The following is a 48,569-nucleotide window of genomic DNA, read 5'->3' as shown; positions in this document are numbered from 1 at the left end:
GCCCCGGAGATTCCGGGGCCCCGCCCTTCGCCGTTCACCCGGGGTCAGCGGGAGGCGGCCCGCTCGGCGGACGCCTTGGCCAGCTCCAGGGTGGCCGTGCTGTTCCTGCCGAGGGCGTCGCGGACCAGCCGGCGCGCCGTGTCGAGGGTGGCGTCCGGGCCCAGCAGGTCCCGCACCCGATCGGGCCGCAGCACGACCGTGTGGTGCGAGGTGGCGCGTACCCCGTGTTCGGACGGCTCGACGGTCCAGCGGCCCGTGTGCGCGGACATCAGCGGCGGCACCTGGGTCTGCTTGTACACGAGCCGCTGCGGCCCGAAGCCCACCCGCACCGACTTCGTGGTGTGCACGGAGCCGTCGGCGGTGCGGGTGTCCATCTCCACGGCCTGAAGGCCCTCGCCGGGCTCGGTGAGCACGAGGCGGCTGACGTGCGGAAGCCGCTCGCTCCACAGGTCGGCCCGCCAGAGGAAGTCGTAGACCTCCTCCCGCGCTCCCGCGACGTCGACGTGGTCGGCGAACGACAGCAGGGCTCCCGGTTCGGCGGCCAGCGACTCGGCTGCGGCCTTGAGCGCGGCCAGCTCGGAGTCGCTGTTGGTGTCCACGGCACGTGCCACCCACTCGCGGGCCGACGGATCGTCGTCGACGACGCTGAAGTCGTGCAGCAGTGTGACACTGCTACCGCCCGGCGCGGACTCGATGATCCATTCGCCGCCCATCGACGCGACCGGCGCGGACGAGACCTCCTGACGGAACCTCACGCGCAGCGTGCGCCGGTCCAGGTCGCGCCGGGAGGTCCACGACCGCACCTCCCCGTTCGCGAACGCCCAGAGCCGTAGCCGCTCCGATTCGCCCTCCACGGCGAGCCGCTCCACGTGCACCGTGGGAGGGAAGACGTGCGGCCAGTCCTCCGCCCTCGCGATCAGGCCGTACACCGCGCTGGGTTCGGCCGCCACGTTGATCGTGTGACGAGTCCTGACGATTCCTTCGCCCGACATGCGGTACCCCTTTCCGAGACATCGCCGCGAGTGTCGGGGCCGGCACTTCAGCCCGGGTGGAGGGCCGCTGGACGTCCCGCGCCGGGGCGGCCTGCCGGGCGTCCGGTCAGACGTCGTGGTCGTACGCCACCGTCACCGGCGCGTGGTCCGACCACCGCTCGGCGTGGGTGTCGGCCCGCTCCACGCGGGCGTCGGTGGCGCGGGCGGCGAGGCCGGGGGTGGCGACCTGGAGGTCGATCCTCCAGCGGATAGACGCCTTTTCGGAAAAGGTCCACCCGTTCGAGCGCAGCCTGTTCGAGGGTGCCCGCTGGCCTGGGCGGTAGGGGGATGCCCATGGGCATCATGACGGCTTCGGCGCCGGTTCGGGCAGTGGTGGGTTCGCGTGTCTCGGACACGCACGGCAACGAGGGCAAGGTCTCGCACCTGATCCAGGCCGAGACGGCGACCCGGCACGCGCTCTCGAAGGAGTGGGAGATCATCGGGTCCTTCGAGGACCTGGACGTCTCCGCCGAGATCACGCCGTGGAAGCGCCCGGACCTGGGGCCGTGGCTGACCGAGCGGCAGGGCGAGTGGGACGCGTTGGTGTGGGCCAAGGTCGACCGGGCGTTCCGATCCGCGAAGGACTGCGCGGACGTGGCGCACTGGGCGGAGGAGAACCACAAGGTCCTGGTCTTCACGGACGACGGCATCACCCTGGACTACCGCAAGGGTCAGGAACGGTCGTTCGGGAACGAGCTGGCCAAGGTCTTCCTGATGCTGGCCTCGATCTTCGCGGAGATGGAGCTCAAGCGGATCAAGGCCCGCGTCACCGCGGCCCACAAGCACCTGCGCAAGACGGACCGGTGGGCGGGCGGGCAGCCGCCGTACGGCTACCGGATCGTCGACCGAGCCGGCGGTGGCCGCACCCTGGAGCCGGACCCGGTCGCCTCCGAGGCCGTGCGCTACATGGGCAGGCTCCTGCTGGAGGAGCAGAGCCAGTGGATGATCGCCACCGCCCTGGAGGCCGCCGGCTTCGACACCCCGGCGACCCACGCGTACAAGAACCAGGGCGACACCTACACGAGCAAGCGCAAGACACCGCCGTCGAACCACTGGAACCCCACCAGCGTGGGCAAAATCCTCCGTTCGCCGGCGACGATGGGCCTGAAACTGACCGGCCGCTCCGTCAAGGCGCGCAAGATCGCCCGCGACGCCAAGGGCCTGCCCATCCGCATGGCCAAGCCGCTGTTCACGGACGAGCAGTGGGCCGCGATCCAGGCGGCGATGGACGAGCGCGCGGTCACCAAGGAGCGCTCGAACGGCGCCTCGCCGTGGCTTGGCGTGCCGCACTGCGACCGCTGCGGGGACCGGTTCTACCGGCAGGTGAACCTCGCCAAGAACGGCAAGATCTACGAGTACTACCGGTGCGCGAAGACCGCGGGCAAGCCCGCCTGCAAGGGCCAGTCCGTCAAGGGCGAACGCGTCACCGCCGCGATCACGGCCCTGGTGGAGCGGTTGGCCGGGCTGGCGATGACGGTGCGCAGGTTCATCCCCGGCGAGGACCACACCGAGCAGCTCAACCACGTCACCCAGGCCATGCGCGAGCTCCGGGAGGAGAAGCGCCGCAACCTGTTCGACTACCCCGGCGGCGACGACGAGTACTCCGAAGCCCTCGAAGTCCTCGTCGACGAACGCCGCCGCCTCGCCGCCCTCCCACAACGCCCCTCCACCTGGGTGGAAGTCGTGACCGGCGAGACCTTCGCCGGCGCCTGGACCCAAGCCGACCAGGAAAGGCGCCGCCAACTCCTCCTCGGCCTCAAGGCCCGCCTCTACATGACACCCACCATCGAAGGCTGGTACTTGCCCAAGGATCTCGTGGCCAGGATCGGGTAGCACGAACGGATCTGCGTGTAGGCGAGTGGGGCGCGGAGGTGGCGGTTTCCGGGGTTGAGCAAGCTCAGCGGTCAGTACAACTAGGTACGTGCGAGCCTGGCGGGCTCCCTTGGCTCGGCCAAGGGAGCCCGCCACTACCGTCCGGTGGACCTGGGCGCTCGCTGTGTCGTGTTCGTGGTCGCAGGGGTGTCGGCATCGGCCGGGCGTTGGTGACCGGACAGCAGGTAGGGCAGTTCGTCGGGGTGCTGTGCGAGCCGGGTACGGCGCCAAGCCGCATCGAACGACACGCTTCCCCGCAGAGCGCGTACCAGGCGCCAGGCCCGCCAACTGGTGCGTGGTGCCAGCAGGACACGCAGGATGGTCGTGCCCGTCGACGGGTCTTTGCCGCGCCGTCGGCGGCGTTGTCCGGGCCGGTTCACGTTTCACCGTCCGGAGCCGGTGCCGAATGACCGTTCAGGAGTGCGCGGGCCTTCGCGGCGTGCTGGGGGCGGTCGGCGTGGTCCATGCCGCCGGCCACGAAGGAGTACAGCACTTGTTTCTGTGACAGGTGCGGGAAGCTGGCGAGGAAGTCGCGCACTACCTCCAGCACTTCGTGGTCGAGTGTCCGCTCGTGGGCGGGCCGGTACTGCGCGAAGACGGCTGAGAGCTTTTCGGCCTCGCTGTGCGGCGGTTTGCTCCAGTCGGCGCGGTCCTGGTCAGCCCACCGTGCGAGGACGGCCGCCGGGTCGGCCAGCTCCGCAGCCAGCGCTTGTGTTCTCTGGCGGCGCAGGATGTCAGCCACGGCCTGGGCCCGCTGGGCTTCAAGCAGTGCTTCGACGGCGCTCTGGTCGGCGGCGGACAGACACAGGTCGAGGGTCGCGGTGAATTCGACCGGCGGTTCGGTCGCCAGTCGGCGGCGTTGGCGCAGGTGCTGCTCCAAGGCGTCCTGGGCTGTCCCGGGGTCGGTGGGGTCACACGTGCGGGAGAGGTCGGCGGCCGCCTTTCGCAGGAGGGTGCGGACCGCGAGGACGATCGCTTCGCTGGTGTCCGGGTAGGGCGGGCCAGTGATCACGGTCGCGGTGATCCGGGTAGTGAAACCGATACCCGGACAGGAGCTCGGCAGCCTCGCCTCGATCCGCCGCAGTTCGCGGCGGATTCTTCGGCGTGCCCGGTGCCCTGTCCACCAAGACGAGGGCACGGCTCAGGCCTCCATGTGCGGGTGGCCGCCGTCGAGGGCTGCCGCCAGGGCCGGGGGGAGCCTGATCTCCTTGCGCAGGCTGATGACCGCCTCGTCGTTGGGCACTCCCGGCTCGCCGAAGATGAGGGCAGCGACCGGGGTGGAGTACAGGTGCTGCACGACGACGTCCTGCAGCACCTCGACGACGATGTCCGGCGGGACCAGCCCGGCGCTTTTGGCCTGGGCCCAGGCGGTGAGCAGGTGCTTGCTCTCGGCGACCACCCGGTCGTCGGCCAAGGCGGCGCTCCAGCCACGGACCAGGGCCTCCTTCACACCGGTATCGTTCTGGGCTGAGGTCAGCAAGGCCTGCAGGACGCGGGTATCGGTGGTGGGGTCCAAGAGGGCGAGGAAGGCCCGGTGGCCGGCGAGGTGCTTGCGTTCGGTGGCCCACTTGAGGACTGTGGCCCACACCCGGGGCAGGTGCCCTTCTCGCGTGGCGATGTCCCGCAGCGCCTCCTGCGCTGTGGCCACGGCCTCGTCCTTCTCGGGCCGGTCCAGAATATGCCGAAGCCGCACGAGTGCCTGGCGCGGGTACTGGTCCGCGAAGGCGCCCTGGCAGACCTTGGCGATGGTGGTGGCCACGGCTGGTGAGGGATCCTGCGCCCAGGCGAGCAGGCGCGCTCGCACGGTCGCGCCGAGCGGGTCGGATTCGGCGGCGATGCCGAGGATGCGTGCGATCAGGTCGCGGTGTTCGGCGCTGTCGGGTCCGGAGTCGATCCAGGTGTGGAACCGGTCGATGACACGGATGTCGTTCTCCGTGGTGGCCAGGGCTACGAGCAGGTCGCTGATGGCGGCGATCCGGTCGGCGCCGGGCTGCTTGGGCTGGATCATGGCATCGAGCCACTCCAGCAGGTGGGGATGGATGTCGGCGCGTTGCTGCCACAGGTGCAGGACGACGGAGAGGGTGTATCCGGGCCGATAGTCGAAGGAGACGGTCCGCCCGCGGACCTGGGCCCCGACGCTTTCCAGTCGCGCCCTCAGGTCAGGGCCAGTCAGAATGGTCCGCACGTCAGTCTTCCGGTTGTCCTTCAGGAGGGCGCGGGCCGCGTCCTGGACCGAGAGGGCGTCGTGCCCGTCGAGGAAGACGCTGGCGATGAGCAGGGCTCGGTCGTCCGGGTTGTCATCGGTCGTCTCGAAGACTTTCTGGACCTGGTGGCGCCACTGCAGGAAGGTGTCGATGGCCGTGCGCACGCCTGCGGCCGAGTCGTCGGCCGTAGCCAGCAGGCGTGCCAGGCGGGCGGCGTCGGCCGGAGAGCTGCCAGCGGTCAGCAGGTGGGCTGCCTCGCCCGCCGGCGAGCTGTTGAGAAGGTACAGGCGCTCCGCCTTGCGATGCAGGAGCTCCAAGTGCTTCCTGGCCACAGCGAGGGCGGGCGGGCGGGTGATGGCGTGGGTGACAACCGTTGCCAGTCCCGGGGAGGACTCGGGCCATGTGCACTCAGCGGTGACGACGACCAGGAACGACCCCACGTCGCGCAACGCCTGCGCATGGGCGAGCAACTGCCCGGCCACTGTTTGGCGGTTCCTCCATCCGCTCATCTCGGCGGCGACGTCCAGCAAGTAGCCGGTGCCGGGCTGGGCTGGCAGAAGGGTGGCGTCCGGGGAGTCCGGGTCTTCCCAGTCGGGGCTGACCTCCTGTATGGCCAGCGGCTCTTCGCCGTCGACGCGGACCTTCTGGGCCACCTCCCACAGGGCACGCAGACCGACGGAGCGCTTCCCCAGACCGGCTGCGCCGTCGATGACCGCGAGCGCGGGCCCTTCGCCGGTGAGTCGGGCGACGAGCTCGGCCACGACGGGCTGGCCGGAACCCGTCAGTACACCGTCGACCCACGCCAGGCGCACAGCGTCGAGATCGGCAGCCGGGACGTCGGCCGCGGGCAGGAGTGGCTTGGCCGTCATGGTGACCGAGCCGCCCGCCACGATGATCTGGGAGCCGGTGTTGCCACGAACCGACACTCGCAAGCCGACCGCCTCGACGGGGCGGAGCACGGTCGCAGGTCCCTGCGCCGCGCCGTCGGTGGGTGTGTGATCGCTCACCGGCCTGACTCCGGGGACCGGTAGTGGATGCCGCCGCCGGCGTTGATGGCACCAGAGGCGATCACGACCTGGCTGTTGGTGTTGTGGTGCACGCTCGTGCGGGCTTGCGGACCGCCCTCGGCGGCCGCCACTTGGTCGATCAGCTCCTGGAGGGCCTCGGCCGCGTCCGGGCGCTTGAGCAGACGGGCAGCGAGCTGGATCGTGAGCTGCCCCCGCAGCCGCCCCTCCAGGCCCTCCTGGCCCTGGCCCTCAAGCAGTTGGCGACGTACCTCGTCGATGAGCCGCAGCTCCTGCTCGACGACCTCATCAGCACCCTCTGCCTGCCCACTGCCTCTGCCGAAGAACCGGGCCACCGCGTCGCGGGCAGTGCTCCAGGTGCTCTTGGCCATCTCCACCACAAGCGCGGCCGCGCCCGCATCAGCGACCTGCATGACGTCCATCAAATCCCCCCCAAGCTAAATTCTCGCCCCACAGGAAAATGCAGTCACTCCCGTGGCTCGTGCGCTGATCAAGGCTGGACTCTGACCCTAGAGTCCCGCAATCGAACTGTTCTTCCAGCGTGCATAGTGGACAATCGCCTCTCCGCCCTCACGCAGCGGCGACGGGCAAGGAAGTGCACCCCACGTGCCATGGGAGAGGAGTGGCGGCGCTGGTCAGCGGTGCCATGGGGCCTGCGATGGAGACATTCCCTCTGCTGTGAAGTCAGCTCGCGATTGTCCGAAAATCCCTGTGATAGCGGACCCGCTCATTCCCAAAATGCCGGGGCGCCACACGGAGAGCTGCGAGGAACGATGGGGGGAAAAGAGACTGAGAGTCACTCATCAGAAGCGGTGCTCGAACGGCGCCTCGCCCTGGATCGGCGTTGCGCACTGCGATCGCTGCGGGGATCGGTTCTACCGGCAGGTGAACCTCGCCAAGAACGGAAGGATCTACGAGTACTACCGGTGCGCGAAGACGGCCGGCAAGCCCGCCTGCAAGGGCCAGTCCGTCAAGGGCGGTCGCGTCACCGTTGCGATCACCGCATTGGTGGAGCGTTTGGCCGGGCTGGCGATGACGGTGCGCAGGTTCATTCCCGGAGAGGACCACACCCAGCAGCTCAACCACGTCACCCAGGCCATGAAGGACCTGTGCGAGGAGAAACGCCGCAACCTGTTCGACTACCCCGGCGGCGACGACGAGTACGCCGAAGCCCTCGAAGTCCTCGTCGACGAACGCCGCCGCCTCGCCGCCCTCCCACAACGCCCCTCCGCCTGGGTCGAGGTCGAGACCGGGCGGACCTTCGCCGACGCCTGGACCCAAGCCGATCAGGAACACTGGCGCCTCCTCCTCAGCCTCAAGGCCCGCCTCTACATGACACCCACCATCGAGGGCTGGTACCTGCCAGCCGAACTCGAAGCACGAGTACGACAGACGAAGAGTGCTGCAAGCTCGGTGTCGGGCGCGTGATGCGCGGGACCGTCGGGGCTACCGACGAACTTGCGGGCGATGCCGGCCGTCTCGTCGCTGACGATGAACCGGGGGGCCGCGCGCAGGTTCAGCTCCCAGCCTGGCGGGCGGTGGTCGCGGTCCTCGGCGCGCAGCGCGGCCAGCTCCTCGGCGTACCGGACCTCGGCAAGCGGTCGCTGGAGCTACTCCCCGGTGGTGGTCGTGGTCACGGCGGCCCTTCCTGGGCGGTCGTCGCTGAGGTGGCGAGGGGTCACAGCGTGGTCAGCTCGGTGAGGTCGGCGATCACCTCGGAGGCGATCACCGGGTCGAGCTCGGCAAAGGTCGGGAAGGTGCGGTTGTGGGTCCAGTAGTCGCCCGGGCGCCTGTCGAGCCAAACCGTTTCCACCCGCTGCTCGGGGTACGAGTCGAACATGCCGACGGCGATGCCCTCCTCCGGAGCGATCACCACGTAGAGGTCGGACCCGACCCGGCGGGACAGCCACTGCTCGACGCCGTTGTCCTGGGGTTGGCCGCGCCGCCAGCCGCGCCGTTCCATGCCGACCAGCCGGGTGGTGGGCAGCACCGGACCGTTCTCGAAGCGGCTGAGGCGGTGGCCGGCCCGTTCCTCGTCGGTCAGCGCGTACACCGGGCGGTCGAGCTGGCAAAACGGCTGCAAGATCTCGTGGTCAGCGAACAGCTCAGACCAGTCGGCGAGGCCGTCGCCGAGCAGGAGCGGATGCGCCAGCCGGACGGAGGCCGTGGCCGGCAGCGCGAACGCCTCGTCCCGGACGTCCGCCAGGGTGCGGTCCTCGGCGACGCGGAACGCCGTCACCGTGCCGTCCGTATCGGACAGCCACACCAGGCGGTGCACCAGGTGCCACAGCAGCGGGTGCCCGACGAAGAGCTGGTCGAACTCCTGTGCCGTCCATGAGCGCTGGGTGACCATCGCCTCTTCCAGGCGGCGGATCTGGTCCGCCGCCATCGTGCGGACATCCTTCTTCAGCGCGGCGAAGCGCTTGCGCTCGGCGGATGCCAGCTCGGCGTCGTCCCCCGCCCCCGGAGCGGGCAGGTCCTTGCGGCGGGCGCCGGCCGCGTTCAGCACGTACGGCTTGAGCCGCTCGTCGAAGCCGACCGTGAAAGTCCGGGTGCCGTAGTCGATGACGGTGGTCCGGTCGGCGTCCAGCCCGAAGTCCGGGACCAGGCGGTCGGACAGCTGCTCCCCGGTCAGGCCGAGACCGGCTGCCACCTCGGAGATCTTCTCCTGGGCCCGGGTCTTGAGCGCCTTGAACTTCACCCGCTGTGCGATGCCGTGCAGGTGCAGCAGGGCCACGTCGGTGCCGATGGCGGCCAGCACCTCCAGGCCGTCCACCGCACGGTGGTGGGCTCCCTCGCCCGGCCAGGCGCAGAGCACCGGCGTCAGCCGGCGGACCGTATCGTCGTCACCGAACCGGCCGAGTACGTGAAGCGCCCAGCCGTCCTGGGCCGGCATGCCGGCCAGCCGCCACTGCTCGAACACCGCCCAGCAGAATTCCGTCAACGACCGCGGCTCGCACAGCCAGACCACCTGGTCGAGGCCCGGGTAGAACGCCCCGGGCGCGGATAGCGCGAGCATGGTGAGCACGTGCCGTACGGCCTCGGCGGGCAGGGCGCCCTCGCCGCCGCGCAGCAGCAGCTGCGGCAGCATCACCGGCTCCGTCCAGTCGCAGGGCGGGGGCAGCTTCGCCGGGAGCGCGGTTACCAGCGGGTCGGCCGAAAGCAGTGCGCTCACGGCCTCCTCCGCCTTCGGCCCGTACGCGCCGGCCATCGCGCGCACCGCCGCCGCGCCGTGCGCCTCGGCGATCACCCGCAGGGCCTGCTCGGCGCCGAGCCGGGCCGCCCCGGCCTTCCCGAGCGCGGCGGGCACCAGCAGTCGGGCCGCGTCCACGCCGTGCCGGGTGAACCAGGAACGCGCGGTGCTCCCGGCCGACTTGAGGCGAACCAGCCAGTCCGCCATGGTCTCGGCCACTCGGATGTCCAGGTACGGAAGCAGTAGGGGCGCGTGCGTGGCCGGGTTCCCCAGCGCGGCGGCCCGGATCGGTTCGACGGCGTCCGTCCCGAAGCGGGCGGCGACTCGGCGCAGGGAGTCCCCGGAGTGCCAGATGCGCTCACCGGCGCGCCACTGCGCGAGCAGGGGCCGGGCCAACTCCTCGTCGCCGTACGCGAACAGCGCGAGCTCGGTGTGCTGTCCGCCGCGCAGCCGCGCGTCCTCGGGTTGCCCGATCCTGGCCCGGATCGTGGCCGCGACCCTTTGCCAGTCGTCGTCCGACCAGCTCGTGTACCAGGACTCGGAGTTCGCCGCCCATGCCTCGCGCTCACCCGGCAGCCACCGCATCTGCGGTTCCTTCGGCGCGCTGAGGCCGGTCAGCACGCGGGGCTTGCCGGCGGAGCGCGGCCGCGTCCACGGCGGGCTGGTGAACAGCTCCGGCAGCGAGTCGGGGCCGACCTCCGGCACCCGCTCGCCGAGGTCGGTGAGCGGCTCGACCAGGGCCGCCTGCTCCGGCGTCAGCTCCGGTAGCAGTTCGAGTGCGGTCGCGCGGTGGACGGCGACGTGGCTGGCGAGGAGTTGCCGGGCGAGCTGCTGCGTGGCCGGGTCGGTGGAGGCCACCGCGGCCTCGGCGAGCAGGCGCAGGGCACGCCGGGGGAAGCGGCGGAGAGCGGCCATGAGAGCGGCGCGGGTGGACTTGATGCCGTCCTGCTGGGCCAGCAGCCCCCGGAAGCCCTCGTCGGAGGGGAGCTCGGCGAGCGCGTCCAGGATCCGCTTCCTGCCGTCCTTGTGGTGGTAGCTGGAGGCCAGGTCGTGCAGCATCACCGGTGCCGCGTGGCCGCCGAGGCCCTCCGCCACGGTCGCGATGATCTCGGTGGACCAACCGTCATAGCCCAGGCTCGGCAGCGGGGGGAGCTTCGCCAGCGGTTCCGCCGAGGAGAGCGAGCACAGCAGCATCGACCACTCGACGGCGGCCAGACGGGAGCCCGACGCGACGCACTCCTCGACCCAGGCGGTCTCGGACGGCACCAGGTACGCCGCCACCACCAGGCGGGTCAGGCTGTTGCGGCAGTCCGTCAGGGCCTCGACCGCCGCGCGGTGGGTCTCGTCGTCGCAGGCTGCCAGCAGCGACCGGACCCGGTCCGCGGCGGGGCGGTATGCGCCGTGCCTTTGGTTGGCCCTGCGCCGGACGCGGGGGTGGACGGACCTCTGGTGGATCCAGTCGGTCTCGACAGCCGTCGTGAACAGCTCGACGGTGGCCCTGGCCGCGAACGGCAGGCCGAACTCCGCCACCCAGGCGTCCACGGCCACGCAGATCCCGTTGTTGCTGCGGTACGAGAACACGGCGGCGAGCACCGCCGCACCGAGCGGGTCCCGGCTGCCGGACTGGTGGGCACGGGCGGCCGCGACCAGCTCCGGGTCACTGCGCTCCGAGGTGAGCGTCTGCTCCAGCCAGTCCCCCATCTGCCGCAGCCCGTCTCGGTACGAGCTCACCGGCTCCTTCCCCGGCGCGGACGGCTTCCGGGGAATGCCGCCCCGGCGCGGGATCAGCGCCCGACGCCAGGCGTCCGGCATGACGAAGACGTCCTCGTCCTCGGGACCGGCGGCCTCGGCCGTGGGCGCGGACACACCGGGCTGCGCCACGGGGACCGGATCCGCCGCTGCACCCGGCTCCGTACCCGCCCCCGCACCGATCTCGCGGTAACCCTTGCGCTCCTTCTCGGCGACCACCTTGGCGAAGTGCGTCTGCGCCTCCTCCAAGGTCGGGAACGCCTTGACCTGCTCCCGCCCGTTCGTACCGGACCGCCCGTACCGCACGGTCACCGCGGCACCGTCGACCGCAGCCTCCCAGAACTTGTCCGAGTCGCCCTCGACGAACTCCCAGCGCCGCACAGCTCCGCCCCTCCCCTCGAACTGATGATCAGGAGACGAACGCTAGCGAGCCCCACCGACAAGTCCCCGGCCGACCGCCCCCGCATTCACCTCCCCGTCGAAGTCATCGTGCGCGGGCGCCTCGTGCCTCAGCGAGCGGCGTACACGTCCTGGACGTATCGGTCGGCGTCGATCAGTGACTGGAGCCACGTCTCGGCGTTGTCCTCCCGCACGTCGGAGGTGTGGCTCAGGTGGAGGGCGCGGAACGCGGCACGTACGCCGGGGCCATGCGGGCGCCATCGCCGCGGACGTAGACCTGGGCCCCGGCTTCGAGCAGGGACCAGACCTCCTCGCCCTCCGCCGCGATGCGGTCATGGACGAAGCGTGCGCCCGTCACCGGATGCTCACTGAAGGCCGGGCGCAGCGAGACCGAGCCTTCCTGCAGCTTCGGCCACGGCCCCCGCCACTGCATCGGCGACACTCTCAGCGCGTCACCTCGGCCGGGTGGGTGCTGCCGGATTCGGTACGCGCCAATTGAAGACCCACACCCCCTGGGAGTGAGTGGCTCCAAGGACCCGCCCCGTATTCCGGAGCCAAGGGTTGGCCTTCTGGAACGGGGCGAAGTTGTCGTTGGAGATGATGACCCCATTGACCTCGTCAGCGATGCTGATCACCAGTGCGTCGCCCCGGCCCTCGGTCCCGGCCGGGGGCTGCACAACCTCGCCGTTGGCGATGGCAGCCTCAACCTGGAGGCGCTCGTCGGCGGACACGTCGTGGCGCAGTGTGGCGTCGACCACAATGTGAATGTCGCGGTCGGGATGCTTGAACCGCAGTGACCGGATCGCCGCCTCCAGTGCCGCGAAGCTCGGTTTGCCGCCCGCTGTGCGTGGGGGCCGGCCGTTCCAAGCAAGGTTGGAGCCGTCCACGATGAGCGGCGGAGCTTCGGTGCTTGCGTAGGTTGTGCGAGGTGAGGAACGCGGCGGGGCGGGCTTGGGTGCCCCGTCCCCCTGGTCGTTGGGCCGGGCTTGCTTCGGGTGGGTCGGCGTGGCGGCGGGCCGGGCGGCCGGGGCGAGGGTGAGTAGGCGGTCGAGTTCCTTCTTTACCTCCGGCAGGACGTTCCCGTCGCCGAACACCTTCACTTCTCCGTCGAGGACGACCTCTCCGGTCTTCTGAAGGGTCGCCTTGACGGTCAGCAGTCCTTCCTTGCTGTAGGTGTACTCCAGATCGAAGACCCTATCCTCGCCTGTGAACGGCCGGGGGTACGTGAGGACGAGGTCAGCCAGTTTGACGTTGTCCGGGTGGTCTACATCGCGGTCCGGGTCTCCCTCCCAGACCTCCACGGTCAGGCGGGAGACGTTGTCCTTGTGCGGTTCGTATGACTTCATGCGCTGCTGGGGCAGACGCATGTTCCGGTCGATGAGGGCGCTGAATCCTCGCCGACCCTCGCGGTCCTTGGTGATCGTGCCGAGGGCGTGTGTGTTGACCACACGGATGATGCTGTTCAGCTCGCCGTCCATGGCCGCCGCGCTGATCGCGGCTCCTTCGGCCACCGCAGTCATGGGGTCGCACAGTGCGGTGTCGACGAGTTCGCAGTCGAGTGCTTCGGAGACCGCGGTGCGTACCGCTGGGATTTGGCTGCTGCCACCGATCATCAGTACGGCAGTGAGATCCCGGGGGTCGATCCGAGCCTGCTCCAGGCATTCTTCCACGGGATCGAGCGCACGGCTGATGAGGTCCTGGATGGCCTCGGAGAACTCGTCCTGTCCGATCTCGACGAGGGCACCGTCGGGCGTCTGGACGCCGACCGACTCTTGATGGGAGAGCAGGATCTTGGCTCGCTCAATGTCAAGGGCGAACATCCGCTTCTCTGAATCGCTCCAGCGCCCGCGAGCGGGCGCCCGGTCGAGGACCATGCTGCGCAGCCGAGCGTCGATCTCCAGGCCGCCGAGGCGGCTCACTCCTCGGCTCGCCTTTTCGTCGAAGAAACCGTCGTCGTGCAGGAGCAGGGTGGCGTCCATCGTGCCGCCGCCCCAGTCGAAGACCAGGAACTCGCCGTCGACCTCCATCTCGTGGGCGTAAGCGATCGCAGCTGCCGTCGGTTCGTTCAGCAGCGTGCGGACCGTGATTCCGGCGGCACGGGCTGCCTCGCGCGTGCGGAACCGGGCCGCGCCGGTCGCGTTGGCGGGCACCGTGATGACGGCCTCGCGGATCTCGGTGGCGGCTTCCTCCTCGGCGGCCCTGGCGATGGCGTGGAAGACGCCGGCCGCGGCGGTGGTCGCAGCGAACCGTTCACCGCTCAGCTTGACGAACGGTTCCTCCCGCAGCATCCGCTTGCACGCCTCGACGGCCTGTTCAGAACGGAGCTTCGCCTCCCAACCGAATAGCGTGCCCGGCCGCAGGGAACTCGTGCCGACAACCGACGGGTAGAGCAGCTCGAAGCCCCTGCGCCTCCAGTTGGCGTCCAGGCCTTGCCCGCCGATCTCCAGCAATTCGACGTACTCGCCGTTCCACTGTGCGGCGACAGAGTTGGCGGTCCCGAAGTCAATTCCGGCTGCCGTCATGCTTCCTCTCCCCACCCCGTAGCAGCGGGGCCGGCGACGCGCCGGAGTTGTCCCGCAAGAATGACTTTCCCTGTCAACTCGTCGACGTATGCCGGACTCAGCAACTCGAGAGCGTCTCCCGCGCCCTCCGTCACTACGAACCGGTCGCTTGCTTCTGGTTCCGTGACTCGCAGCAGCCGCAGTTCTCGCAGATGTGCGCTCATCGCACTCTCGACCACCTCGGGGCTGTCTCCGGCGCGGGACCGAAGCAGCGCGTCGATTTCGGCGAGGCGTCCGGCAAATTGGGCGCGCGTACGGAATTCGTCCAGCACCGCCTTGCGCACGGCCGCGGCAAGCACCCCAGACGGCGGCACCTCGTCGGACCCGGCAGCCTCCAGCGCCTCCGGGACGCGTTCCACAACTCCCTTGATCACCGTCATCGCGTCGATCGGGTCGGGACGGACGGGAGAATCACCAGCGCTCGTCCGCACCGACTCGGCCGAGGGCTGGGAGCCCCGTTTCCTGTGACGCCTCAGACCCCCAGGTTTATGGGGTGGCTCCGAACTCCTTGCACCGGTCGGTACCCGGCCGCAGGCTGGGCAGCGGAGGCGGGTGCGCTCGCTCCTGGGAGACTTCTCATTCTTTGCAGACATCAGGCTCGGCTCTGCTTCGTTCGGGTAGGGGCGGTGAACCAGGAAGCGGACGTCGCAGCGGTCATCGCGGGGAACTGTGGCGGTCGAGATGGGGGGCAGTAGTCCGGAAATCGTCGAGGAGTTCGACGGCGGCGCGGGCACGGATGGCCTCCAACTCGTCGGCACTTGTCATCGGGGTCCGGCGGGACAGGGCTTCCACCGGAGGCACAAGATGTCGCGGCACCTGAGAGGGCATGACGTACCGCGGCGGGTCAAGTGGCAACCGGTAGAAGACATCCCAGCCCGCCTCTTCGCGCAGCGCGCCACGAATACGGTCCTCGGCCAAGTTCAGAGCTGACTGGGCCTTGGCATCTCCCTCGTGGTGACGGAATATCTCCCGGCAACGTTCCTCCCAACCGTCGGCACCGTGATCCAGACCGATTTCAAGGAACGGATTGCTGAACGGGCTGCGGTCGTTCCGCTTCGTCCCCCTCCACGCGCGCAGGAGCCGGAGGTTCCGTTCGGCTGCGGCACCGCGCTGCGCCGCAGCCTTCTCGGCGTGTTCTTCGGCGGAGTCGAGCAGTTTCTTCCGTGCTACAGCCGATTCGTGCGTCTCGCTCTGTTGCATGGCCGCGTACGCGGCGATGGCATGCCCCTCCTGGACCAGCTCTGCGGGGACCTTCCGGCCGCTACCGCCGCGGGTGAGGGAATGCGCCTGAAGTGCCGCCGCCTCCGTCTCGCCGGCCCTGACCAGGTTGTAAGCCCGGTTCGCGGCGACGAGTGCGTAGAAGGGACTGCGTCCGGCGTCGATGAGCTCCTGTGGCTTCCACAGAGTTGCCATCAGGCGCCAGAGCCCGCGGTCCTCAACCATGCTTAGCGGCCATTGACCGGACACAGCGCCCGACTTGAGATCGCGCAATTCGATCTGCTGGGCTCGGGGCAGAGCCACGTCAAGCGCATCGAGAGCGGTTGTGTCTCCGTCCAGTACGACGTCGTACAGGAGGTCCCACAGATCGTCCGGTTCCTGCCGGATGAGCGTCTCGCCGCTCATGAAGGCCTGTCGGCGTAGATAGGCCTGCCAGCCGAGCCGTCGCGCCTCCTCATCGGTAGTCTTCTCCGGTACGAGACGCGCACGCAGATAGAGACTCTCATGGTCATCGCGTGCTTGCCAGGGCACGTCCTCGGCCAGGAGACCACCACGGTCTATCAGATCGTCGATGACGGTCAGCGGAGCCCAGGCGAGAAGCCCGTCCAGGAAGCGGTTGGGGATGGGGATCGCGCCACGGGTGGCCGCGGTCGCAAAGAGGGAGTATGCGGGACCGCCTGTCACTGAGAGGGCACGCTTGCCGACGAGGTCCAGGCTGGGCGCTGTCGAACACAGCAATCGGTACCGTTCCAGGCCCGCCTCGTTGATCCAGCGCACTCCGGTGCCCCAGAGGTTGCGCATGTGGCCGAGGACCGACGCCGCCGACAGGTGGCTTAGCCCGGTCTGGACCGCGGGCAACAAGACCTCGCGGTCCGGATCCCCTCCGAGCGCCCGCGTGAGTACTGCCCTCTCCGTTTCGGGTATACCGGCGAGCGCCACCATCTCCGAAAGCATTGCCAGCACGGCTTCGACGGCCTCGCTGCCCCCGACACCGAGCCAACGCCACTTGCGCAGGACGAAACCGCTCACACCCGAGGGACTCTGCCCCTCCCGGCGTTCATTTGCCCGTGTCAGGCGCTCTCGTTCCACGGCCTTCGCCACTTGCCGGGCGGCGACCGGGTCCGTCATCTCGTGCACAGCCGACAGGCTACCCGGGCGGCCTGACAATCCATCTGGTCTCGTACGTATCGTGACCTTGGCGAGAGATGGTTCGGGATCGCTGGCAGAGCGCCGTGGAGCAGGGCCATTCTCCGTACTCCCTCAACAGCTTCTTCATGCTGCCCGGGCAGTCCAGATGAACCCCACCGACACCCGCTACGACCAGCACGTCTCGGATCCGGGACGCCCTCATCAACGCTGGGTACCACTCGCCTTCCTGGCCGCGATGGCGGCAGCGGCGTCAAAGGGGGCTGCAGAAACGGTTCCTGCCCCATGGTTGACCTCACCGTGACAGAGATCTGGCGACTCCTGGCAACTGGCCGTCCGCACGGCCCGCGTCCGCCACGGTGCTCGCCCCGCGCTCATTGCCTTGAACTGGTCCATCGGGCGACGGGAACGCCAGGCCGTCGCCCGCCGCTGCCACTATCAACGCCGGCTGCACACGATCGAGGGACGGTCTCATCAAGACCGCCTCTGATGGAGCACCAGCCCACTACTCTCCATCGCGCAGCCCTCTGAACAGGCAAAACGTCGAAGTCGTGCTGGAGTACTACTTGGCAGAGCCCAGGTTCTCAGGCCTGGTTATGGAGCGCTGTTCGTTCGGGCTGTGCAGGGTCGAGACGAAGAACTCAGGGCGAGGCTCCGGGAGTTACTGGAGCCTCGCCCTGCAGGTATTTCCGCCAGCTCACCTTATGCGGGTGGTGGCTGCGCTACGGGGTTCGTTCTGGTGCGATGGTCCACTGCTGGTTGGCCTGCAGGCCGGGGCAGTTCCAGATACCGAGGCGGGTTCCCTGGTCGGTGGCCCAGCCGGGGAGTTCGAGGCATCGGCCGCCAGGGTTGGCCGCGTCGACGGTGGCGGGAAGGTAGATGCGGCCGTCGGGGCGCATGGTCCACTTCTGGCCGTCGGTGCCGTTACAGGTGGTGAGGATGACGCGGGTGCCGTTGGCGAGGGCGTTGTCCTTGGTGGAGAGGCAGTAGCTGCCAGCGCGGATGGTGCCGTCGGTGGCGAAGTTGAATCGCTGGTTGACGGTGTTCCAGCAGTTGTAGATGGCGAGTTCGGCGCCGTCGCGGGGACCGCCGGAAGCGTCCATGCACTGCGAGCCGACGCTGTTGGGGTGGACGGAGAAACTTGCGTCGGTGTAGCCCGCGTTCTGTGGCCCGTCGAGCTTGTCGACCTTGCCGGCGACGCCGCTGGGGTTCAGGCCGGGGTAGATCGTGATGGCGTTCTTGGTGTCGACGGCCCAGAGCGAGACGTTGTCGCCGTTGTAAAGGGTCGCGGCGCCGATACGAGGGTAAGTGGCCGCGGGCACTGGGGTGGTGGTGAGTTTGATTCCCTTGCCGGGCGCGGTCAGCGCGGAGTAGTCAACGGATCCGTCGGCATTCCAGCCGAGCGGGTAGGCGTAGACGTCGCCGGTGGTGCGGTTGCGCGCCCACAGCGTGGGCTGGTTCGTGGCCGCAGTCGCCGCGGGAGCCTTCGGATTGGTCGTGATGCCGTTCGCGGCACCGGGGTTGATCAATTCAAGGTCGCTCCAGCTGCCGGAAGCGGTGGGGATGAGTGTTGCGCTGCCGAAGGCGTTGCCGGACGGGTTGAAGATGTAGAGCTTGTTGTTCTCCAGGGTCATGACGGAGGTCTGCTTGGTGAAGACCGTCTTCGTCGGATCGCCGACCTTGGGACCCACGGCCTCGCCCTTGGGAGTGCCGAAGGCGATCACCTGCGAGACATCGCTCCAGTCCTGCGAGTTGTAGCCGTCGCAGGCAGTGTTGGTGGTGCCGTAGATCATGCAGGCAGGCCGCGCTGGCGTGATGGGCGTGAGCGTGTCGAAGTGCCCGCCGCCGTCGTTGGTCAGGATGTACAGGACGGATTTCAGCGCGGGCGCGTTGTCCTTGGTGTAGTGGGCGACGAGCTGGTCGACGGGCTGACCGACGGTGAAGGCGCCGCGGTGGCTGATCTGGTAGTCGGCCCAGGTGGCGCCGTAGTTGTTGTTGCCGGGCGCGGCGGCGGCGGGAGCTGCGGTGGAGGAAGCCGGGTCGGAGGTACCTCCGATGATGCGCAGGTCGCCGTTCTTGTCGCTGAGGACGATGTCGGCCTTCTGGTCGTTGTCGATGTCACCGAACAGGGGCTGGGTGCCGGGCTTCCAGGGCACGTAGAAGTTGTAGATGGCGGGCTGGCTGTAGTTGCCGGCGTTGTCCATGGCCTGGGCGTAGAGGGTGTTGGTGCCCCACTGGTGCGGCTGGTAGCTGTATGCCTGACCGGCCGGCAGGGTGCCGCTGTCACCGCACTTCCAGCCGACCACCACGGTCGAATCGGTGCTCACGCGAACACAGGCGACGCCGGAGGCCTGTAGGCCGGCACCCGGGGACGGGTCGTCGGCGTTGATGGTGAACGTGCCCCAGTCGTTCATGTACTTGGCCGGGGTGGGGTTGGGGGTGCCGGACGGTGGGAAGTCGGTGGAGCTGATGCTGACGCGGGGGTTGGTCTTGTCGACGCGGAAGTAGCACCAGGCGCTCTGCGGCGAGGTGAGGAGGCCGTCGGCGGACTGGGCGTACCAGCCGTACTGGTGGCCGTCGCTCAGGGACCCGACAGGCAGGGTGTAGCCGGGGTTGTTGTAGCTGCCGAGCCAGCCGCCGTTGTTGCTTCCCAGGCTGAAGTTGGGGTCGTTGTCGTCCCACAGGTGGAAGCCGGTGTAGAGGTTTTGGCCGCTGGGTGAGTAGCTGCTGGCGGTGAGGTTGATGTTCTGGTTGCTGCCGACCCAGCCGGGGTTGTCCCAGGGGTGGGTGCCGCCGGTGGTGCACTCGGCCTTGCTGTTGTTGCTCGCGAAGCCGGGCGCGGGGATGGTGTGTGGGCTCCACACGGTGGGGGTGATGTCGTAGGTGGTGGTGACGCTGGGGTTGCTGGCGATGGTGTGGCGGTACTCCTTGGTCCACTCGGTGTCGCTCGGGGCGATGCCGATGGTCCAGGTCGCCCACTTGCCGTTGGCCGCCTGCTTCATGATGTCGGTGACGTCGACGGCCATCGGGCCGGAGCCGGTGATCGGCTGTCCGCCGACGTAGGAGCAGCCGCCCATGACCTGGTTACCGTTGTCGTTGCAGGGCTGCTGGTACCAGTTGGTGTCCCCGCCGATGCCGGTGGGGGCCCAGTAGACGCCGAGATTGGTCGCGGTGCTGGGGCTGGAGGCGCCGGTGACCTGGGCGTTGAGGGTCGATGTGTACAGGGTCGGCGGGACCTCCGCACCTCCGACCTGGGTGTAGATGGCTGGGTTGACGCCGAACTGGAAGTACGCCCGCTGCCGGCCCGTGTTGCCGCAGTCCAGGCTGGGGTCGGAGCTGTGGTAGCCGCAGAATCCGGTAGCGAGGTTGGACTTGGTGTTCCAGTTCTTCGCGCTCTTGTAGTTCTCCTGGACCTCGACGGAGCTCTGGGTGTAGCTGGTGACGGCGGTGAGCGTCGGGTCCAGGTACCAGGGACCGGTGCCGGAGCCGAGCGCCTTCTGGTCAGGGGTGAGCTCGATCGCATCACCCGTGACCCTGGTGCTGATTGCGGCGATGTTCGCGCCATCGCCCGGAGCCTCGGCCGTCGACGGGACGGTTCCTGCGGGCACGGGCGCCGACTCGGCGGCAGGTGCTGCGGTCAGCGCCGTGCGGGCGTACGACCTGGAGGCGACGGCCGAAGCTGAGGGCGCGGGCTTGGCGGAGTCCCACTGCAGGGGGGCGGGGGAGCGGAACCGCAGGCCGCCCTTGTCGTCCTTGACGTCGATGCTGCCCTTGTCGTCGGAGGCGACCGTCAGGCCCTGGGCGGTGAGCGGGAAACGCAGGGTCTTGAGCGCCGGGTTGGCCGCGGCCTCTGCCGTGCGCACGACGATGACGTCGCGCCAGCCGCCGACCGGCAGGGCGGTCACCTGGAGGTCCACACCGGGCAGAACGTTCGCGTACGTCGCCGTGTCCCCGTTCAGGGCCGGCTTTGGCAGAGCGAACGGGGCGCCCACGGACAACGTCTTGCCGTCGGCCGTCGCCACAGTGGCCATCGGACCGCTGCCGCCTCCGGAGAACATCAGCGCGGTACCGGCGACGGCCGGGCTGATCGAGCCATCGGGATTCTGGCGGAGGGTGGAGTCGATGTCGGCCCAGCCGCCGGCCTGCTTCACCCGGACCGGCAGCGCGTTGTCCGTCGTTGACAGGGTGCCGTTGGGGTTCGCCACGGTCTTCGACGCCACATCGGTCATCGCGTCCACAACGACCGGCTTGCCCGTGGACTTGGCCTTGGCGAGGGCATCGAGCATCGCCTGCTGGAGCGGCGTGCGAGGCGGTGCTGGCTTGGTCGGAACAAGCGGCGCCGTGCCGTCGAAAGGCCCGTGCACGGGCGGTGTGGCCGAGTCGGCGGCGAGTGCGGACGGCGCGGCGATCAGGCCGAGGCTGAGGACGCACCCTGCGGCGAGTGCGGTCAGACGAGTGGTGCGCCTGCGTATCGATGGTGGTGGTGTGTGCGCGATTGTCCGTGGCGTGGTGGACATGATGCCTTTGTGAGTCCCTCCCGGTCGGCAGACGCCGTCGTGGGTCTGCGTTCGGATGGGAACGATGTGGCCTGACCTGCCGATAGGTCAAACCGTTTGGCATCTTGCATAGGTATGTCTGGATACGGACGGATCGAGACATCAAGACTTTATAAAGATCTCATGGAGGTGCTTGAACGCCCTCAGGGCGTGTCAGAGCCTGCACGTATCGTCACATCGACCATGAGACGGCGTGCTCACTTGCCGCCATGTCGACAACAAACGAGGAGATGTGACGATGGTTTGGCCTGCCCGTAAACGGGCCGGGAGACCAGCAGGTGGCCGGTGGCGGTCGCCTGCTGTGGCGGCGACAGTCGCCCTGACATTGACAGGCCTGACTGTTCCGCCGGCCGTGGCGTGGACCTACCCCGAGCCGAAGGGCAAGGTCTGGACCCCTCCCCACACACCCCTGGGCGACGGAACGGTCTCGGTCGCGGGGCAAGATGTCCAGATATCGGCGTCCAAGCCGGTGGTCAAGGCTCCTGTTTGGACGCCGGAGCCCGCAGCGCCGCTGGTGACCGGCACTGCGACAGTGACGGTAGGGGCTGATAGCGCTGAGGCCGAGGCTGCCCGCAGGGCGACCGGTGGTGCCTCGCCTGCTTCCAGCGGCGCGAACGGTTCAAGGGCCGGGACGCTGGCCGTCACCGTTGCTCCCACTACTGGCAAGGGGGAGAGCGCGCGCACGGTCACAGTTCAGGTGACCGGACAGGACAAGGGCAAGGCTGCCGGCGTCACCGGCCCGCTCATCGCCGTGGCCGATGCCGAGGCGGGTGCCGGTGGCAGCGGGCGTTCTGCGAGCGTCACCCTGGACCTGAAGGCACTGCAGGCCGCCGGATGGTCCGACCGGGCAGTCCTCGTCGCCCTGCCGTCTTGTGCGTTGACCTCGCCGGACGTGCCGGAGTGCCGCACACAGACCCCAGTCCCGGCGAACGCCGACGGGCGCGGCAAGATCACTGCTGACGTCACCATGCCCAGCGCATCGACCCCCCATCAGGGGCAGAACGGCGCGGTGAAGGCCTCCTTCACAGTGGCGGCGCCAGCGCAGCCGGTGGCAGACCCTGGTGCGGGAGGTAGCGGCGGGTCGGTTGTGCTCGCTGCGGCACCGTCGCCGAACGGTGCTATGGGCAACTACACGGCGACGTCCCTCTCTTCGTCGTCGGCCTGGACCGCCGGGTCCGGCACGGGCAACTTCACTTACAGTTACCCGATTCAGGTGCCGCCCGCGCTCGGCGGTGCGGCTCCGGCTGTGGCGCTCGGCTACAACTCGGCCGATGTGGACGGCAAGACGTCCGCGGTCAATGCACAGCCGTCGTGGGTCGGTGACGGCTGGGGTTACGAGCCTGGCTACATCGAACGGTCCTACCGCAGTTGCGACGCGGCAGGGATCACCGGTTCTGCCGACGCATGCTGGGGCGGGCAGAACGCCAGCCTCTCCCTTGCCGGACGCTCCGGAGCCATCGTTCGCGACGACGCGACACGTACCTGGCACCTCGAAGGTGACGATGGCGCCAAGGTCGAGCAACTCACTGGGGCGCCCAAGGCCGCAGGTGACGTCGATTTCCAGGGCATGGAGTACTGGCGGATCACCACGCCCGACGGCGTCCAGTACTACTTCGGGCTCAACCATCTGCCGGGAGGTGACGGCAGTGATCCGGCCGCGAACTCCGTTCTCACCACGCCGGTGTACTCGCCGAACAACGGCGACCCCTGCTACAACTCTGGCAGTGGGAATAACTCCTGGTGTCAGATGGCCTGGCGCTGGCAGCTCGACTACGTCGTCGACACCCACGGCAATCTGATCACGTACAAGTACGCCACCGAGGGAAACAAGTACCAGCGCGGCAAGGTCCAGAGCGGCTCCAACGGCACGCTCACCGACTACCAGCGGGCCGGCTATCTCAAGGAGATCGGCTACGGCCAGCGCCTGGACGACCAGAAGGCAGCCAAGGGCGGCGCCAACCCGGCAGCCAAGATCCTCTTCGCCGTTGCCGAGCGCTGTACCCCCAACGCCACCACTGACTGCTCCGAAGGCCAGCGGACCACGGCCAACGCCGACTCTTGGCCGGACACGCCCGTTGACCAGATCTGCACCGACAGCTCCTGCGTGAACTCGGCACCCACCTTCTTCACCACCAAGCGCCTGACCACCATCAGCACCCAGGTTCTCGTCAACTCCGCCTACCGCACCGTCGACACCTGGAACCTCAACCAGGAACTCGCCGACCCCGGTGACGGAACCAAGCGCCTCCTGCAGCTCGACTCCGTCCAGCGCGTGCCGAGCAACGGCCAGGCAGAGATCAAGAACCTGCCCCCGGCGCAGTTCCAGTACAAGATGAGGGCCAACCGCATCGACGGAGTCGTCCCGGCCTCGCCATGGTTCATGCGCCCGCGCATTCAGGGAATCACGACCGAGACGGGCGCGCGGATCAACGTCCTTTACACCGATCCCGAGTGCTCCCGCGTCAACAACCGCATGCCGGCCTCCGAGGACAACAACTCGATGGCCTGCATGCCCGTCAAGTGGTACCTGCCCAACCAGTCCTCAGCGGACCCGGTTAACGACTGGTTCGACAAGCCCCTCGTCAAGAGCGTCGTCGAGCAGGACCTCGTCAGCACCCCCGCGATCGCCAAGACCACCGAGTACACCTACAGCGGTGGCGCAGCCTGGCACCGCAACGACGGCGAGTTCACCGACCCCAGGACCCGCAGCTGGAACCAGTTCCGCGGCTACCAGTCCGTGACCACGACCACTGGCATCGGTGCCGGGAGCGAAGCCCCCAAGACCCAGCAGCGTGTCACCTACCTGCGGGGCATGGCCGGCGACTATCTCGCCGACGGCAAGACCCTACGCACCGTCCCCGACGTTCCCAGCCCCCTCGGCGGCAGCGTCCCTGACAGCGCCCAACTCGCCGGCCGCGTTGTAGCCACAGAGGTCTTCGACCAGGCTGGTGGGACAGTGACGGCCATCTCGGGAGCCACCTACAACGGGCAGCAGACCTCAGCGACCCACGCCCAGAGCGCCGGCGCGCCGAAGATCTACGCCTGGAGGCCTGACTCCGAGACCACGGCGATCACCAAGTCCAGGCTGGCCGACGGGACGTGGCGTACGACAACGAAGGTCACGACCACGGAGCCGGCCAACGGCAACCGTGCCATCAAGGTCGACGACAAGGGCGACGGTACCGCCGCCACTCCCGAGACCTGCGCGACCACCAGCTACGCGGTCAGTGACAACCCGCAACTGCTGACGCTGGTCTCGGAGAAGATCACCTACCAGGGTGCCTGCTCCGGCAAGGCCACCTCGGCCACCACCCTGTCCGGCAGCCACACGATCTACGACGGCAAGCCTTTCGGCCGGGCCGGCACGACGGGGGACGGATCCAGCTCTCAGGCACTCGACCACTTCGACCAGGCCGGAAACGCCGTCTACACCCAGGTCGGTAGCGCGACCTTCGACGTGTATGGCCGAGGCCTGACCAACGCGACCACCGATGGGACCACTTACAACGCCGCAGGCGCGCAGCTGAGCGGACCGTCGGTCACTCCTGCGGTAACCAAGGTCCTGCCTACCCCGGCCGATGGTGCGCTCCCGACCCAGGTACAGACCGTGGGTCCCATGGGCGCGGGCTGGACCACGATGGTCACGCAGGATCCGGCGCGCGGGTCGACACTGAGCAGCACTGATGCCAACGGCCGCGTCATCACGCAGCAGTACGACGCACTCGGTCGGCTCACCGCTGTCTGGATGCCGGACCGCCCGACGGCGAAGCTCCCGAGCCGAAGGTTCACTTACGGGGTCAAGGGCAGTTCGGCACCGTCCACGGTCAAGACCGAGACGCTCAACGACGACGCGGCCACGTATTCGGTGAACATCGACATTTACGATGGCCTGGGCCGTCCGCGTCAAAACCAGCGAACGAGCGACGCCCGACCGACCGGTCGCCTGATCACCGATACCGTCTACGACACGCACGGTTGGGCGATCAAGACTTCCTCCGCGTACTACGAGGGGAAGTCGTTCCCCACCGAGTCGATCTTCATGCCTGCAGCCGACGGCCAGGTACCGGGCCAGACCTGGAACACCTACGACGGCAACGGACGCGTCGTGCGAGCGGAGTTCCGCTCCTACGGCAACCTCCAGTGGGCCGCCACCAGCGCCTACCCGGGAGCGGACCGGACCGACACCACCCCGCCCAGCGGTGGCACGCCGAGCTCGACCATGACTGACGCTCGTGGAAACCCCACTGCGCTGTGGCAGTACCGCACGCCCAACGCGACGGGCAACAGCGCCGACGCGGACGTCACCAGCTACACCTATTCACCGATCGGCCAGCCCACTGGCCGCACCGACAGCAGCGGCAACACCTGGGCCAACACCTACGACCTGCGCGGACGGCAGATCTCCGCGTCCGATCCGGACACCGGTGTCTCGCAGAGTTTCTACGACGCCAACTCGCGCATCGATCACACCGTCGACGCCAAGGGCAACACCCTTGCCTACACCTACGACCTGCTCGGTCGGAAGACCGGCATGTTCAACGGGAGCGTGGCGCCGACGAACCAACTGGCCTCCTGGGTCTACGACACCCTCGCCAAGGGCCAGCCCACCTCCTCTACCCGCTACGTGGGCGGATCGAGCGGAGCGGCCTACACCAAGGCCGTCACGGGCTACGACACCGCCTACCGGCCGCTCGGGGCCTCCGTCATCATCCCGTCCGTCGAAGGGGCGCTCGCCGGTACCTACACCACCACCAACACCTATAGCCCGGTCCTCGGCGCGCTGACGCAGAGCAGCATTCCCGCGGCCGGAGGACTCCCAGCTGAGTCCGCCACTTACGCCCGAACCACTACGGGCCTCCTGTTCTCCATCGCGAGCCTCGACCAGAGCATCGTCCAGCAGGTCGACTACGACGCCCTCGCCCGGCCCGTGCGGACCACGGCCGGCGACTACGGCACACAGGTCGTCTCCACACAGCAATACGACTGGGCCACCGGACGGGTCATCAACTCCTTCGTGGACCGCCAGGTCGGCACGGTCTCCATCGACCAGACCAGCTACACCTACACCCCGTCCGGGCGGATCACGTCCGTTGCCAACATCCAGGACGCCTCGGCAACCGACACCCAGTGCTTCACCTACGACTACCTGGGCCGGCTGACCAATGCCTGGACCGACACCGGCGGCACCTCCACCACCGCCGACTGGACCGACTCGGCCGGCACCAAGCACGGCACCGGTAGCTCTACCACCGTCCCCGGCATCGGCGGCTGCAACAACGTCAGCGGCCCGGCCACCGTCAACCCCGGCGGCCGCACCATCGGCGGCCCGGTGCCGTACTGGAACACTTACAGCTACGACGCCACCGGAAACCGCACCGGCCTCATCCAGCACGACATCACCGGCAACAGCCTCAACGACACCACCACCACCCAGACCTTCGGAACCGCGAAGAGCACCAACACCCCCACCAGCGCGTCCAACACCGGCGGCGGAACCGGCGGGCCCCACGCCCTGCTCACTTCCACCACCACCGGACCCGCAGGCACCAAGGCTGTCGGCTACCAGTACGACGCCAAGGGCCGAACCACGGCCATCACCGACACCAGCGGCACCACCACCCTGTCCTGGAACGGCGAGGACAAGCTCGACACCCTCACCAAGACCGGCCAGGCCGACGCCACGACCTACCTCTACGACGCCGACGGCAACCAGCTTCTCCGCCGAAACCCCGGCAAGACCACGCTCAACCTGCCCACCGACGAACTCACTCTCGACACGTTCAGCGGCTCGACGAACAACGTCCGCTCCTTTGCCGCGCCCGGCGGCCTGACCTACACCAGGGTTACCGCGGCCATCGGCGGCGGCACCGTCCTGATTCAGGCAGCAGACCCGCACGGCACCAACGGCGTCCAAGTCAACACCGACGCAAACCAGACCGTCACCCGGCGTCCCACCGATCCCTTCGGCAACCCCCGCGGCACCCAGCCCGCCGCATCAGCCTGGGCCGGTATCAAGGGCTTTGTCGGCGGAAGCAAGGACGACGCCACCGGCCTGACCAACCTCGGAGCACGCCAGTACGACCCCAACACCGGGCGTTTCATCAGCCCGGACCCGATCCTCGACACCACCAACCCGCAACAGTGGAACGGCTACGCCTACAGCAACAACGATCCCGTAAACCTCTCTGACCCGACAGGCCTTAGGCCAGATCCGTCCTGTGATCTATCCGGCTGCGCTCATTTGCCGGTCGACCTTGGGCCCCTCGAAGGTGATCACGGGAACACAGGAAATAAGGGTTACGGATCATTCGACTGCAGGAACGACAACTCATGTCCTTCCCTGGAAGAACGTACTATGCGCTCCTTCCTGAAGACCGCAGGAATGGCCCAGCATCAGGAACCGGTCAGAATCGCGTCCACCGCTGAGCAGGTCCGCGTAAGCATCAAGTACAACTCTGGTCAGAGCTCCGTCGACTGGGCGGCACTGCGGATGTGGCAATACGGTGCCACCGAGGAAGAAGCCGACTACTTCCGGGCTCACTACTGTCTCTACATCGATTGTGGCCTGGAAGGCCAAATGACCGGGCACGGAGCCATTCAGGCCCCGCTTGAAACGCCTTTCGGTCCTTCTCCGGCTGAGAGAACAGCGAATGCGGTTGCTGGTTCGATGATGGGCCTGGCCGCCAGGGGCGGCAGGCCGGGTGAGCTCTCCGGCCTCTCGTCAGGAGCCCGTGCTCGTTTGTGTCAGAGTTTCGTCGCCGGAACCTTGGTCGTCATGGCCGACGGCCAGCAGACGTCAATCGAACAAATTAAGGTCGGAGACCGGGTTCTCGCGACAGATCCCCAGACTGGCGAAACTGACGGTAAGGCCGTAACGGCCGTCACCGAGACGCCAAACGACGAGGACTTCACCGACTTGTCGTTCCAGGGTGCTTCGACCTCAGACGTATCAGGGCAGACCCAGAGCCGGACGCTGACCACCACCTGGCACCACCCCTTCTGGAGCCTAACCAACGGACGCTGGACCGAAGCCAGCGAACTCAAGGCAGGCGAAGAACTCCGAGAGCCCGACGGAGCCGCGGTCACCGTAGCGGGCGTACACAACTATCACCAGCAGGTCTTCACCTACAACCTCACAGTTTCCGACCTTCACACGTACTATGTGCTGGCTGGGGAAATTCCAATTCTGGTGCACAATGCTGGACCTGGGCCAGAGAGCTGTTTTCGGGGCGCGAGGGCAGGCGAGTCGCCCAGTTTCGTTCCCCGTCCGAATGACTATAAGGTGGACCCGGCTACAGGATTCGTCAAGGAAACGCACGGCCTGTCCGTATTTGATAATCCCGAAAGTGTTGCCGGGAAGGGATTTGTGCCGCATGGCATAGACATGGGTAGCGTGCCTGACTCTCTTCGAATCATTCAGCGAGGAAACGACCCCAGGCACTTCGAGGTTGTGCCAGCACCCGGTGCTAACCTAACACCGGAGGAGTACACTGACGCACTGTCTCATATCAAGACAAGGTGAGCGAGGGCAATTTGATGATTCCATACAGCTTGAGGTTTCCCGAGTATATGGACGGTTACGAGGTCGAGACTGAAGCCAAGGGCTACCTGGTTGATGTGGTCATTTCGACGGAGGAGGCCGCTTTTGATCTGACTGTCTATGATCCGGTGCGCCTGGCCCAAGAGGTTTCGGACGAAGTCCCCTCGAGTGGATACTTCGTAATGGCAAATGTTCTCGTGGTTCCAGCTGTAACTAGAGGTGAGATTTTGCGGGCGGTCGATAGGCTGGCTAGGGTCGAGTTTTCCGGTCTTATTCCCAAGTTTGGGAAATAGAGGGCCCGAGTAACGCTGCAGCCATATTCGGGCACATGGGAGAGATTCGACTGTGGTTGCCGGCTGGTGAGAGGCTCCTCGAGGAAATCTTGAGGGGCCTCTCGTCGTGTTGCCTGACTGGTTATTTGGGTTGCTTTTTACCTGGTGGCTGGCCGGGAGTTGTGCTGACATTGGGGTGGCGTGAGGGTTGTCGGATTCGTGGCAGAGGCGAACCGCTTGGCCTGGGCGGTCGTCAGCCGGTTGCTGGTTGGCGATGTAGGGGAGGTGTCCGGCCTTGCTGATGCATGTCACCGGCTCTTCGCCCAATGCCGTATCCCATTCGGAGGGTGGGATGCGAATCGACTTGTAAAAACGACCCGGGCAAGATAGTAGGCCTGGTCCACCGGCGGGAGAAGGCTTGCGCCTAGGGCGCCGAAATCCGGTGTCGCCTCCAGATTTTACCCAAATGCTGCTGCTTGTAGGTCAGTTATCACCGAAGTCGAACTCGGCAGTGACGGGCGCGTGGTCGCTCCAGCGCTCGGCGTGGGAGGCGGCGCGCTCGACGTAGGCCTCGATAGCCCTGTTTGCCAAATTCTTAGTGCATACGATTAGGTCAATCCTCCAGCCCGAGTCGTTGTCGAAGGCGCGGCCGCGGTAGGACCACCAGGAGTAGGGGCCGGTGCGGTCGGGGTGGAGGGCGCGGACGACGTCGACGTAGCCGGCCTCGTCGTAGACGCGGGAGAGCCAGGCGCGCTCCTCGGGGAGGAAGCCGGCGGACTTCTGGTTGGCCTTCCAGTTCTTGAGGTCCTCGGGGCGGTGCGCGATGTTCCAGTCGCCGCAGACGACGACCTCGCGGCCGTCGGCGGCGGCGCGGGTGCGCAGGGCGGTGAGGTGGACGAGGAATTCCGCCATGAAGCGCTCCTTTTCGTCCTGGCGCTCGGTGCCGACCTCGCCGGAGGGGAGGTAGAGGCTCGCGACGGTGAGGCCCGGGAGGTCGATTTCCACGTACCTGCCCGAATTGTCGAATTCCTCCGATCCGAATCCGATCGCCGTCCGCTGCGGTTCCGCGCGGGACAGGACGGCGACGCCCGCCCGGCCCTTGGCGACGGACGGGGCCCAGACGGCGTGCCAGCCGTCCAGGTCCCGGAGCTCGACGGGCAGCTGGCCGGGCTCGGAGCGCACCTCCTGCAGACAGATGACGTCCGCCTCGGTGGCGGCCAGCCACTCGATGAAGCCCTTCTTGGCGGCGGCCCGGATTCCGTTCACGTTCACACTCGTCACCACGATCACCCGGGCAGCCTACCGAGTGGATGCGTACGGCCCGCGCCGTGACGCGCGTCCGGACGTGAATGACGTGAACGCGGCATGAAGTCCCGCGACGGTCGCACCAAGCCGTGCCATTGGTCTTGACCATCTCCGCGAGATGCCCCTAGGGTCGCTTACTGCAAGGACCTTTAATAAAGAAGGACGGATAAAGGCCCGCTCTCCCACCTGCCGCAACAGCGGACAGCGGGCCCGCGATCCGCCCCTCTTCTCAGCCCGCCACTCCGGCCGGGCGGACGCGACAGGGTGGAGGACACGGTGGGGACGACAGGGCAGCTCACGTCGGTACCGGAGCCGAAGTACTGGCACCTGCGCACGGTGCTGCTCCGCGCCATCGACTCGGAGTTCTCCACCGGCCAGGTGCTGCCCAACGAGCGCGAGCTTTCCGCCCGCTTCGGTGTCGCCCGCGCGACGCTGCGCCAGGCGCTCGACCAGCTGGAGCTGGAGGGCCGCCTGGTCCGCCGCCGCGGCATCGGCACCCTGATCGCCGCCCCGCGCGTCGGCGTGCCGGTCAACCGGCAGGAGGAGGGCTGGCCCGGTGCCGGGCGCAGCCAGTCCTGGCGCACGGTGGACTGCACCACCGCCCCGGCCTCCCCGCAGCTCGCGAAGCACCTGGGCATCGCCGAGGGCGCCACCGTGCACACCGTGCGCCGGGTCCGGCTGGTCGAGGGCCGGGCGGTGGCCACCGAGTCGCTGCACGTGCCCGCCTCCGCGCTGCCGCACCTGCCGGGCTTCCGCGCCGAGAGCGACCGCGCCCGTTCGGTGCTGCGCCAGCTGGAGCGCCTTGAGGTCGACGGCGAGTCCCGGGCGGTCGAGCTGGGCGTCGCCGAGGCCGACGAGGCCGTCCTGCTGGAGCGCCCGCCGGGTTCGCCGGTGCTGGTGATGACGACCCAGTACGCCTCGGCCGGCCGCCTGGTGGCGCTGGCCGTCGCGACCTACCGCGCCGACACCTGCAAGCTCACCTTCGGCGAGGCCGGTCTCGTCGAGGTCACCCCGGTCGCGGCCTCCGCCGCCGCCTCGTCTCCCGAGGTGCGCACCGCCTCCTGAACCGCCGCCTCCTGAACCGTCGGCTCCTGAACCGCCGCCTCCTGAACCGTCGGCTCCTGAACCGCCGCCTCCTGAACCGCCGCCTCCTGAACCGCCGCCTCCTGAACCACGGCGGCCCGCGAACCACATCGCACCACCCTCGGACCGAGGCCCGGACGCCCCACAGGCGTCCGGGCCTCGGTCGTTCGCCCACCCGGAGGTGTCAGACCCGGGGCGGGTCGACGGCGAAGAGCTGCTCCTCGACGTGGTCCAGGGCGACGCGCAGGGCGCCCATCGCGACGACCTCCGAGCCGAGCGCGGCCAGGGCCACTTCGGGCGCGCGGAGCGTGAACTCGGCGAGCCGCTCGCGCAGCGGCTCCAGGACGCCGTCGAGCCCGGCGGCCCACCCGCCGACCACGACCAGGCGCGGGTCGATCGCGAGGACGAGGGCGGCGACGGACTGCACGAGGCGGGTCAGGAAGCGGTCCATGGCGACCTTGGCCACCTCGTCGCCCTCGCGCGCGAGCCGCAGGACGCGGGCGACGGCCGCCTCGTCCAGCGGGTTGAGGGGCTTGCCGGTGGTGGACAGGAGCCGCTCGGGGGTGACCTCCTGGCCCAGCAGGTGCAGCGCGCCGATCTCGCCGGCGGCGCCGCCGTACCCGCGGTGCAGGCGGCCGTTGATGAGCGAGCCGGCCCCGGGGCTGAGGCCGGCCATGACGAAGACGACGTCGTCGGCGCCGACCGCCGCGCCCTGCCAGTGCTCGGCGATCGCGGCGAGGTTGGCGTCGTTCTCGATCAGCACGGGGCAGCGGAAGGAGCGGCGCAGCCGCACGCCGAGGTCGAGGCCGGTCCAGCCGGGCATGGCCGTGCCGAGCCGGATGGTGCCCTCGCGGTCGACGATGCCGGGGGTGCCGATGCCGACGGCCCACAGGTTGTCGCGCGAGATGCCGGCCTTGCGCAGCACCTCGGCGACGGCGGTGCGGACGGCGGCGAGCCGGTCCTCGGCCTCCAGGGTCTCGTCGACGGGCTTGAAGTGACTGCCCAGCACCTCGCCGGTGAGGTCGGCGAGGATGACGCGGACGTCGTGCACGCCGATCTCGATGCCGAGGATGTGCCCGGCCTCGGCGCGGAAGCGGAACCAGCGGGCGGGCCGGCCGCGGCGGCCGGTGCCCGGCTGGCCGTCTTCCTTGGGCTGGTCGACCTCGGCGACGAGCCCGGTGTCGACGAGTCCCTCGATGACGCCCTCGACGGTGGGCCGGGAGAGCCCGGTCTCGCCGACGAGCTGAGTGAGGGTCACGGCGTGGCCGGCCCGCAACGCCCGGAGCGTGACCGCCGCGTTGATCCGCCGCAGCAGTGAGGAGTCCCCGCCGGTGAGCCGATCCGCCAACACGATGCCCTTCGCCGTTCGCGCGACTGCCCTGGCGCGCGGAGTCGAGTCCGCGGGGACCGCCAACGCCCCGCGGGGTTCTGCCGCCCGGATCCGAGGCCGCCGACGGCGGGAGGAGCCGCCTGCATCACGGCCGGGAGGCCTGGGCCCGTCCCCGAACTCCCGCGTGCCGGGCGGTGACGAGCCCAGGCGGATGCTACCCGGGCCCGGGGCCGACGGGCGAGGATCCTCGCAGCTCATCCCCGCTTCGGTATCGAAATGGTACGCATCGGGTGGCGGTGCGTGACCCGGGCTTCACCGCTCGACCACGAAACGCTCACCGTGCTGCCGCCGGGGCGGGTGGGACCACGCGGCCCGGCCGCGGGCGCCGCCGAGCGAGCCGACGCTGCGCCAGGCGCCGATGGACAGGGCGGAGAGCGCGGAGCCGATCGAGCCGGCGGAGGCGAACGAGCCGATGGAGCCCACGGATCCGAACGACCCGATCGAGCCGATGGACAACACGGAGCCCACCGAGCCGATCGACAGGATCGACCCGACCGAGCCGATCGACGCGAGCGGGTCCGCGTGCCGGGAGGACCGGGTCATGTCCTCGATCCTAGTGCGGCGGCTCAGGGCACGCGGGCGACGAACAGGTGCTGGCCGAGCAGGCCCATCGGGTGCCCGTCCTCGGGCAGGGCGAGGACGGTCGCGCAGCCGGCCGCCGTCAGTGCCGCGCGCCACTCCTCGGCGGGAGCGGGCGCGGGCGTCGGTGCGGCGAGGGCGTCGGGTTCGGTGGTGACGAGGACGTCGAGCTGCTCGTCCGTCGCCGCGACGAGCAGTAGCCGGCCGCCGGGTGCCAGCAGGCGGACGAGCTCCGCGACGGTGGTGTCCGGGTCGCCGGCGCCGGCGGCGACGACGACGTCGAAGCGGCCGCCGTCGGGCAGCGGGTGGTGCTCGACGACCTGGCGGGGGCGGGCGGACAGGGCGCGGGCGATCGCGGTGTCGGTGCCGTCGCCGTCGCTGAGCTCCAGGACCCGCAGCGGCGCGGGCCCGTCGTGCGCCTCGGCCATGCCGCGGACGAGCGAGCCGAGCGCCGCGCCGAAGTACCCGCGGGCGGCGGTCCAGCGCAGCGGGGGGACGGCCGGGCGGGGCGGCTCCTGGCCGGTGATCCGGCGGGGCAGGCGCAGGGCGGCGCGCCGGACCCGGTCGAGGGCGGCGGCCTGGCCGAGCCCGTCGGCCCAGGCGTCGGCGGCCGGGCGCCAGGTCTCGCGGACCTCTGCGGCGGCGAGCGGCGGCGCGCCGACGTAGCGGTCGTCGTGCCGGGCTATCAGGCCGTGCCGGGCGAGGGCGTCGAGCCAGCGCACGACCTGGGGGCGGTAGACGGGGGTGACGACGACGGAGTCGAGGATCTCGGTCTCGGTGTGCCCGGTGGCGGGGTCGCTGAGGACGCCGTACTGCTGGAGGGTCAGCAGGAGCGAGCCGAGGACGGCGTGGTCGAGGTGCGCGCCGAAGTCGCGGACCTGCTCGGCGGTGATGCCGATGGCGTGCTTCCAGGCGGCGGTCGCGGCGGTGGCGGCGGCGGCGCGCAGCCGGTGCTCGGCGGCCTCGGCGTCGCTGTGCGGCTCGCGCAGGTGGGCGACGACGGCGCCGAGCGCGTCGACGGCGGCGTAGACGTCGTCCTGCCGGGGCTCGGGCCCGACGTGCAGGACGAGGCGCAGCGCGGACAGGTCGTGGGCGGCGAGGCCGGGCACGCGGGCGAGGCGCCAGAGCAGGTCGGAGGGCAGCGTGAGGTGGGTGGTGCCGGTGGTGGCGAGGGCGGCGAGCTGCTCCTCGGGGCGCTGGTCGGGGTCGGCGCAGTGGACGGTGCCGCCGGCCAGCAGGGTGGCGAGGGCGAGTTCGACGGCGAGGTCGGTCGCGGGGTGGAGCAGGGTGTGCCGGATGGGCTCCGGGCCGAGGACGCCCGCCCAGTGCCTCAGCCGCTGCTCGGCGGCGCGGGCGGTGCTCGCGGGCAGCGCGGAGTGTGCGGCGACCTCGGCGGCGACGGCTCCGGGCAGTCCGCCGGGCGGGGAGACGCCGAGCAGCAGGCCGATGCCGCTGATCGAGCGGCCGCCGGCGACGACGGCGGGTCGGTCGCCGAGTTCGCGCAGCGCGCTGACCAGGGCGGGGGACGTGGGCAAGGTGATCACTCCGGGTGGCAGGGGAAGCCGGACCACTGAACCATGCGGGGGAGCCGGTGGTAGCCGTATCCGGGTAAAAATTCGTAATGATTTTCATATCGGATCGTCAACTCGGCCCCGGAAATCTCGCCGTGAACGGGCCGGAACTGCGCAATCCGGATGGGCTCCGCGGAGTCGGCCCGATGTCTTGACACCCGCGGCGCGTCCTGGATTACTGGCCCTGGGGCCGCCCGGCCGAACGATCGGTCGGGGCGGCCGCGGGGGCCCGGCCGACCTGCGAAGGAGCGACGATGACCAGCAGCGCGCCCGAAGAAGCCGGGGCCCCGGAGGGAGCCGGGAGCGCCGTGCCGAGGCGCCTCGGCGAGCCCGTCCCGCCGGGGCTGCTGGACGCCGGCGAGCGGATGACGGTCGGCGAACTGCGCGCCCACCAGCTCGACCGCCTCCGGGCCACCCTGCGGCACGCGTACGACAACGTCGAGCTGTACCGCCGCAAGTTCGACGCCGCCGGGGTCGGGCCGGGGGACTGCCGCAGCCTGGCGGACCTCGCCCGCTTCCCGTTCACCACCAAGGCCGACCTGCGCGAGGGATACCCGTTCGGCCTGTTCGCCGTCCCGATGGACCGGGTCCGCCGGATCCACGCCTCCAGCGGCACCACCGGGCGCCCGACCGTGGTCGGCTACACCGAGAACGACCTGTCGATGTGGGCGGACGTCGTCGCCCGCTCGATCCGCGCGGCCGGCGGCCGGGCCGGCCACAAGGTGCACATCGCGTACGGCTACGGGCTGTTCACCGGCGGGCTCGGCGCCCACTACGGCGCCGAGCGGGCGGGCTGCACGGTGATCCCGGCGTCCGGCGGCATGACGGCGCGGCAGGTGCAGATCATCCAGGACTTCCGGCCCGAGATCATCATGGTCACCCCGTCCTACATGCTCACGCTGCTGGACGAGTTCGAGAAGCAGGGGATCGACCCGCGCGGCACGTCGCTGCGGATCGGGATCTTCGGGGCGGAGCCGTGGACGGAGGAGATGCGGCGCGAGATCGAGGAGCGGCTCGACCTGCACGCCGTCGACCTCTACGGGCTGTCCGAGGTGATCGGGCCCGGCATCGCGCAGGAGTGCGTGGAGACCAAGGACGGCCTGCACGTCTGGGAGGACCACTTCTACCCGGAGATCGTCGACCCGCTCACTGACGAGGTGCTGGCGGAGGGGGAGGGCGGCGAGCTGGTGTTCACCTCGCTCACCAAGGAGGCGCTGCCCGTCATCCGCTACCGCACCCGCGACCTGAGCCGGCTGCTGCCGGGCACCGCGCGGCCGGCGTTCCGGCGGATGGAGAAGGTCACCGGGCGCAGCGACGACATGATCATCCTGCGTGGGGTGAACGTCTTCCCGACCCAGATCGAGGAGATCCTGCTGCGCACCCCGGGCGTCGCGCCGCACTTCCAGCTGCGGCTGGGCCGGCAGGGGCGGCTGGACGTGATGGCGGTGCGCGTCGAGGCGCGGCCGGACGCGCCCGCGGACGTGCGGACGGCGGCGGAGGCGGCGATCGTCCGGGCGGTGAAGGACGGGGTGGGCGTGACGGTCACGGCCGAGGTGGTCGAGCCGTACACGCTGGAGCGCTCGGTCGGGAAGATCAAGCGGGTGATCGACGAGCGCGGGTGAGACCCGCGGCCACCGGGCAGGACGCGGCGGAGGCGGACGGCAGTCCGGGGGGTGTGCCGTACGCCTCCGCGGCGTCTACAGCAATGTAGACGTCAGGCGGCGGAGCGTCCAGCCCGCGCCCGGCGCGTCCTGGCCCGCGCCGCGCGGGCGGACAGGGCGAGGGCCAGCGCCATCGCGACGGCCAGCGCCACGCTCACCTGGCCGGTGCCCAGGTTCAGGCCGCCCCGCTCGTGGCTCACGCCCGCCCAGTCCGCGAACGAGGCGCCGAGCGGGCGGGTGAGCACGTACGCCCACCAGAAGCCCGCCACCGGGCCCACCCAGCGGGCCTTCGAGGCCAGCGCGGGGACGGTGATCAGCACGGCGAAGCCGATGCCGGCGACCAGGTAGCCGAGCTTCAGCGTCGCCGCCGTCAGGTCGCCCACGGCGGTGCCCAGGGCGAAGGTCAGCAGCACGGCCGCCCAGTAGAAGAGCTCCCGGCGCAGCCCGGTGACCCGGTCGATGGCCAGCGAGCCCTCCACCCGGTGCCACAGCACGAACAGCGCCGCCAGCGCCACCGCCAGCGAGCCCGCCGACAGCGCGTACGGCACGCCGAGCGCGACGTGCGCCACGTCGGCGACCATCGTGCCGAAGACGCTCACCATGACCACCACGGCCCAGTACACGCCGGGCACGCAGCGGCGCAGCCGCAGCTGGACCACGGTGGCCACCGCGAACAGCAGGCCGGCGCCGCCCACCGCGGGGACCGGCCCCGCGGTGCGGGCGAGGAAGTCGGACAGCACCTCGCCCAGGCCGGTGGTGAGGATCTTCACCAGCCAGAACCAGCCGTCCACCGGCGGGACCTTGTTCGCCCCGGCGGCCCGGCCGGTCCGTTCGTCCGGCCGGGTCAGCGTCGAGTGCTGGGCCACGTCAGCGTCCCGGGGCGGCGACGACGGTGTTGCCGGTCAGCTCGCCGCTCGCGCCGTCCACCGTCACCCGGTGCCGGACGCCGTCCTGGCCGATGACGACGACGGACCACGCGGCGGTGCCGCCCTGCGCGGTGACGCGCTGCAGCGACTCCGCGCGGCCGCCGGGGACGGCGCCCTGCGCCTTCTCCAGCGCGGCGGAGGCGGCGACCGACGGGAGCGGGGCGGGGGCGCCACCGGCGCGGCCGTCCTGGCCCTCGGCGTTCCGGCCCTCGCCGTCGTGACCCTCGCCGTTCCGGTCGTCGGAGCCCTGCTCGCCGCCGTGGTGGCGGTGGCCCTGGGCGCCGTGCTCGCCGTGGCCGCCCTTGCGGGCCTCGCCGCCGTGCTCGCCCTGGTCGCCCTGGCCGGCCTGGTCACCGGAGCCGTCCTCGGACCAGCTCATCGCCCGCTCGTGGTCCCGGCCGTGCCCGTCGTGCACGACGGTCAGCGCCACTCCGCCCGCGGCGCCGACCAGCGCGACCGCGGCCACCCCGGCGGCTATCCGGCGCTCCTGCCCGGCCGCCCAGGCGCGCACCCGCGCCACCCGGCGCCGCTTGGCCGGCAGCGGCGGAACCTCTTCGGCGCCGGCGTGCGGCCCCGGCTCGGGACCGAACTTCGAGCCCTCGGGGCCGAGCTCGGGGCCGGAGTCCGGGCCGGAGTCCGGGCCCTGCGGGAACGGGGTGCTGGACGACGGGGAGTCGGTCATCGGGCGCTCTCCTTGCGTGGCGTGCTCCGCGCGCCCGGAACCGCCCGGGCCGCGCGGGGCGATCATGGCGGACCGTTCCTGAACCTGCGCTTAAGCCCGCCGAAGATCGCCACGGACCACCTGGCACCCTGAACGGATGCACATTCTCGTCGTCGAGGACGAACACCGGATGGCCACCGCGCTGCGCCGCGGCCTGGAGGCGGACGGCCACACCGTCGACACCGCCCACAACGGGCCCGAAGGCCTCGCCCTCGCCGACCGCCACCCCTACGACGTGATCCTGCTCGACATCATGCTGCCCGGCCTCAACGGCTACCGGGTCTGCGCCCGCCTCCGCGCGAACGGCTGCCGCGCCGGGATCCTCATGCTCACCGCCAAGGACGGCGAGTGGGACGAGGCCGAGGCCCTCGACACCGGCGCCGACGACTACCTGTCCAAGCCGTTCTCCTTCGTCGTGCTGCTCGCCCGCCTGCGCGCCCTGCACCGGCGCATCGACCAGCAGCGGCCCCGCCTGCACACCCTCGGCGACCTCGTCGTCGACGCCAACGCCCGCACCTGCACCCGGGCCGGCACCCCCACCCACCTCACCGCGCGCGAGTTCGCCATCCTGGAGCACCTCGCCGCCCGCGCCGGGACGGTCGTCTCCAAGCGCGAGATCCTCGACCACGTCTGGGACGCCGACCACGACGCCGACCCCAGCGTCGTCGAGGTCCACATCCATGCGCTGCGCCGCAAGATCGACGCCCCCTTCGGCCGTGCCGCCCTGCAGACCATGCGCGGCGCCGGCTACCGCCTCGACCCGGCCGGCGGCTGAAGTGCCCTACCGCAAGCCGCAGTTCGTCCCGCGCTCCGCCCGCCGCCTCGTCCCGCGCACCGTCCGCGCCCGGGCCACCGCCGCGGCCGGCACGGTCCTCGGCGCGGCCCTCGCCCTCGCCAGCGCCGGACTGCTCGCCGTCCTGCACGCCGACCTCGTCGCCTCCGCCGCCTCGGCCACCCGCCAGCAGGCCGAGACCGTCGCCCAGCTCGCCGCGCAGGGCCGGCTCACCCCCGTCCTGCACACCGGCCACGGCACCGACTTCCTCCAGGTCGTCGACGCCCGCGGCACCGTCCTCGCCGCCAGCCCCAACCTGGCCGGACGCCCCGCGATCACCCCCGCCGGACGCACCGGCTCGCACACCACCGACGACGTCGACCCGCTCCTGGACCACCACCGCCAGCGCGTCACCGCCGTCACCGGCGACACCCCCGCCGGGCCCGTCACCGTCTACGCGGGCGCCTCGTTGCGCGCCGCCGACGAGGCCCTCGACATCACCCAGGCCGGGCTCGCCGTCGCCGGCCCGCTACTGCTGCTCACCGGCGTCGTCGTCACCTGGAAGGTCACCGGGAACGCGCTGCGCCCGGTCGAGGCGATCCGCGCCGAGGTCGACGCCATCACCGGGCAGGACCTGCACCGCCGGGTGCCCGAGCCCGGCACCGCCGACGAGATCGCCCGGCTCGCCGCCACCATGAACGCGATGCTCGACCGGCTGGAGGCCTCCGGACGGCGCCAGCGCCAGTTCATCGCCGACGCCTCGCACGAACTGCGCAGCCCGCTCGCCGTGCTGCGCACCCAGCTGGAGGTCGCCGACACCCACCCCGATCCGGCGGTGCGGGCCGAACTGGTGCACGGCGCGCTCCAGGACACCGACCGGCTGCAGAGCCTCGCCACCGACCTGCTGCTCCTCGCCCGCCTCGACGCCGGCGGCGCCGACGACCGGCCCCGCCGGCGCGTCGACCTCACCGCGCTGGTCGCCGACACCGTGCTCGGCCGCCCGCCCGGCCCGCACCGGCGCACCACCGACCTCGCCCCGGGCATCGCCGTGGACGGCATCCCGCTGTGGCTCGGACGACTGCTCACCAACCTGCTCGACAACGCCGAGCGGCACGCGGGCGGCGTCGTCCACGTGCGGCTGGGCGCGGACCGCGCCCGCGGCGTGGCCGTCCTGGACGTCGAGGACGACGGCCCGGGCATCCCGGCCGCCGACCGCGAGCGGGTCTTCGAGCGCTTCACCCGCCTCGACGACGCCCGCAGCCGCGACGAGGGCGGCAGCGGCCTCGGCCTGCCGATCGCCCGCGACATCGCCCGCCACCACGGCGGCACGCTGGCCGTCGCCCCGAGCGCCGCGGGCACCCGCCTGACCGCCGAGCTGCCGCTGACCGCGGAACAGTAGGGCGGGTCCTTCGGCGGGCCGGGGTCCGCGACGCTCCCTCAGCCCGGCGGCCGGCAGGCGCCCCCGTCCTCCGCCGTGCGATGCACGCACCCTGACGCCGCAGCCCTCCGGCCTGACCCGAAAGCCACACCCCGGGCACCCGTTCGGCGCACCTGCGGTCGTGGGCACGGCCCGGGCTTCCCAGACTCGGAGGACAGGGGGTGGACTCAAACCGGAGAGGCAACCCCATGAGCATCAGGCTTCGCCGCGTCCTCGCGGTGACCGCAGTGGTATCCCTCGGCCTCGGCGCCGCGTCCTGCGGCAGCGCCAAGCAGTCGTCGTCCGGCGGCGGTTCCTCCGGCGGTGCCAGTGCGAGCGGCACCGCCGCGGTCGGAGCGGTGCGGATCGGCCTGCTTCTGCCGGAGACCAAGACCACCCGCTACGAGCAGTTCGACCGCCCGCTGATCGAGGCGAAGATCAAGCAGCTGGCGCCGCAGGCGCAGATCGACTACTACAACGCCAACCAGGACGCGACGCTCCAGCAGACCCAGGTGGACACCGCCCTCACCAAGGGCGACAAGGTGCTGATCCTGGACGCGGTCGACTCCAAGTCGATCCAGTCCTCCGTGCAGAAGGCCCACGACGCCGGCGTCAAGGTGCTCGCGTACGACCGCCTCGCCCAGGGGCCCGCCGACGCGTACGTGTCGTTCGACAACCGCAAGGTCGGCGAGCTGCAGGGCCAGGCGCTGGTCGCCGCGGTGGGCGACAAGGCGGGCGCGGGCGAGATCTTCATGATCAACGGCTCGCCGACCGACCCCAACGCGGCCGACTTCAAGGCCGGCGCGCACAGCGCGATCGACGGCAAGCTGAAGATCGGCAAGGAGTACGACACCCCGCAGTGGGACGCGAACGTGGCCAACCAGGAGGCCGCGGCCGCGATCACCGCGATCGGCGCCAAGAACGTGGTCGGCGCCTACTCGGCCAACGACGGCATGGCCGCCGGTGTCTCGACCGCGCTGAAGGCGGCCGACCTCAGCGTCCCGCTCACCGGGCAGGACGCCCAGCTCGACGGCATCCAGCGGATCGTGGCGGGCACCCAGACCATGACGGTCTACAAGCCGCTCAAGCCCGAGACCGACGCGGCCGGCCAGATCGCGGTCGCGCTCGCCGCGGGCACGGCCCTGGACTCCACGCTCGTCCCGACCACGGTGACCAACGGCAGCGGCAACAAGGTGCCCGCCGACCTGCTCACGCCGATCGTCGTCACCAAGGACAAGATCAAGGACACCGTGGTCGCCGACGGCTTCTACACCGTCGCCCAGATCTGCACGCCGGACTACGCCGCCGCCTGCAAGTCCGCCGGCCTCCAGTAGTCCTCCGCCCGAGCACACGAATACGCCCCGCCCCCTCACCTCGGGGGCGGGGCAAGGGAGTTGGTCACTGTGGCAGGTGAGACCGTACTGGCCCTGCGCGGGGTCTCCAAGCGGTTCGGCGCCGTCCAGGCGCTCACCGACATCGAACTGGAGGTGCACGCCGGGGAGGTGCTCGCGCTGGTCGGCGACAACGGCGCCGGCAAGTCCACCCTGGTCAAGTCGATCGCCGGGGTCCACCAGCCGGACGAGGGCTCGATCGAGTGGCAGGGCCGGCCGGTGAGCATCCACCGCCCGCAGGACGCCCAGCAGCTGGGCATCGCCACGGTCTACCAGGACCTCGCGCTGTGCGACAACCTCGACGTGGTCGGCAACCTCTTCCTCGGCCGCGAGATCCGGCGCTTCTCCATCCTCGACGAGGTCGCGATGGAGAAGCGCTCCCGCACGCTGCTCGACACCCTCTCCATCCGCATCCCGAGCGTGCGGATCCCGGTCGCCTCCCTCTCGGGCGGCCAGCGCCAGGTCGTCGCGATCGCCCGCGCGCTGATCGGCTCGCCCAAGGTCGTCATGCTCGACGAACCGACCGCCGCCCTCGGCGTCGAGCAGACCGCGCAGGTCCTCGACCTCGTCGAGCGGCTGCGCGACCAGGGCCTCGGCGTCATCCTCATCAGCCACAACATGGCGGACGTGATGGCCGTCGCGGACACCGTCGCGGTGCTGCGCCTGGGCCGCAACAACGGCGTCTTCGACAAGCACTACACCAACCAGGAACAGATCATCTCGGCCATCACCGGCGCCACGGACAACGCCGTGACCCGCCGGCGGGCCCGCGGCGAGGAGGGTTCCCAGTGAGCGAGAACATTCCCGGGAGCCCGCAGGGCGGCGAGCCCGAACGCCGCCACGCCCCGCTGCCCGAGGACAGCATGCCCACGGGCGGCGTCAACGCGCCCGTCCCGGTGGCCCCCGAGGCGATCCCGGCGGTGGACCCGCGGCTGATCGTGCGCCAGGAGGGCATCAAGGGCTACCTCGGCGAGTTCCGCCGCCGCATGAGCAGCGGTGAACTCGGCTCGCTGCCCGTGGTGCTGGCGCTGATCGTGATCTGGGCGGTGTTCGGCAGCCTCAACAGCAGCTTCCTGTCCGCCCAGAACCTGTCCAACCTGTCCCAGCAGATCGTCGGCACCGGCATGATCGCCATCGGCGTCGTGTTCGTCCTGCTGCTCGGCGAGATCGACCTGTCGGTCGGCTCGGTCAGCGGCCTGTGCGCGGCGATCTTCGCCGTCCTGAACGTCAACCACGGCGTCAACCAGTGGGTCGCGCTGATCACCGCGATCGCCGGCGGCGCGGCGGTCGGCGCGATCCAGGGCATCTTCTTCGCCAAGGTGGGCGTCCCGGCCTTCGTCGTCACCCTCGCCGGTAACCTCGGCTGGAACGGCCTGATGCTCCAGGTGCTCGGCGCCACCGGCACCGTCAACCTGTCGGGCAAGGACATCGTCTCCCGGCTCTACAGCACCATCTACGGCCAGCAGGTCGTCGCCTACGGCGCCGCGCTGGCCGGCGTGGTGCTCTTCCTGGGCGCCTCACTGGTCGACTCCCGCCGGCGCTCGGCCGCGGGCGTACCGTCCCGCCCGGTCACCGACATCGTGCTGCGCACCATCCTGCTGGCGATCGTCGCCTTCCTCGCCGCCTACACGCTCAACCAGTACAAGGGACTGCCGCTCGCGCTGCTGATCTTCCTGATCTTCATCGTGGTGCTGGACTTCGTGCTGCGCCGCACCTCCTACGGCCGCCAGGTGTTCGCGCTCGGCGGCAACATCGAGGGCGCCCGGCGGGCCGGCATCAACGTGACCTGGATCCGGATCAGCGTCTTCACCGTCTGCTCCACCATGGCGGCCGTCGGCGGCCTCTTCCTGGCCGCGCAGATCCAGTCGGCCAGCCAGACCTCCGGCGGCGGCAACCTGCTGATGAACGCGATCGCGGCGGCCGTCATCGGCGGCACCAGTCTCTTCGGCGGCCGCGGCAAGACCTGGTCGGCGCTGCTGGGCGCGCTGGTGATCGCCTCGATCCAGTCCGGGATGAACATCGAGGGCCTCAGCAACGCGATCCAGTTCATGATCACCGGTGCGGTCCTGCTCGCCGCCGTCGTGGTCGACTCGCTCGCGCGGCGTACCCAGAAGGCCGCCGGGCGGGCATGACGGGTCCCTCGTGGGCCCTATGCTGCGGACATGCCGAGTGAGCTGCGCCTCCACCAAGCAAACACCGACCTCGCGTTCATCCTCCGCGAGACCGAGCTGACGCCCGTCCCGTTCGTCCCCGAGATCCGCCTGCACATGGCGGACGACGCGATCGCGCTCTGGGAGACCACCGAGGAGGCGCGCGGCAAGGCCGGGCTGCCGCCGCCGTTCTGGGCGTTCGCGTGGGCGGGCGGCGTCGCCGTCACCCGGTACGTGCTCGACCACCCCGAGCTCGTCGCCGGACGCGGCGTGCTCGACGTCGCCGCCGGGTCGGGCGTGGTGGGCGTCGCCGCCGCGCTGAGCGGGGCCGCGTCGGTGCGGGCCGCCGAGATCGACGCCTACGCGGTCGCCGCGATCGGGCTCAACGCCGAGGCCAACGGCGTCCGGGTGGAGGGCGCCCTGGTGGACCTGGTCGACGGCGACGGCGCCCCGGCGGACGTCGTCCTCGCCGGGGACGTCTTCTACGAACGGGCCATGGCCGCCCGGTTCCTCCCCTTCCTCGAACGGGCCGCCGCGCGCGGCGCCACCGTCATCGTCGGCGACCCGGGCCGCGCCTACCTGCCCCGCGAGCGGTTCACCGCGCTCGCCGCGTACGAGGTGCCGGTCGTCGCCGACCTGGAGGACACGTCGGTCAAGACGACGACGGTGTGGCGGCTCGACCGGTAGCGGGCACGGGCACGCTCACCTGGTGGAATTCCCCGTGGCGGGGCGATCGGTCCTGCTAGACACGGGCGCATGACCGACGACATCGCCCTGCGCACCGCCACCCCCGCCGAGATACCCGCGCTGCTCGCGCTCTGGGCCGCCGCCGCCAAGGGCACCAGCATCTCGGACGACGAGGCCGGCGTGGCCGCCCTGCTCGCGCGCGACCCGCACTGCCTCGTCGTCGCCACCCCGGCCGACGACCCGGGCACCCTGCTCGGCACCGTCATCGCCGGCTGGGACGGCTGGCGCGCCCACCTGTACCGCCTCGCCGTCGACCCCGCCCACCGCCGCCGGGGCATCGGCGCCGCCCTGCTGACCGCCGCCGAGGAGCGCCTGGCCGCGCTCGGCGCCCGCCGGATCGACGCGATGGTCCTGGACGAGAACGAGCTCGGCCACCGCACCTGGAAGGCCGCCGGCTACACCCCCGAACCGCAGTGGAGCCGCTGGGTCAAGCCCCTGGCCGGCTGACGCCGCCGTTCGGCGGCTCGGTTAGGGTGCGCTCATGGACGACACGGCCCGCTGGGACTGGGACGGGATCCGCGAGCGCACCCTCGCGCTGCGCGCGCGGCGCGGCCGGGCGCCGCTGGCGGCCCCACTGAGCGAGGAACAGGTGGCGGAGGCCGAGCGGCAGTTCGGCATCACGTTCCCGGCGGACTACCGCGCGTTCCTGACGACCGTCAGCGCCGGGACGGACTGGCCGCGACAGCTGTGCCGGGGCGAGACCGGGTGGTACTGGGCGGGGGACCGGCAGACCAGGCCCGCCCTCCTGGCCGAGCCGTTCCCGGACCACGACACCGCGCTGGCGGCCTCCGACGACTTCTGGGACAACCCGCTGCGCGAGGAGGACTTCGAGGATCCGGCCGCGTTCCGGGCCGCACTCGCGGCGTGGAACGACGAGGCCGAGGCGATCGAGGACGCCCGCACCGCCGGGGCCGTCTGCCTGACCGAGAACGGCTGCGGCTTCGCGACCTGGCTCGTCGTCACCGGCCCGGACCGCGGCACCATGTGGTTCGACGGCCGCGCCACCTGCGACCGGCTCAACCCGCTGCTCACGGACGAGGGCCGGCCGGCGACCTTCGGCGAGTGGTACCTCGACTACCTGGAGCACGAGGAGCCGTACGCCACGGACGAGGAACGCAGCGCCGCCCACAGCCGTTGGCACCGGGGCGAGGACACCCCGATCTGGTTCCGCTGGTTCGACGACTGGCGGGAGCAGGTGCGCCGATGAACTGGCGGGCGTTCGAGCGGGAGCTCGCGGAGGCCAAGCGGCGCTTCGACACGGACCTGCTGCGCTTCCCGGTGGACGGGCCCTGGGACGAGGTCGCCTACTGGGACCCGGTACCGGCGGTGCGGGTGTTCGGCGGACTCGGGGACGGCCGTTGGGAGGACCGGAGCCGGCTGGCCGTGCCCGGACCGGTCTACGCGGGCGAGACGGACACCGGGCTGAACGGGCCGTACTACCTGCCCGCGGCCGTCCTCTCCGGCGAGGACGGCTGCGAGTTCGTCCACCGGCAGCCCGTGAACCTGCGCGAGGTGGCCGCCCTGGCGGAGGTCGCCGCCTGCGAGCCGCAGGGCGGCTACGCGAGCGACGGCGACCACCACTGGACGCCGGAGTCCGTCCGCGCCTGGTGGCGCGAGCGCGGCGCCGTCCGGGAGTGGATCGCCGCCGAACTCGCGCTGGGGGACGCCGGGCAGAACGAGGAGGCGGCGCTGCGCGCGTACGCCGAACACCTGGACGGCGGCGGCGGGCTGGAGGCGTACCTGCGCGGGTACGTGTACTGGCTGGCCGAGGGGCGGGAGCCGCTCCTCGGCCGGCCGTTGCCGGTGCTCTGAGGGCGGGTCAGGCGCGCAGCGCGGCGAGCCACGCCTCGACGGCGGCGGCCTCGCGGGGGAGGCCGGCGGAGAGGTTCTCGTTGCCGTCCTCGGTGACGAGGATGTCGTCCTCGATGCGCACGCCGATGCCGCGGTACTCGGCGGGGACGGTCAGGTCGTCCTCCTGGAAGTAGATGCCGGGCTCGACGGTGAGCACCATGCCCGGCTTCAGCGGGCCGTCGACGTGGTCCTCGGTGCGGGAGTGGGCGCAGTCGTGGACGTCGATGCCGAGCATGTGGCCGGTGCCGGCCAGGGTGAAGCGGCGGTGCAGGCCGAGCTCGTAGACCTTGTCGGCGGTGAGGTCGCCGAACAGGCCCCAGGAGGTGAGGTGTTCGGCGAGCACCCGCTGGGCGGCGTGGTGGAAGTCGCGGAACACGCCGCCGGGCCGCACCGCGGCGATGCCGGCCTCCTGCGCCGCGTACACGGCGTCGTAGACCTTGCGCTGGAGCGCGTCGAAGCGGCCGTTGACGGGGAGGGTGCGGGTGATGTCGGCGGTGTAGAGCTCGTTGGTCTCCACGCCCGCGTCGAGGAGCAGGAGTTGGCCCGGCTTCGCGCGGCCGTCGTTGCGCACCCAGTGCATGGTGGTGGCGTGCGGGCCGGCGGCGGCGATCGTGCCGTAGCCGACGTCGTTGCCCTCGACCCGGGCGCGGACGAAGAAGGTGCCCTCGATCAGGCGCTCGGCGGTCTCGGTGTCGCTGCCGAGCACCCGGACGACGTCCTCGAAGCCGCGGGCGGTGGCCGCGCACGCGAAGCGCAGCTCGGCGATCTCGAACTCGTCCTTCACCAGGCGCAGTCCGGACAGGAAGACCCGGAACTCCTCGTCGCGCTCGGCGGTGGCACCATGGCGCAGCGCCTCCTCCACCCCGGCGTCGTGGCCGCGCAGGACGCGGACCGGGCCGGTGACGGCGCGCAGGTCGGCCCGGACGGCGCGGACGTCGCGGCAGGGCAGGCCCAGCAGGCGCTCGTTCTCGCTGAGGCTGTTGCGGCGGCCGTCCCACAGCTCGCCGTGGTTGTCGAGCCAGAACTCGCCGTTGCCGCGGTCGGAGCGGTCGCGGACGTAGAGCGTGGCGTCGCCGGCGGGGGAGAGGACGAGCACGCCGTCCTGGGACTGGTCGCCGGTGAGGTAGACGTAGTCGGAGGACGGACGGAACGGGTAGTCCGTGTCGTTGGCGCGGACCTTGGGGTTGCCGGCCGGGACGACCAGCGTCTCGCCGGGGAAGGCGGCGGCCAGTTCGGCGCGGCGGCGGGCGGTGTGCGCGGCCTGCGCGATCGGCGCGAGGTCGCCGCGCTCGGTGTCGGCCCAGCCGTGGCGCATGTTCTCGGCGAGTTCGTCGGTGACGCCGCGGGTCAGGCCGTTCTTGCGGTACTTGATGGTGTCGGCCGGCCGGGACTCGGTGGGCTGGGCGGGCTCGGTCATGTGCCGTCTCCAGGGCTGGGGAGGGATGCGGGTGCGGGCGCGTCCCGTACGGTATACCGAACGAAGTGCGGAGAGAAGGGGATTCGAGTGGCCGACTCCGAGGGATCCGTCCGGGGCGTGCTCGCCGCCAACCTGAAGCGCGTGCGGGCCGCGCGCGGCCTGTCCCTGTCCGAACTGTCGCGGCGGGCCGGGATCGGCAAGGCGACGCTCTCCCAGCTGGAGTCCGGCACCGGCAACCCGACCCTGGAGACGGTGTTCGGCCTGGCCCGGGTGCTGGGCGTGCCGATCTCCGACCTCGTCGAGGGCGCGCCGGGCGGCGGCGTCACGGTGGTCCGCGCGGCCGACGTGGAGCCGCTCAGCGGGGCCGGCGTCGATCTGCGGCCGCTGCGCCGGATCGAGGCCGGGGACTCGGTGTTCGAGGTGTACGACCAGCGGGTCAGGCCGGGCGGCACGCAGGACTCGGCCGGGCACGCGGGCACCGAGCACACCGTCGTCCAGACCGGACGGCTCGGGGTGAGGGTCGACGGGTGCGAGGTCGAGCTGGGGCCGGGGGACTACGTCGGCTTCGACGCCTCGCTGCCGCACGCGTACACCGCGCTGGACGGGGAGGCGGTGCGCTCGGTGCTGCTCCTGCACTTCCGGGCGGACCAGCGGCTGCACGTGGCGGAGGCGCTGGAGCACTGATCCGAGCAGCTCGTTCGGTGAAGCGAACGAGCTGCTCGGACGTGGGCCAGGAAGCGCAACGGGCCGGGAGCGGGCGGCGGCCGGGCGCCCCGCGGTCGCGCCCGGCCCCGGCTCAGGGGGGGGGGGGTATAAACAAAA

Annotated in this window: 33 protein-coding genes and 1 pseudogene; 16 read left to right on the top strand and 18 right to left on the bottom strand. The window is 70.4% G+C overall.

Features of this window, described 5'->3' with window-relative positions:
* Positions 1-44 precede the first annotated feature (44 nt).
* On the bottom strand, positions 45-992 hold the full coding sequence (locus ACFXDE_RS33950) for an aromatase/cyclase (RefSeq protein WP_380498348.1): 948 nt from the start codon (positions 990-992) through the stop codon (positions 45-47).
* Between the two features lie 106 nt (positions 993-1,098).
* Positions 1,099-1,236: pseudogene (locus tag ACFXDE_RS33945) on the bottom strand (exodeoxyribonuclease III); the annotation flags it as partial.
* A 125-nt stretch (positions 1,237-1,361) separates the two neighbouring features.
* Between ACFXDE_RS33945 and ACFXDE_RS33940 the strand changes: the two are divergent.
* Positions 1,362-2,864 carry a recombinase family protein gene (locus ACFXDE_RS33940; RefSeq protein WP_380498347.1) on the top strand — a complete coding sequence of 501 codons (1,503 nt, stop codon included), beginning with the start codon at positions 1,362-1,364 and terminating at the stop codon, positions 2,862-2,864.
* A gap of 415 nt (positions 2,865-3,279) precedes the next feature.
* Here the strand turns inward: ACFXDE_RS33940 and ACFXDE_RS33935 are convergent, their stop codons facing one another.
* The 3 genes from ACFXDE_RS33935 to ACFXDE_RS33925 all read right to left on the bottom strand — a co-directional run bounded on the left by ACFXDE_RS33935 (position 3,280) and on the right by ACFXDE_RS33925 (position 6,554).
* Positions 3,280-3,915 (bottom strand): hypothetical protein, encoded by a 636-nt coding sequence (locus ACFXDE_RS33935; protein ID WP_380498346.1) that lies wholly within the window; start codon positions 3,913-3,915, stop codon positions 3,280-3,282.
* A 129-nt stretch (positions 3,916-4,044) separates the two neighbouring features.
* Positions 4,045-6,114: a hypothetical protein gene (locus ACFXDE_RS33930; RefSeq protein WP_380498345.1), complete on the bottom strand. Its 2,070-nt coding sequence runs from the start codon at positions 6,112-6,114 to the stop codon at positions 4,045-4,047.
* Positions 6,111-6,554, bottom strand: a complete 444-nt coding sequence (locus ACFXDE_RS33925) for a hypothetical protein (protein ID WP_380498344.1) — start codon at positions 6,552-6,554, stop codon at positions 6,111-6,113. The genes ACFXDE_RS33930 and ACFXDE_RS33925 overlap by 4 nt, the downstream gene beginning before the upstream one ends.
* Before the next feature lie 463 nt (positions 6,555-7,017).
* On the opposite strand from ACFXDE_RS33925, the gene ACFXDE_RS33920 reads away from it, so the two are divergent.
* Positions 7,018-7,560: a hypothetical protein gene (locus tag ACFXDE_RS33920; RefSeq protein ID WP_380498343.1), complete on the top strand. Its 543-nt coding sequence runs from the start codon at positions 7,018-7,020 to the stop codon at positions 7,558-7,560.
* Between the two features lie 250 nt (positions 7,561-7,810).
* Here the strand turns inward: ACFXDE_RS33920 and ACFXDE_RS33915 are convergent, their stop codons facing one another.
* The 6 genes from ACFXDE_RS33915 to ACFXDE_RS33890 all read right to left on the bottom strand — a co-directional run bounded on the left by ACFXDE_RS33915 (position 7,811) and on the right by ACFXDE_RS33890 (position 20,915).
* The gene (locus tag ACFXDE_RS33915; RefSeq protein ID WP_380498342.1) at positions 7,811-11,455 is read right to left on the bottom strand and encodes a DUF4132 domain-containing protein; all 3,645 of its coding nucleotides are present in this window, start codon (positions 11,453-11,455) and stop codon (positions 7,811-7,813) included.
* Between the two features lie 226 nt (positions 11,456-11,681).
* Positions 11,682-11,915 carry a hypothetical protein gene (locus ACFXDE_RS33910; protein ID WP_380498341.1) on the bottom strand — a complete coding sequence of 78 codons (234 nt, stop codon included), beginning with the start codon at positions 11,913-11,915 and terminating at the stop codon, positions 11,682-11,684.
* A 10-nt stretch (positions 11,916-11,925) separates the two neighbouring features.
* Positions 11,926-13,995 carry an Hsp70 family protein gene (locus ACFXDE_RS33905; protein ID WP_380498340.1) on the bottom strand — a complete coding sequence of 690 codons (2,070 nt, stop codon included), beginning with the start codon at positions 13,993-13,995 and terminating at the stop codon, positions 11,926-11,928.
* Positions 13,992-14,414 (bottom strand): hypothetical protein, encoded by a 423-nt coding sequence (locus ACFXDE_RS33900; RefSeq protein WP_380498339.1) that lies wholly within the window; start codon positions 14,412-14,414, stop codon positions 13,992-13,994. The genes ACFXDE_RS33905 and ACFXDE_RS33900 overlap by 4 nt, the downstream gene beginning before the upstream one ends.
* A gap of 274 nt (positions 14,415-14,688) precedes the next feature.
* On the bottom strand, positions 14,689-16,380 hold the full coding sequence (locus tag ACFXDE_RS33895) for a hypothetical protein (RefSeq protein ID WP_380498350.1): 1,692 nt from the start codon (positions 16,378-16,380) through the stop codon (positions 14,689-14,691).
* 740 nt (positions 16,381-17,120) lie between these two features.
* Positions 17,121-20,915, bottom strand: coding sequence for a ricin-type beta-trefoil lectin domain protein (locus ACFXDE_RS33890; protein WP_380498338.1), 3,795 nt, complete (start codon positions 20,913-20,915; stop codon positions 17,121-17,123).
* Positions 20,916-21,306: 391 nt separating this feature from the next.
* Here ACFXDE_RS33890 and ACFXDE_RS33885 point away from each other — a divergent pair, with 391 nt between their 5' ends.
* Both ACFXDE_RS33885 and ACFXDE_RS33880 read left to right on the top strand, forming a co-directional pair.
* A complete protein-coding gene (locus tag ACFXDE_RS33885; RefSeq protein ID WP_380498337.1) occupies positions 21,307-28,476 on the top strand; it encodes a polymorphic toxin-type HINT domain-containing protein in 7,170 nt (2,389 codons plus the stop codon).
* Positions 28,473-28,787, top strand: a complete 315-nt coding sequence (locus ACFXDE_RS33880) for a hypothetical protein (protein WP_380498336.1) — start codon at positions 28,473-28,475, stop codon at positions 28,785-28,787. The genes ACFXDE_RS33885 and ACFXDE_RS33880 overlap by 4 nt, the downstream gene beginning before the upstream one ends.
* Positions 28,788-29,249: 462 nt before the next feature.
* Here the strand turns inward: ACFXDE_RS33880 and ACFXDE_RS33875 are convergent, their stop codons facing one another.
* Complete coding sequence (locus tag ACFXDE_RS33875; protein WP_380498335.1) at positions 29,250-30,056, bottom strand: exodeoxyribonuclease III; 807 nt, start codon at positions 30,054-30,056, stop codon at positions 29,250-29,252.
* A gap of 291 nt (positions 30,057-30,347) precedes the next feature.
* Here ACFXDE_RS33875 and ACFXDE_RS33870 point away from each other — a divergent pair, with 291 nt between their 5' ends.
* Complete coding sequence (locus ACFXDE_RS33870) at positions 30,348-31,136, top strand: GntR family transcriptional regulator (protein ID WP_380498334.1); 789 nt, start codon at positions 30,348-30,350, stop codon at positions 31,134-31,136.
* A 202-nt stretch (positions 31,137-31,338) separates the two neighbouring features.
* On the opposite strand, the gene ACFXDE_RS33865 is transcribed toward ACFXDE_RS33870, so the two are convergent.
* The 3 genes from ACFXDE_RS33865 to ACFXDE_RS33855 all read right to left on the bottom strand — a co-directional run bounded on the left by ACFXDE_RS33865 (position 31,339) and on the right by ACFXDE_RS33855 (position 34,658).
* Positions 31,339-32,502 carry an ROK family protein gene (locus ACFXDE_RS33865; RefSeq protein ID WP_380442312.1) on the bottom strand — a complete coding sequence of 388 codons (1,164 nt, stop codon included), beginning with the start codon at positions 32,500-32,502 and terminating at the stop codon, positions 31,339-31,341.
* Positions 32,503-32,796: 294 nt separating this feature from the next.
* On the bottom strand, positions 32,797-33,087 hold the full coding sequence (locus tag ACFXDE_RS33860; RefSeq protein WP_380498333.1) for a hypothetical protein: 291 nt from the start codon (positions 33,085-33,087) through the stop codon (positions 32,797-32,799).
* A gap of 23 nt (positions 33,088-33,110) precedes the next feature.
* Positions 33,111-34,658 (bottom strand): hypothetical protein, encoded by a 1,548-nt coding sequence (locus ACFXDE_RS33855; RefSeq protein WP_380498332.1) that lies wholly within the window; start codon positions 34,656-34,658, stop codon positions 33,111-33,113.
* Between the two features lie 290 nt (positions 34,659-34,948).
* Between ACFXDE_RS33855 and paaK the strand changes: the two genes are divergently transcribed.
* Positions 34,949-36,316, top strand: coding sequence for a phenylacetate--CoA ligase PaaK (gene paaK, locus ACFXDE_RS33850; protein WP_380498331.1), 1,368 nt, complete (start codon positions 34,949-34,951; stop codon positions 36,314-36,316).
* A gap of 92 nt (positions 36,317-36,408) precedes the next feature.
* Here paaK and ACFXDE_RS33845 read toward each other — a convergent pair whose 3' ends face one another.
* Together ACFXDE_RS33845 and ACFXDE_RS33840 are read right to left on the bottom strand one after the other, a co-directional pair.
* Positions 36,409-37,221, bottom strand: a complete 813-nt coding sequence (locus tag ACFXDE_RS33845; RefSeq protein WP_380498330.1) for a hypothetical protein — start codon at positions 37,219-37,221, stop codon at positions 36,409-36,411.
* 1 nt (position 37,222) lies between these two features.
* On the bottom strand, positions 37,223-37,963 hold the full coding sequence (locus tag ACFXDE_RS33840; protein WP_380498329.1) for a hypothetical protein: 741 nt from the start codon (positions 37,961-37,963) through the stop codon (positions 37,223-37,225).
* Between the two features lie 136 nt (positions 37,964-38,099).
* Here ACFXDE_RS33840 and ACFXDE_RS33835 point away from each other — a divergent pair, with 136 nt between their 5' ends.
* The 9 genes from ACFXDE_RS33835 to ACFXDE_RS33795 all read left to right on the top strand — a co-directional run bounded on the left by ACFXDE_RS33835 (position 38,100) and on the right by ACFXDE_RS33795 (position 46,291).
* A complete protein-coding gene (locus ACFXDE_RS33835; protein WP_359972186.1) occupies positions 38,100-38,777 on the top strand; it encodes a response regulator transcription factor in 678 nt (225 codons plus the stop codon).
* A 1-nt stretch (position 38,778) separates the two neighbouring features.
* On the top strand, positions 38,779-40,173 hold the full coding sequence (locus ACFXDE_RS33830) for a sensor histidine kinase (RefSeq protein ID WP_380498328.1): 1,395 nt from the start codon (positions 38,779-38,781) through the stop codon (positions 40,171-40,173).
* Between the two features lie 227 nt (positions 40,174-40,400).
* Positions 40,401-41,525 carry a sugar ABC transporter substrate-binding protein gene (locus tag ACFXDE_RS33825; protein WP_380498327.1) on the top strand — a complete coding sequence of 375 codons (1,125 nt, stop codon included), beginning with the start codon at positions 40,401-40,403 and terminating at the stop codon, positions 41,523-41,525.
* A 69-nt stretch (positions 41,526-41,594) separates the two neighbouring features.
* Positions 41,595-42,374, top strand: a complete 780-nt coding sequence (locus tag ACFXDE_RS33820; RefSeq protein ID WP_380498326.1) for an ATP-binding cassette domain-containing protein — start codon at positions 41,595-41,597, stop codon at positions 42,372-42,374.
* 71 nt (positions 42,375-42,445) lie between these two features.
* Positions 42,446-43,714 carry a sugar ABC transporter permease gene (locus tag ACFXDE_RS33815; RefSeq protein ID WP_380498349.1) on the top strand — a complete coding sequence of 423 codons (1,269 nt, stop codon included), beginning with the start codon at positions 42,446-42,448 and terminating at the stop codon, positions 43,712-43,714.
* A 30-nt stretch (positions 43,715-43,744) separates the two neighbouring features.
* The gene (locus ACFXDE_RS33810) at positions 43,745-44,419 is read left to right on the top strand and encodes a class I SAM-dependent methyltransferase (protein ID WP_380498325.1); all 675 of its coding nucleotides are present in this window, start codon (positions 43,745-43,747) and stop codon (positions 44,417-44,419) included.
* A 69-nt stretch (positions 44,420-44,488) separates the two neighbouring features.
* Entirely contained in the window at positions 44,489-44,926 is a 438-nt protein-coding gene (locus ACFXDE_RS33805) for a GNAT family N-acetyltransferase (protein WP_380442330.1), read from the top strand.
* A 34-nt stretch (positions 44,927-44,960) separates the two neighbouring features.
* The gene (locus ACFXDE_RS33800) at positions 44,961-45,686 is read left to right on the top strand and encodes an SMI1/KNR4 family protein (RefSeq protein ID WP_380498324.1); all 726 of its coding nucleotides are present in this window, start codon (positions 44,961-44,963) and stop codon (positions 45,684-45,686) included.
* Complete coding sequence (locus ACFXDE_RS33795; protein ID WP_380498323.1) at positions 45,683-46,291, top strand: ferredoxin; 609 nt, start codon at positions 45,683-45,685, stop codon at positions 46,289-46,291. Before ACFXDE_RS33800 ends, ACFXDE_RS33795 begins: the two co-directional genes overlap by 4 nt.
* Before the next feature lie 7 nt (positions 46,292-46,298).
* Here ACFXDE_RS33795 and ACFXDE_RS33790 read toward each other — a convergent pair whose 3' ends face one another.
* Positions 46,299-47,747, bottom strand: coding sequence for an aminopeptidase P family protein (locus ACFXDE_RS33790; RefSeq protein ID WP_380498322.1), 1,449 nt, complete (start codon positions 47,745-47,747; stop codon positions 46,299-46,301).
* Between the two features lie 87 nt (positions 47,748-47,834).
* Between ACFXDE_RS33790 and ACFXDE_RS33785 the strand changes: the two genes are divergently transcribed.
* Positions 47,835-48,431, top strand: a complete 597-nt coding sequence (locus tag ACFXDE_RS33785; protein ID WP_380498321.1) for a helix-turn-helix domain-containing protein — start codon at positions 47,835-47,837, stop codon at positions 48,429-48,431.
* Positions 48,432-48,569 lie beyond the last annotated feature (138 nt).

It is taken from the genome of Kitasatospora sp. NPDC059408 (assembly GCF_042751525.1).
GTDB lineage: Bacteria > Actinomycetota > Actinomycetes > Streptomycetales > Streptomycetaceae > Kitasatospora.
This window is presented reverse-complemented; position numbering and strand designations above follow the sequence as displayed.

Excerpts from the sequence above, each read along its gene's own strand:
- ACFXDE_RS33950 (WP_380498348.1), bottom strand. The coding sequence starts at position 992 with ATGTCGGGCGAAGGAATCGTCAGGACTCGTCACACGATCAACGTGGCG.
- ACFXDE_RS33925 (WP_380498344.1), bottom strand. The coding sequence starts at position 6,554 with ATGGACGTCATGCAGGTCGCTGATGCGGGCGCGGCCGCGCTTGTGGTG.
- ACFXDE_RS33905 (WP_380498340.1), bottom strand. The coding sequence starts at position 13,995 with ATGACGGCAGCCGGAATTGACTTCGGGACCGCCAACTCTGTCGCCGCA.
- ACFXDE_RS33900 (WP_380498339.1), bottom strand. The coding sequence starts at position 14,414 with ATGACGGTGATCAAGGGAGTTGTGGAACGCGTCCCGGAGGCGCTGGAG.
- ACFXDE_RS33895 (WP_380498350.1), bottom strand. The coding sequence starts at position 16,380 with ATGACGGACCCGGTCGCCGCCCGGCAAGTGGCGAAGGCCGTGGAACGA.
- ACFXDE_RS33890 (WP_380498338.1), bottom strand. The coding sequence starts at position 20,915 with ATGTCCACCACGCCACGGACAATCGCGCACACACCACCACCATCGATA.
- ACFXDE_RS33860 (WP_380498333.1), bottom strand. The coding sequence starts at position 33,087 with ATGACCCGGTCCTCCCGGCACGCGGACCCGCTCGCGTCGATCGGCTCG.
- paaK (WP_380498331.1), top strand. The coding sequence starts at position 34,949 with ATGACCAGCAGCGCGCCCGAAGAAGCCGGGGCCCCGGAGGGAGCCGGG.
- ACFXDE_RS33840 (WP_380498329.1), bottom strand. The coding sequence starts at position 37,963 with ATGACCGACTCCCCGTCGTCCAGCACCCCGTTCCCGCAGGGCCCGGAC.
- ACFXDE_RS33835 (WP_359972186.1), top strand. The coding sequence starts at position 38,100 with ATGCACATTCTCGTCGTCGAGGACGAACACCGGATGGCCACCGCGCTG.
- ACFXDE_RS33825 (WP_380498327.1), top strand. The coding sequence starts at position 40,401 with ATGAGCATCAGGCTTCGCCGCGTCCTCGCGGTGACCGCAGTGGTATCC.
- ACFXDE_RS33815 (WP_380498349.1), top strand. The coding sequence starts at position 42,446 with ATGCCCACGGGCGGCGTCAACGCGCCCGTCCCGGTGGCCCCCGAGGCG.
- ACFXDE_RS33810 (WP_380498325.1), top strand. The coding sequence starts at position 43,745 with ATGCCGAGTGAGCTGCGCCTCCACCAAGCAAACACCGACCTCGCGTTC.
- ACFXDE_RS33805 (WP_380442330.1), top strand. The coding sequence starts at position 44,489 with ATGACCGACGACATCGCCCTGCGCACCGCCACCCCCGCCGAGATACCC.
- ACFXDE_RS33800 (WP_380498324.1), top strand. The coding sequence starts at position 44,961 with ATGGACGACACGGCCCGCTGGGACTGGGACGGGATCCGCGAGCGCACC.
- ACFXDE_RS33795 (WP_380498323.1), top strand. The coding sequence starts at position 45,683 with ATGAACTGGCGGGCGTTCGAGCGGGAGCTCGCGGAGGCCAAGCGGCGC.
- ACFXDE_RS33790 (WP_380498322.1), bottom strand. The coding sequence starts at position 47,747 with ATGACCGAGCCCGCCCAGCCCACCGAGTCCCGGCCGGCCGACACCATC.